This window comes from Paenarthrobacter sp. RAF54_2, assembly GCF_052113945.1.
Lineage (GTDB): Bacteria > Actinomycetota > Actinomycetes > Actinomycetales > Micrococcaceae > Arthrobacter.
Genome location: NZ_JBFRDV010000002.1, coordinates 56559 through 112433, shown reverse-complemented (window position 1 = coordinate 112433; position 55875 = coordinate 56559). Strand labels below are relative to the sequence as shown.

Annotated in this window: 55 protein-coding genes, 4 tRNA genes, 1 pseudogene and 1 riboswitch (2 of these 61 running past the window's edge); of the genes and pseudogenes, 27 read left to right on the top strand and 33 right to left on the bottom strand. The window is 61.6% G+C overall.

Going from position 1 to position 55875, the window contains the following annotated elements:
* Positions 1-1359 carry the 5' portion of an MFS transporter gene (locus AB4Y87_RS01965; protein WP_442002812.1) on the bottom strand. 9 nt of this gene lie to the left of the window's left edge, so only the first 1359 of its 1368 coding nucleotides appear in the window; the start codon lies at positions 1357-1359; its stop codon lies beyond the left edge, outside the window.
* Positions 1360-1569: 210 nt separating this feature from the next.
* On the opposite strand from AB4Y87_RS01965, the gene AB4Y87_RS01960 reads away from it, so the two are divergent.
* Positions 1570-2313 carry a FadR/GntR family transcriptional regulator gene (locus AB4Y87_RS01960; RefSeq protein WP_442002811.1) on the top strand — a complete coding sequence of 248 codons (744 nt, stop codon included), beginning with the start codon at positions 1570-1572 and terminating at the stop codon, positions 2311-2313.
* Positions 2314-2429: 116 nt separating this feature from the next.
* Here the strand turns inward: AB4Y87_RS01960 and AB4Y87_RS01955 are convergent.
* The 4 genes from AB4Y87_RS01955 to AB4Y87_RS01940 all read right to left on the bottom strand — a co-directional run bounded on the left by AB4Y87_RS01955 (position 2430) and on the right by AB4Y87_RS01940 (position 5622).
* Positions 2430-2500, bottom strand: a tRNA-Cys gene (locus AB4Y87_RS01955).
* A 104-nt stretch (positions 2501-2604) separates the two neighbouring features.
* Positions 2605-3078: a hypothetical protein gene (locus AB4Y87_RS01950; RefSeq protein WP_442002810.1), complete on the bottom strand. Its 474-nt coding sequence runs from the start codon at positions 3076-3078 to the stop codon at positions 2605-2607.
* A gap of 68 nt (positions 3079-3146) precedes the next feature.
* Positions 3147-4106, bottom strand: coding sequence for a formimidoylglutamase (gene hutG / locus AB4Y87_RS01945; RefSeq protein WP_442002809.1), 960 nt, complete (start codon positions 4104-4106; stop codon positions 3147-3149).
* Positions 4107-4179: 73 nt separating this feature from the next.
* Complete coding sequence (locus AB4Y87_RS01940) at positions 4180-5622, bottom strand: NCS2 family permease (protein ID WP_442002808.1); 1443 nt, start codon at positions 5620-5622, stop codon at positions 4180-4182.
* A gap of 113 nt (positions 5623-5735) precedes the next feature.
* Between AB4Y87_RS01940 and AB4Y87_RS01935 the strand changes: the two genes are divergently transcribed.
* On the top strand, positions 5736-6359 hold the full coding sequence (locus tag AB4Y87_RS01935; protein WP_442002807.1) for a copper resistance CopC family protein: 624 nt from the start codon (positions 5736-5738) through the stop codon (positions 6357-6359).
* Between the two features lie 174 nt (positions 6360-6533).
* Positions 6534-6702, top strand: a riboswitch (cyclic di-AMP (ydaO/yuaA leader).
* A 3-nt stretch (positions 6703-6705) separates the two neighbouring features.
* The gene (locus tag AB4Y87_RS01930; protein ID WP_442002806.1) at positions 6706-7476 is read left to right on the top strand and encodes an NlpC/P60 family protein; all 771 of its coding nucleotides are present in this window, start codon (positions 6706-6708) and stop codon (positions 7474-7476) included.
* An 87-nt stretch (positions 7477-7563) separates the two neighbouring features.
* On the opposite strand, the gene AB4Y87_RS01925 is transcribed toward AB4Y87_RS01930, so the two are convergent.
* The gene (locus tag AB4Y87_RS01925; RefSeq protein WP_442002805.1) at positions 7564-8256 is read right to left on the bottom strand and encodes an FAD-binding protein; all 693 of its coding nucleotides are present in this window, start codon (positions 8254-8256) and stop codon (positions 7564-7566) included.
* A gap of 429 nt (positions 8257-8685) precedes the next feature.
* Between AB4Y87_RS01925 and AB4Y87_RS01920 the strand changes: the two genes are divergently transcribed.
* Positions 8686-9723, top strand: coding sequence for a universal stress protein (locus AB4Y87_RS01920; protein ID WP_442002804.1), 1038 nt, complete (start codon positions 8686-8688; stop codon positions 9721-9723).
* Between the two features lie 20 nt (positions 9724-9743).
* The gene (locus AB4Y87_RS01915) at positions 9744-12515 is read left to right on the top strand and encodes a PEP/pyruvate-binding domain-containing protein (RefSeq protein ID WP_442002803.1); all 2772 of its coding nucleotides are present in this window, start codon (positions 9744-9746) and stop codon (positions 12513-12515) included.
* On the opposite strand, the gene AB4Y87_RS01910 is transcribed toward AB4Y87_RS01915, so the two are convergent.
* Positions 12512-13432: a cation diffusion facilitator family transporter gene (locus tag AB4Y87_RS01910; protein ID WP_442002802.1), complete on the bottom strand. Its 921-nt coding sequence runs from the start codon at positions 13430-13432 to the stop codon at positions 12512-12514. The genes AB4Y87_RS01915 and AB4Y87_RS01910 overlap by 4 nt on opposite strands.
* 10 nt (positions 13433-13442) lie before the next feature.
* Positions 13443-13895 carry a metallopeptidase family protein gene (locus tag AB4Y87_RS01905; protein ID WP_442002801.1) on the bottom strand — a complete coding sequence of 151 codons (453 nt, stop codon included), beginning with the start codon at positions 13893-13895 and terminating at the stop codon, positions 13443-13445.
* Between the two features lie 91 nt (positions 13896-13986).
* Between AB4Y87_RS01905 and AB4Y87_RS01900 the strand changes: the two genes are divergently transcribed.
* The gene (locus AB4Y87_RS01900; protein ID WP_442002800.1) at positions 13987-14910 is read left to right on the top strand and encodes a carbohydrate kinase family protein; all 924 of its coding nucleotides are present in this window, start codon (positions 13987-13989) and stop codon (positions 14908-14910) included.
* Between the two features lies 1 nt (position 14911).
* Here the strand turns inward: AB4Y87_RS01900 and AB4Y87_RS01895 are convergent, their stop codons facing one another.
* Positions 14912-15910 carry a DMT family transporter gene (locus tag AB4Y87_RS01895; RefSeq protein WP_442002799.1) on the bottom strand — a complete coding sequence of 333 codons (999 nt, stop codon included), beginning with the start codon at positions 15908-15910 and terminating at the stop codon, positions 14912-14914.
* Positions 15911-16173: 263 nt separating this feature from the next.
* On the opposite strand from AB4Y87_RS01895, the gene AB4Y87_RS01890 reads away from it, so the two are divergent.
* The 3 genes from AB4Y87_RS01890 (at position 16174) to AB4Y87_RS01880 (ending at position 16529) form a co-directional block, all read left to right on the top strand.
* Positions 16174-16246 (top strand) — tRNA-Glu (locus AB4Y87_RS01890).
* A gap of 85 nt (positions 16247-16331) precedes the next feature.
* A tRNA-Asp gene (locus AB4Y87_RS01885) sits at positions 16332-16405 on the top strand.
* A gap of 48 nt (positions 16406-16453) precedes the next feature.
* Positions 16454-16529, top strand: a tRNA-Phe gene (locus AB4Y87_RS01880).
* A 120-nt stretch (positions 16530-16649) separates the two neighbouring features.
* On the opposite strand, the gene AB4Y87_RS01875 is transcribed toward AB4Y87_RS01880, so the two are convergent.
* Genes AB4Y87_RS01875 through AB4Y87_RS01865 form a run of 3 tightly spaced genes read right to left on the bottom strand, consistent with a single transcriptional unit; the run spans position 16650 to position 19914 of the window.
* On the bottom strand, positions 16650-18017 hold the full coding sequence (locus AB4Y87_RS01875; RefSeq protein ID WP_442002798.1) for an ABC transporter substrate-binding protein: 1368 nt from the start codon (positions 18015-18017) through the stop codon (positions 16650-16652).
* A 56-nt stretch (positions 18018-18073) separates the two neighbouring features.
* Positions 18074-18955 (bottom strand): carbohydrate ABC transporter permease, encoded by an 882-nt coding sequence (locus AB4Y87_RS01870; RefSeq protein WP_442002797.1) that lies wholly within the window; start codon positions 18953-18955, stop codon positions 18074-18076.
* Positions 18952-19914: a carbohydrate ABC transporter permease gene (locus AB4Y87_RS01865; RefSeq protein WP_442002796.1), complete on the bottom strand. Its 963-nt coding sequence runs from the start codon at positions 19912-19914 to the stop codon at positions 18952-18954. Before AB4Y87_RS01865 ends, AB4Y87_RS01870 begins: the two co-directional genes overlap by 4 nt.
* A gap of 403 nt (positions 19915-20317) precedes the next feature.
* Here AB4Y87_RS01865 and AB4Y87_RS01860 point away from each other — a divergent pair, with 403 nt between their 5' ends.
* Positions 20318-21091, top strand: coding sequence for an MgtC/SapB family protein (locus AB4Y87_RS01860; RefSeq protein ID WP_442002795.1), 774 nt, complete (start codon positions 20318-20320; stop codon positions 21089-21091).
* Positions 21092-21100: 9 nt separating this feature from the next.
* Positions 21101-21928 carry a glycerophosphodiester phosphodiesterase gene (locus tag AB4Y87_RS01855; protein WP_442002794.1) on the top strand — a complete coding sequence of 276 codons (828 nt, stop codon included), beginning with the start codon at positions 21101-21103 and terminating at the stop codon, positions 21926-21928.
* A 55-nt stretch (positions 21929-21983) separates the two neighbouring features.
* Here the strand turns inward: AB4Y87_RS01855 and AB4Y87_RS01850 are convergent, their stop codons facing one another.
* Positions 21984-22895: a hypothetical protein gene (locus AB4Y87_RS01850; protein WP_442002971.1), complete on the bottom strand. Its 912-nt coding sequence runs from the start codon at positions 22893-22895 to the stop codon at positions 21984-21986.
* Positions 22896-22923: 28 nt separating this feature from the next.
* Positions 22924-23373: a DUF6318 family protein gene (locus AB4Y87_RS01845; protein WP_442002793.1), complete on the bottom strand. Its 450-nt coding sequence runs from the start codon at positions 23371-23373 to the stop codon at positions 22924-22926.
* A 405-nt stretch (positions 23374-23778) separates the two neighbouring features.
* Here AB4Y87_RS01845 and AB4Y87_RS01840 point away from each other — a divergent pair, with 405 nt between their 5' ends.
* The 8 genes from AB4Y87_RS01840 to AB4Y87_RS01805 all read left to right on the top strand — a co-directional run bounded on the left by AB4Y87_RS01840 (position 23779) and on the right by AB4Y87_RS01805 (position 28100).
* On the top strand, positions 23779-24345 hold the full coding sequence (locus AB4Y87_RS01840; RefSeq protein WP_442002792.1) for a hypothetical protein: 567 nt from the start codon (positions 23779-23781) through the stop codon (positions 24343-24345).
* A gap of 90 nt (positions 24346-24435) precedes the next feature.
* Positions 24436-24873, top strand: coding sequence for an Asp23/Gls24 family envelope stress response protein (locus AB4Y87_RS01835; protein WP_442002791.1), 438 nt, complete (start codon positions 24436-24438; stop codon positions 24871-24873).
* A complete protein-coding gene (locus AB4Y87_RS01830) occupies positions 24870-25061 on the top strand; it encodes a hypothetical protein (protein ID WP_216922303.1) in 192 nt (63 codons plus the stop codon). Before AB4Y87_RS01835 ends, AB4Y87_RS01830 begins: the two co-directional genes overlap by 4 nt.
* On the top strand, positions 25058-25438 hold the full coding sequence (locus AB4Y87_RS01825) for a hypothetical protein (protein WP_442002790.1): 381 nt from the start codon (positions 25058-25060) through the stop codon (positions 25436-25438). The genes AB4Y87_RS01830 and AB4Y87_RS01825 overlap by 4 nt, the downstream gene beginning before the upstream one ends.
* Positions 25435-26079 (top strand): DUF6286 domain-containing protein, encoded by a 645-nt coding sequence (locus AB4Y87_RS01820; protein WP_442002789.1) that lies wholly within the window; start codon positions 25435-25437, stop codon positions 26077-26079. The genes AB4Y87_RS01825 and AB4Y87_RS01820 overlap by 4 nt, the downstream gene beginning before the upstream one ends.
* The gene (locus AB4Y87_RS01815; protein WP_442002788.1) at positions 26076-26687 is read left to right on the top strand and encodes a hypothetical protein; all 612 of its coding nucleotides are present in this window, start codon (positions 26076-26078) and stop codon (positions 26685-26687) included. Before AB4Y87_RS01820 ends, AB4Y87_RS01815 begins: the two co-directional genes overlap by 4 nt.
* Positions 26688-26861: 174 nt before the next feature.
* Entirely contained in the window at positions 26862-27197 is a 336-nt protein-coding gene (locus AB4Y87_RS01810) for a hypothetical protein (protein WP_442002787.1), read from the top strand.
* A 249-nt stretch (positions 27198-27446) separates the two neighbouring features.
* Positions 27447-28100 (top strand): DNA alkylation repair protein, encoded by a 654-nt coding sequence (locus AB4Y87_RS01805; protein WP_442002970.1) that lies wholly within the window; start codon positions 27447-27449, stop codon positions 28098-28100.
* Here the strand turns inward: AB4Y87_RS01805 and AB4Y87_RS01800 are convergent.
* Positions 28097-28501 (bottom strand): helix-turn-helix domain-containing protein, encoded by a 405-nt coding sequence (locus AB4Y87_RS01800; protein WP_442002786.1) that lies wholly within the window; start codon positions 28499-28501, stop codon positions 28097-28099. The two genes, AB4Y87_RS01805 and AB4Y87_RS01800, sit on opposite strands and share 4 nt — an antisense overlap.
* A gap of 275 nt (positions 28502-28776) precedes the next feature.
* On the opposite strand from AB4Y87_RS01800, the gene AB4Y87_RS01795 reads away from it, so the two are divergent.
* The 4 genes from AB4Y87_RS01795 (at position 28777) to AB4Y87_RS01780 (ending at position 33319) form a co-directional block, all read left to right on the top strand.
* Entirely contained in the window at positions 28777-30117 is a 1341-nt protein-coding gene (locus AB4Y87_RS01795) for an ABC transporter substrate-binding protein (protein WP_442002785.1), read from the top strand.
* Between the two features lie 96 nt (positions 30118-30213).
* A complete protein-coding gene (locus AB4Y87_RS01790; RefSeq protein WP_442002784.1) occupies positions 30214-31179 on the top strand; it encodes a carbohydrate ABC transporter permease in 966 nt (321 codons plus the stop codon).
* Positions 31176-32141, top strand: a complete 966-nt coding sequence (locus AB4Y87_RS01785; RefSeq protein WP_442002783.1) for a carbohydrate ABC transporter permease — start codon at positions 31176-31178, stop codon at positions 32139-32141. Before AB4Y87_RS01790 ends, AB4Y87_RS01785 begins: the two co-directional genes overlap by 4 nt.
* Before the next feature lie 125 nt (positions 32142-32266).
* Entirely contained in the window at positions 32267-33319 is a 1053-nt protein-coding gene (locus AB4Y87_RS01780; protein ID WP_442002782.1) for a LacI family DNA-binding transcriptional regulator, read from the top strand.
* 7 nt (positions 33320-33326) lie between these two features.
* On the opposite strand, the gene AB4Y87_RS01775 is transcribed toward AB4Y87_RS01780, so the two are convergent.
* The 5 genes and pseudogenes from AB4Y87_RS01775 to AB4Y87_RS01755 form a co-directional block, all read right to left on the bottom strand.
* On the bottom strand, positions 33327-34250 hold the full coding sequence (locus tag AB4Y87_RS01775) for a hypothetical protein (RefSeq protein ID WP_442002781.1): 924 nt from the start codon (positions 34248-34250) through the stop codon (positions 33327-33329).
* Between the two features lie 33 nt (positions 34251-34283).
* Positions 34284-35090 (bottom strand): exodeoxyribonuclease III, encoded by an 807-nt coding sequence (locus AB4Y87_RS01770; RefSeq protein ID WP_442002780.1) that lies wholly within the window; start codon positions 35088-35090, stop codon positions 34284-34286.
* Positions 35091-35175: 85 nt separating this feature from the next.
* Positions 35176-35742 (bottom strand): HdeD family acid-resistance protein, encoded by a 567-nt coding sequence (locus tag AB4Y87_RS01765; protein WP_442002779.1) that lies wholly within the window; start codon positions 35740-35742, stop codon positions 35176-35178.
* A 104-nt stretch (positions 35743-35846) separates the two neighbouring features.
* Entirely contained in the window at positions 35847-36473 is a 627-nt protein-coding gene (locus AB4Y87_RS01760) for a response regulator (RefSeq protein WP_442002778.1), read from the bottom strand.
* Positions 36470-37765, bottom strand: a pseudogene (locus AB4Y87_RS01755) (sensor histidine kinase). Before AB4Y87_RS01755 ends, AB4Y87_RS01760 begins: the two are co-directional and overlap by 4 nt.
* Positions 37766-37967: 202 nt before the next feature.
* Between AB4Y87_RS01755 and AB4Y87_RS01750 the strand changes: the two are divergent.
* Positions 37968-38546 carry a GlcG/HbpS family heme-binding protein gene (locus AB4Y87_RS01750; RefSeq protein ID WP_442002777.1) on the top strand — a complete coding sequence of 193 codons (579 nt, stop codon included), beginning with the start codon at positions 37968-37970 and terminating at the stop codon, positions 38544-38546.
* Between the two features lie 66 nt (positions 38547-38612).
* Here the strand turns inward: AB4Y87_RS01750 and AB4Y87_RS01745 are convergent, their stop codons facing one another.
* From AB4Y87_RS01745 to AB4Y87_RS01735, 3 genes are read right to left on the bottom strand one after another with little or no spacing between them, the layout of a single operon-like run.
* A complete protein-coding gene (locus tag AB4Y87_RS01745; protein ID WP_442002776.1) occupies positions 38613-39827 on the bottom strand; it encodes an acetyl-CoA acetyltransferase in 1215 nt (404 codons plus the stop codon).
* The gene (locus tag AB4Y87_RS01740) at positions 39824-40519 is read right to left on the bottom strand and encodes a CoA transferase subunit B (protein ID WP_442002775.1); all 696 of its coding nucleotides are present in this window, start codon (positions 40517-40519) and stop codon (positions 39824-39826) included. Before AB4Y87_RS01740 ends, AB4Y87_RS01745 begins: the two co-directional genes overlap by 4 nt.
* 39 nt (positions 40520-40558) lie before the next feature.
* Positions 40559-41275 carry a CoA transferase subunit A gene (locus tag AB4Y87_RS01735; protein ID WP_442002774.1) on the bottom strand — a complete coding sequence of 239 codons (717 nt, stop codon included), beginning with the start codon at positions 41273-41275 and terminating at the stop codon, positions 40559-40561.
* Between the two features lie 205 nt (positions 41276-41480).
* Between AB4Y87_RS01735 and AB4Y87_RS01730 the strand changes: the two genes are divergently transcribed.
* Positions 41481-42239 carry an IclR family transcriptional regulator gene (locus tag AB4Y87_RS01730; RefSeq protein ID WP_442002969.1) on the top strand — a complete coding sequence of 253 codons (759 nt, stop codon included), beginning with the start codon at positions 41481-41483 and terminating at the stop codon, positions 42237-42239.
* Between the two features lie 57 nt (positions 42240-42296).
* On the opposite strand, the gene AB4Y87_RS01725 is transcribed toward AB4Y87_RS01730, so the two are convergent.
* The gene (locus AB4Y87_RS01725; RefSeq protein ID WP_442002773.1) at positions 42297-42878 is read right to left on the bottom strand and encodes a GNAT family N-acetyltransferase; all 582 of its coding nucleotides are present in this window, start codon (positions 42876-42878) and stop codon (positions 42297-42299) included.
* A gap of 191 nt (positions 42879-43069) precedes the next feature.
* On the opposite strand from AB4Y87_RS01725, the gene AB4Y87_RS01720 reads away from it, so the two are divergent.
* Positions 43070-43444, top strand: a complete 375-nt coding sequence (locus AB4Y87_RS01720) for a VOC family protein (protein WP_442002772.1) — start codon at positions 43070-43072, stop codon at positions 43442-43444.
* An 86-nt stretch (positions 43445-43530) separates the two neighbouring features.
* Here the strand turns inward: AB4Y87_RS01720 and AB4Y87_RS01715 are convergent, their stop codons facing one another.
* Complete coding sequence (locus AB4Y87_RS01715) at positions 43531-45231, bottom strand: cytochrome c biogenesis protein DipZ (RefSeq protein WP_442002771.1); 1701 nt, start codon at positions 45229-45231, stop codon at positions 43531-43533.
* A gap of 245 nt (positions 45232-45476) precedes the next feature.
* Between AB4Y87_RS01715 and AB4Y87_RS01710 the strand changes: the two genes are divergently transcribed.
* The gene (locus AB4Y87_RS01710) at positions 45477-46154 is read left to right on the top strand and encodes a fasciclin domain-containing protein (RefSeq protein WP_442002770.1); all 678 of its coding nucleotides are present in this window, start codon (positions 45477-45479) and stop codon (positions 46152-46154) included.
* 72 nt (positions 46155-46226) lie between these two features.
* On the opposite strand, the gene AB4Y87_RS01705 is transcribed toward AB4Y87_RS01710, so the two are convergent.
* The 8 genes from AB4Y87_RS01705 to AB4Y87_RS01670 all read right to left on the bottom strand — a co-directional run.
* Entirely contained in the window at positions 46227-46412 is a 186-nt protein-coding gene (locus AB4Y87_RS01705) for a hypothetical protein (RefSeq protein WP_442002769.1), read from the bottom strand.
* An 11-nt stretch (positions 46413-46423) separates the two neighbouring features.
* Positions 46424-48445: a BCCT family transporter gene (locus tag AB4Y87_RS01700; RefSeq protein ID WP_442002768.1), complete on the bottom strand. Its 2022-nt coding sequence runs from the start codon at positions 48443-48445 to the stop codon at positions 46424-46426.
* Between the two features lie 480 nt (positions 48446-48925).
* Positions 48926-49732 carry an IclR family transcriptional regulator gene (locus tag AB4Y87_RS01695; protein WP_442002767.1) on the bottom strand — a complete coding sequence of 269 codons (807 nt, stop codon included), beginning with the start codon at positions 49730-49732 and terminating at the stop codon, positions 48926-48928.
* Between the two features lie 128 nt (positions 49733-49860).
* Positions 49861-50742, bottom strand: coding sequence for a formate dehydrogenase accessory sulfurtransferase FdhD (gene fdhD / locus AB4Y87_RS01690; protein WP_442002766.1), 882 nt, complete (start codon positions 50740-50742; stop codon positions 49861-49863).
* Complete coding sequence (locus AB4Y87_RS01685; protein ID WP_442002765.1) at positions 50730-52076, bottom strand: molybdopterin molybdotransferase MoeA; 1347 nt, start codon at positions 52074-52076, stop codon at positions 50730-50732. The genes fdhD and AB4Y87_RS01685 overlap by 13 nt, the downstream gene beginning before the upstream one ends.
* A 29-nt stretch (positions 52077-52105) precedes the next feature.
* Positions 52106-53323, bottom strand: a complete 1218-nt coding sequence (gene fdhA / locus AB4Y87_RS01680) for a formaldehyde dehydrogenase, glutathione-independent (RefSeq protein ID WP_431117782.1) — start codon at positions 53321-53323, stop codon at positions 52106-52108.
* Positions 53324-53486: 163 nt separating this feature from the next.
* Positions 53487-53909: a GlcG/HbpS family heme-binding protein gene (locus tag AB4Y87_RS01675; RefSeq protein ID WP_442002764.1), complete on the bottom strand. Its 423-nt coding sequence runs from the start codon at positions 53907-53909 to the stop codon at positions 53487-53489.
* Positions 53910-54060: 151 nt separating this feature from the next.
* On the bottom strand, positions 54061-55875 hold the 3' portion of the coding sequence (locus tag AB4Y87_RS01670; RefSeq protein ID WP_442002763.1) for an FdhF/YdeP family oxidoreductase. Its footprint extends 504 nt past the window's final position; only the last 1815 of its 2319 coding nucleotides appear in the window; its start codon lies off the right edge, out of view; its stop codon occupies positions 54061-54063.

Sequence of the window (55875 nt, the reverse complement as noted above, 5' to 3'; positions counted from 1 at the left end):
GGCGTGGTGTCCGGCGCCTTGGGGATCCAGGGCCTCGGCGGGGATGCCTTCAGAGGCCTTACGCTGCCGGCTGAGGGTGACCATGAGAATCGAGGAGAGCAACATGAAGCCGCCGACGACGAACATGGGAACCGTGTAGCCCCCTGTCAGGTCCTTGAGCCAGCCCGTGATGTAGCCGGCGCTGAAGCCTGCCAGGTTGCCCACGGTGTTGATGAGTGCGATGCCCGCTGCAGCTGCTGCACCGGTGAGGAACTGTGTTGGCACGGTCCAGAAGTTGGGCAGCGCTGCAAAGATCGACATGGCGGTGATCGTGATGACGGCGATGGTTGCAGCCGGGGACCCAGCGAACAGTGCCAGCGGGATGCTGACGCCGCCAATGAGGGCAGGGAGTGCGATGTGCCAGGTCCGCACGCCGCGCTTGGTGGCGTCCTTGGACCAGAAGTACAGCGCGAAAGCAGCCGGCAGGTAGGGGATGGCCGTGATCAGGCCCTTTTGGAAGACATCGAACTTGGTGCCGTAGAGGCCTTCGAAGCCGGCGATAATGGTCGGCAGGAAGAAGCCCAGGGCGTAGAGGCCGTAGATGAAACCGAAGTAGATCAGGGAAAGCATCCAGACCCGACCGTTGCCGAACACGGTGCGGACGCTCACGTGCTTGTTGCTGGCCGTGGTTTCCTTCTTTTCCTTTTCAAGGGCGCCGGTCAGCCAGGTCTTTTCCTCGGACGTCAGCCACTTGGCCTTGGCCGGGGAGTCTGCCAGGTAGAACCAGGCGATGATGCCGATGAGGATCGCGGGGATGGCGACGCCGAAGAACATAAAGCGCCAGCCCTCAAGGCCGAAGAACACGCCGTGCTGCTGGATCAAGGCGCCTGCAAGCGGCGCGCCGATCACAGTGGTGAGGGGCTGGGCCAAGTAGAAGAGGGCAAGGATCTTGCTGCGGTGCTTCGAGGGAACCCAGAGGCTCAGGAAGAGGATGGCGCCCGGGAAGAATCCGGCTTCTGCCACGCCCAGGATGAAGCGCAGGATATAAAGCTGGTCCACGTTTCCTACCCAGGTGAAGAGGAGGGAAACGATGCCCCAGCTGACCATGATGCGGGCAAGCCAGCGGCGGGCGCCGAACTTGTGAAGGGCCAGGTTACTGGGGACTTCAAGAAGGATGTAACCGATAAAGAAGACGCCGGAGGCGAAGCCGAATTGGGCCGCTGAGAGAGCCAGATCGTTGTTCATGCCGTTGGGGCCGGCGAACGAGATGGCCGTGCGGTCCAGGTAGTTGATGAAGAACATCAGGGCGACGAACGGCACCAGCCGGATAGCCACCTTCTTGATTGCGGATTTTTCGACCACCGATTGTGTGGTGTCCACATTGACTCCTAGATGTTGGTATCCCTGCGGATCCTGCTTTGGATGCGCCGGGCTGACTCGTGTCCTTGCCGGGTATGGACCGGCGATGGCGAAGCTTGTGATTTAAACCATAAGAGCCAATTCCAAATTGGTCAACCGGTTGACGAGTTAAACTTTTTGAAGCCATTTCACTCCGGGATCAATTGGTCATCCGGTTGCTACGCTGTGAAGGTGTCAGCGAACTCCGCCGCAGCAGCGGCCCATATGACGGCAGCCCTTGCCCCCATGGAGCAAGGCTCCGTTGTCTCCGAAGTAGCTGAGCGGCTGCTCGCCTACTTCACCAGCGGCGACATCGCGCCCGGTACGCGACTACCCGCCGAGCGCCAACTAGCTGCCTCCCTCGGTGTCGGTCGTTCAGCTGTTCGCGAGGCACTGGCCGCGCTGGAGATCCTAGGGATCGTGATCGTCCGTCCGGGGTCGGGAACGTACCTGCGCGACGGCGTCTCCGAACTCTTGCCTCGTACGCTCAGCTGGGGGCTCATGCTTGGCGAGCCAAGGACCCGCGAGCTGGTCGAATTGCGCAGCGGGCTGGAGGTTCAGGCTGTGGAACTAGCGGCCCTCCGAGTCACGGATGAGGCCTTGGGCCGTATGCGCGCCAACCTCGACGCCATGGAAAAGAACCTGGACAACCTCGCAGCTTTCGTTGAGGCCGACGCCTTGTTCCACCGCGAGATCGCCCAGGCCTCCGGGAACACGGTCCTCGAAGAGCTCCTGCAGAGCATCCGCTCGCTACTGCGGATCTGGGTCGACCGGGCGCTGACCGATGAAGGCCATGCTGAAGCAGCGCTGCGTGAGCACACCGCAATTTACGAAGCCCTCGTGGCCAGGGACGCTTCAGCGGTTTCCCTGTCCATGCGCTCGCACATGACGACGGCATCGCGTCGGCTTCTGGACGGGTTCGACGCAGCCCAGTAAGCTCTTTCGACCCCGCGAGATGGCACTTAAGCCCAATGTTTGGGCCAAACATTGTGCTTAAGTGCCATCTCGGCGGAGGGGTACCGGTGCTGGTGCGGCAGACCTGACCCCATCAGACGTGGTGGCGGGATTCGAACCCGCGTGCGCTGCTTTGCAGGCAGCTCCCTGGCCTCTCGGGTACACCACGTGCAAACGACACTAGGCGCCCGAACCCGAGCCGATCAAAGTTCATTGCCCCGGCTTTCGCAGGGCTACGTTGGCTTTCGGGGGACTACGTTGCTTTTCCCAGGATTACCGAAAAGCTACGGAACGTTGCCCTTGGTGACGTCCCCGCCGGGCCAGCCTGGAAACTCCCGCGGCCACCAGCAGAGTGAGAATGGCGGCAGCTGCGTGGGTGTAAAGCATCAGGTCGGCAGCATGCACTTCGCCTGAACCCGGCTGACTGTCCGCAGGAACGGCCACAGGCTGCTGGGGCTGCCCGTGCAGATGGTCAAGGAATCCGACGCCGGAAAATGAGCCCCCTAAAGCTTCGAAGCCGAAGAACAGCAGTTGCTGGGCCACGCCGGAGAGCAGCAACAACAGGATGGGCCCATGGATCCAGCGGGAAATCAGTTGTGCGGCCAAGGCAGAGAGGGCAACGAACGCCAGCAGGACGGGCATCGCAGGGGCACCGCCACCGGAAATGACGTGTGCGGCAAGACCGAGCGCGACAGCAACCGGCCCGGCCACCCAAGCCCACTTGTCCTGCAGAGGAGTTGCGCGCATCGCTGTCCTTCCCTTCCCCACAGGTTAAACCCAACAGGTTAAAGCAGGACAGGGACTGGGAACAGGCCCTACGCCAACAGCGTGTTTACAAGCCGTGCTGCCACTTTCGCGGTTCGTCCATCGATATCGAACTCCGGGTTCAATTCGGCAACGTCCAAGTGCAACAGGGTGCCGCTTGCGGCTACTTGGCGGCATATAGCACTAATCACGGGCAGCGGCACCCCGTACGCGGCAGGGGCACTGACTCCCGGCGCCACCGAAGCGGGCAGTACGTCCAGGTCGATCGTCAGGTACAGCACATCGATTCCAGCCACGAAGTCGGCTACGAACGTCTCGACACGCTCTACGGAACAGTCCTCGTCCAGCAAGTACTTCACGCCCAGGCGGTCAGCGGTGTCAAAGAGCGTACGGGTATTGTTGGGCTCCGAAATTCCGACGACGGCGTACCGCAATTCGCGTCCGGCGGCGGTTTCTTCCTGGGCCATCTGGAGGAATGGTGTGCCGGAGCTCGGGGTGGGCTCATCACGCAGGTCAAAGTGGGCATCCAGGTTCAAGACACCCAAGCGCTTTCCGCTTTGCACCGCGTTGGATCCGGCCACGCCCAGGTAGCTGGCAAACGCCGTCTCGTGGCCGCCGCCCAGCACCACGGTGAGGTTTCCGGCGTCGAGCAGTTCCGAGATGGCGCGTCCGGCGCGCTGTTGTCCTTCTTCCAGTGAGTCGCCCTCCACAACCACGTCGCCGGCGTCGAACACGTCACGGTCCAGGTGGAACGCCAGCGGGGCCAGTGCCGAACGAATGGCAGCCGGAGCCGCTGCGGAACCGGTGCGGCCCTTGTTGCGCCGCACCCCGGCGTCGCTGCAGAAACCCAGCACGACGGCGGGACGAGAGGCACCAGGAGTGGCAGGGGAAGTAAGGGGTGCTACGGCCTGCCACCAGCGGCGATGTTCGTCGCCGTCGCCGTCAAAGCGGCCGGTCCATGGCGTGGGAAGGACGTCTACGGAGGGGTTGGTGCTGGTGTTTGGGGCCATGCCTTAAGCACACCCCACCTGCGTGCCAAAAAACAGCTTTAGCGTGCCCCAGTGTCTGAAATGCCGGACAACGCTACTTGACGCCCAACAACTCCTCCACAGTTCCGATGCCGAAGAACAGCAGGAAGGCGGCTGCCACTGCCCACATCAAGGGGTGGACTTCACGTGCACGGCCCTGGAAAGCGCGGATCAGGACGTACGAGATGAAGCCCGCGCCGAGGCCGTTGGCAATGGAGTACGTGAAGGGCATGAGGGCGATGGTCAGGAACGCGGGAATACCAACGCCCCAGTCCTGCCAGTCGATCTTGCCAACCTGGGACACCATCATGAAGCCCACAACCACCAGCGCAGGTGCAACGGCTTCGAACGGGACCAGGTTGATGAGCGGCGTGAAGAACATGGCCACCAGGAAGAGCAGGCCCGTGACAATGGAGGCGAGACCGGTGCGGGCACCTTCGCCAATGCCCGCGCCCGACTCAACGAAGATCTGGTTGGACGACACGGACGCGCCGCCACCAACGATTGCGCCCAGGGCATCAACCTGCAGGACGCGGTCCACGTTGGGAATGTTGCCGTGCTCGTCCACGGTTCCGGCCTCGTTGGCCAGGCCCACCATGGTGCCCATGGCGTCGAAGAAGATGCTGAGGAGGATCACGAACGCCAGCAGCGCAGCAGCCACGAATCCGAGGTGTTCAAAGGCCCCAAAGGGGTTGGCTTTGCCGATCAGGGAGAGGTCCGGAGCGCCCCATTCGGAAAGTGTGGGGGCCACCAGGGACCAGCCGCGCGGGTTGACGTTTTTCCCGTCGAAGCTGGGACCAATGTGGAGCGTGAATTCCAGGATGGCGGCCAGGGCGGTGGACACTACGATGCCGATCAGGATTGCGCCGCGGATCTTGCGCACTACCAACGCGATGGTCAGGATCAGGCCGACGGCGAACACCAACGTCGGCCAACCCATCAACTTGCCCTCCACACCCAGGCCGAGCGGGACAGTAGTGCCTGCGGCATCCGGAATTCGCCGGACAAAGCCGGCGTTCACAAGGCCGATCAAGGCGATGAAGAGGCCAATGCCCACTACGATTGCCGTCTTAAGGGCTTCCGGGACGGCCCTGAAAACGGCCGTGCGGAATCCGGTGAGTACCAGGATGAGCATGGTGACACCCGAAAGCACCACAAGCCCCATCATGTCCGGCCACGTCAGGCCCGGGTGGGAGGCAACGGTCACGGCCACGAACGCGTTCACTCCCAGCCCGGTTGCCACCGCGAAGGGGTGCTTGGCCCAGGCGCCCATGAGGATGGTCAGGATGCCCGCCACGAATGCAGTGGTTGCCGCTACGGCCGTGAAGCCAAGAGATGCTCCGCTCGAGTCTGCCCCGGAGAGGATCAGCGGATTCAGCACCACGATGTAGCTCATGGCGAAGAAGGTCGCGAAGCCGCCACGTATTTCCCGCGAGTATGTGGACTGGCGCTCGGAGATCTTGAAGTAACGGTCGATTGCAGAACCTTGTTTCAGCATGAAGGTCTCCGGGGATCGGGGGAGTTTGCTCTCAAATCCTATGCCCGCCGATGCGGGGTGTCGGGACGATTCGCCTAGTCTGTAAGGAAGCCAACACTAGGAGAAACCGCCCCATGCGTACCATCCGCCCGCTTCTGGCCGCCGTCGTAGCCGCTCTCGCTTTCGCTTCCGCGTTGCTGCTGGGCGCCGCTCCGGCCTCCGCACACGACGTCGCCGAATCAACAACTCCGGCCAACGGTGCGCGGGTAGCTGAAGTGCCGGCGTCGGTGTCGATCACGTTTAACAACCGGCCACTGGCCATCGGTTCGGGCGTAACTGTCACCGCTGGGGGCGAAAACTGGGCAGATGGCGCAGTGGAGATCATCGACAACATGGCTGTCCAGAAGCTGCGTCCGGGCGCTCCGGCTGGCGAATACACGGTGGTGTGGCGCGTGGTCAGTTCAGACTCCCACCCGATTGAGGGAACTTTCAAGTTCACTGTTTCCGGAACCAGCACGACGACGGCGAGCGGCTCAGCAGGCGCCTCCCCATCGGCTTCGGCAGCCGTTCCGACGGCGGGGACGGCAGCGCCCGGTACCGAAAATAGTGAGCCTGCTCCGGCAGCTTCCCAACCCTTCCCCTGGAGCATTGTTGGCCTCGCCGTCGTGGCAATCGGTCTCGTGATCTTCCTCGCTGTTACAGCCCGGAAGAAGCTGGCGGCTCCGAACGAGCCGGATGACGAAAATTCCGCGGAATAACGGGGTTTTCTACATACTAGCGAAGATCTCGAAACGGTCACTGCGACACGCCAAAAACGAACTGCTCGTTACGTAAATGTGACTTTGAAGTGATCTTCCCGTACGGTTGTACTTGTGCCTGTTCCACGTAACGGGCATTTCCGGGCTGATTGCCTAGCTCTGCCGCAGTCCGGAATCCGTTCGCAGACAAACCTACGGCAGAGACGGGGAACCCATTTTGGCCCGCTTTCAGAGCGCGCCTTGGGGTGAAGTCACGAAGCTTCCGCTGCACAGCGGGGGATAGTGGCCGGGTGACTCCCATCCGAATCCGACAGCTAACCTCGCAGGCATCGGGAGAGGCTCTTTCATGTCTTCACGCATTCTTCGCGGCCGTCGTAAGGCGGACAGCGTACGTCCTAATCCGTTCATCTCCATCTCCAAGGCTGTTGCCAGCAACGCATCTGGCGCGGGTCGCCAAGCCGCTGTTATTGCAGCAGCTTCGGGCCTCGTCCTGACAGGCTCCATTGCTGCCCACGCAGCAGAGACCCCTGTTCAGCGCGATTCCAGCCCTGCTACGGTCGCCGAGACCGTCAATGAGGGTCCCACCAAGGTTGTTACGGCCGCCTCCACGGCCACGATCAACTTCGAGCGCCCTGCGGTTGCTTCCGTTGCGGCTCCCGTTATTGAAAAGCCGGCACCCGTTGCTCCGGCTCCGGTGGCCAAGCAGGCCCCAGCAGCGGCCACTGTGAAGGCCGCCGCAACTACTACGGCTACCGCTCCGGTGGCAGCCGCGCCTGCTGCTGCAGCTCCGGCTGTTGGTGGCGTCAACGCTGCAATGGTCGCCTCGGCTTACGCCCAGATCGGCATCATGCAGGATTGCACCGCCATGGTGGAACGGGCCCTCGGCTCCGCAGGCATCCCGGTTGGCGACCTCGCACCCATGCAGTTCCTGAACTACGGCAAGGTTGTCAGCGACCCCCAGCCCGGTGACATGATCGTCCAGTCCGGCCACGTAGCCATCTACATCGGCAACGGCCAGGCCATCAGCGGTGGCATCAACGGCAACCAGACGGGCATCCACCCGATCAGCTGGCTCACCGCAACCGGCCCCATCACGTACGTACGCGCTGGCGCCTAAGCTTCACGCTCCAACTCAAAAGGCCGGTGCCTTCGAGGACTAACGTCTTCGGAGGCACCGGCCTTCTGAGTTAACTTTTGTTCGTTTCTAAGCCAGGGCGATGCCCGGCGAAGCTGGTAGGGCCACCTTGGATGAGATTGCTTGCCCTACTGCCTTGGCTTGCCGGAGTACTTCCTTGGGCGTGGGTGTAATGAGTTCCCCCACGCCTACCAAGTGCATTCCCACGGCACGCATGGCTGCCACGAGGTTCTGGCCTATGGCGATTCCCAAGTCCGTAAGCATTCGGCGCAGTTGGCTCTGGGCGCAGCGCGTCACCACGATGTGGTCGGCCAGAAGAACTCCAGTGGCTGTATGCACGGCCCATTGCCGTGGGGTGGATTCAAGCGGGCCGTAAACGCTCAGCCCAGCCCTCTGGCTGGCCGTGTTCAGGCTTGCTGCGAGTCCGTATCCAAGCTGCTGGGACGAGTCGCCGCCCAGGAAGTCCAGACGAACAGCGCGTGTGGTGGTGCGGACATCCAGGTGATGGCTTGCGGCGTAGTTGCGCAAGTGGCGCAGGATCTCGTTGCGTTCCTGCATTGCCGCGGGGTCCGCTGCGTCGCAGCGCTGGAGCATTCCCGTATGGACCGATGGTCCGGTGGTGGACAAAGTACCAAAGCCATCCAGCACGATGGAACCTACGCCATAGCGGCTGAGCTCGCTGGCAACAGCCAAGCCGGACAGGCCGGTGCCGATCACCACGGTGGTAGTCCGTTCCGTGACGGAATCAGGAGTGAGTGACACTGCTTGGGTTCCTCCTTGACGTGTGTGCCTTTCGGCAGCGCGTGGGATCGCGTCCGTGTTCCCCAAGCGGCCGCAAATAAATGGCCGGGTTGTGTCCTGGGACACTTTTGCCGGCCATTCGGTGACTCGAACACTACCGAACTTTTTCTGCCATGGATAGCCTCGGCGGCAGCGTGTTTTGGATGTTCATCCGCAGCGCAACCTGGAGGGCGGTGAGCGTGCCGAAAACCGAGCCCGGACCGTTATCCACATAGCCCATAGTCGCCTTGATTCGGCATTGCCAACCGAGAATAGTGGGCATTGGAAGGAGAACCCCGCGGGTTTCTTCGGCCTCGGCTATTGGTTGCACGCCAGCAAGGGGACACCGGTACGGAGAACCTCTGGCAGAATGGCCGGAACATCAAGCAGTAGGTGGAGAGGCGGGCCCCAATGGACCAGCACGGCAGACACGTTGAAGAACCACGGGACGACGAGGAGCAGGCAGTGGCGCCTGGTGGAATCGTCGTCGGAGTGGACGGATCCGAGCATGGTCAATGCGCCCTTGTGTGGGCCGCGCGTGAGGCGGAACGGCGCCAACTTCCCCTGCATATAGTCACGGCTTATTCGGTGCCCATCTTCGCGGCATCCGGCCTCGACGGCGGGTACGCCACTGTGGACGATTCCGTGATCCGCGAGGGCGCGGAAGCAATCGTCAAGCAGGCCATGGATAAGGTCTCGAAGTACAACCTCGACGTCGATGCTTCGGTGGAGAATGGCGATGCCGCAGGGGTCCTCCTGGACTTGTCCGCAAACGCCGCGCTCCTGGTGTTCGGCAGCCGTGGCCGTGGCGGCTTCGTTGGGCGTCTCCTGGGCTCGGTCAGCAGCGCCTTGCCGGCTCACGCAAAATGCCCCACCGTAACGGTCCCGCTCTACTGTGCGGACCGTTTGGGCGAGAACACCGAGGACAAGCACATTAAGGCTGAGCACGCCAAGGCCGGGCCGCGCACGGTGGAAAACGTCGTCGCCGTTGGTGTGGACGGTTCAGAGCAGGCGCGCGTCGCTGTCCTTGAGGCAGCCGAACAAGCCCAGCGGATGGGCGCCAAGCTCCGCGTCATTTGTGCGGTGCCGCAATACAGCGGCTCCTTGGCCTGGGTGCCCGCACCTTTGGACCGCGATGCCCTGTTCGCGGACATCAAAGTCCAGCTGGATGCAGGCGTGGCTTGGCTCCGCAGCCATTTCCCGCAGTTGACTGTGGAAACCGACCTGAGGGACGGCTCACCCGTTGACGTCCTGGTTGAGGCCAGCCGGGGCGTGGAGCTGGTTGTCCTGGGTACACGGGGCCGTGGTGGTTTCGCAGGCATGCTCCTTGGTTCCACTTCCGACGGCGTCCTGCATCACGCCAAGGGACCGGTCCTCGTGGTTCCGGACCGGGAGGACCCGCGGCTGGCAAACCGGCCCAAATTCGGACCCATGCTCGGTGCGGCTTAGGCCGCTGGCGCGCACCGTCCATGGATAACCGGGAGCCTGGGAAGCATCGGCAGAAAAACAATGCGGGCGCGGATGTAAGTGGCCCGGTCTTCATTCGGGATATTGCGGACATCCGGGCGGACATGCTCCCCGAGGTAGGTGGCAAGGCCGCCAACCTCGGCGAGTTGAGTGCCGCCCGCCTGCCGGTGCCGCCAGGCTTTTGCCTGACAACGTCCGCCTACCGGTACGCCCTTTCAGCGATTGGCATGGAGGACATCTTTGCGCTTCTGCAGGACGCCGAAGCGTCTGACCTTGACGAGCTGAACAGGCTGGCCGCCCGGGCCAGGTCCTTGGTGCTCGACGCCGGAGTTCCCACCGACGTCGCTGAGGCAGTGCGGGCGGCGTATCGGAAGTTGGGAGACGCTACACCCGTGGCAGTGAGGTCCTCAGCCACGGCCGAGGACCTGCCCTTCGCCAGTTTTGCCGGACAGCAGGACACTTTCCTGAACGTCGTGGGAGCAGACGCAGTCCTGGATGCCGTAAGCCGCTGTTGGGCATCGCTCTGGACGGACCGGGCCGTGAGCTATCGGACAATCAATGGGATAGATCATTCCACAGTGACGCTGGCGGTCGTTGTCCAGGAAATGGTGGATTCCGCGACGGCCGGGGTGATGTTCACGGCCAACCCTGTCACGGGGCGGCGCCGTGAAGCTGTGATCGATGCCAGCCCCGGTCTGGGCGAAGCCGTGGTGTCAGGCGCCGTTAATCCCGATCAGTACGTAGTTGATATGCAGAGCAACTCCATCCTGAAACGGACCCTCGGCGACAGACAGGTAGAGATCCGATCGCTGGCTGGCGGTGGCACTGAACGAATTGAGCGAGCGGGTGGTGCTGAAGCACTCGAAAACCACTCCGTGCAGCCGTGCCTCAGCGATGACCAGATCCGGGCGCTGGCCGATTTGGGCAGGCGCGTCGAGGCCCACTATGGAGCCCCGCAGGATACAGAATGGGCGATCGATTCGTCCGGAAAACTGTGGCTCACACAGGCAAGACCCATTACTACCCTCTATCCGTTGACCTCGCGAGTGCTGGCGACTCCCGGTGAGCACGCATTCCTGAACTTCAGCCTCGCCCAAGGCCTCACCAGGCCTCTGACGCCCATGGGTCTGGCGGGTATCCGCCTGATAGCCTCCAGCGTTGCCCGCAGGGCTGCCTTCGATGTCCCAGATCCACGCTCAGGACCATCGCCTTACTATGAGGCCGGGCAGAGGATCTTCTTCGACTTCACATCCGTGCTTCGCAGCAGGGTGGGCCGGGTCATTGTGCCGCGCATCTTTGACATCATGGAGGCCCGTTCTGCGGCGGTGATTCGTGGCCTTTTCGATGACCCTCGGTTCTCCGTCACCATTAAAACTCCTATAAGACTCATCAGGCACGTTGCGCCCGTTGCGGCTAAATACCGTGTTCCAGAGTCGGCCATCCGGGCTCTTTTCCGTCCCGATGCCGCAATGAAGCGCCAAGAGCAGCTGGAGGCAGAACTCCATCAGGCCCTTCAAGTGCCGGAGGGCATCACCGCCCATCAGCGAATCGCCCACGTACAGAGAATCCTGGGGGAGGAAGTATTCGCAACGGTTCCCCAAGTCCTGCCCCTTCCCGTTCTGGGCTTTGCGATGCTGGGACTCGTCCGGAAAATGCTGGGCGAGCAAGCGCCCTTGGACCAGCTGCAAGCAGTGATTCGTGGGCTGCCCAACAATGTCACTACGGAGATGGACCTTGCACTGTGGCAGCTTGCAAAGGAAATCAGGGATGACCCGGAGGCCCTGGCCTTCCTGAGTTATCCCACACTTGAGGAACTCGTTCGGCAGTTCAAGGACAAGAAACTTCCAGCAGTTGCCCAAGCCGGGCTTGAAGCTTTCCTGCGCACCTATGGGCATAGAGCAGTGGCAGAGATCGACCTCGGCATGCCCCGATGGTCGGACGACCCCACCCACATACTCGGCGTCGTGGTCAACTATCTGCGGCTCGAGCACACTGCGGACGCACCCGACCAGCAGTTTAGAAAAGCTGTTCGGGAGGCAGATGAACAGGTTGCCAGGTTGGTTGCGCGGGCCAGGGCCAAGAGTCCGCTCCACGCCAAGCTGGTGCGAACAGCCTTGGACCGCACACGCCGGTTTGCCGGCATGAGGGAACTCCCCAAATACAACCTCGTCCTCGGCTTGGCTTCGGCACGGGAACAGCTGTTCCTGGTCGGAGCAGAACTGGCAGAGGCAGGGCGGATTGAACGCGCCGAGGATATTTTCTTCCTGGACCTCAACGAAGTAGAGACTGCCCTGGCAGGCAACAAGCTCCACCAACTCGTGGAAGATCGCCGCGCGGACTATGCGCAGGAACTGCGGCGTCGGCACATTCCGCGGGTATTGCTCTCAGACGGAACAGAACCCGAAGCCACCGCTACGGCTGGCGGAACCGCAGGTGCCCCGGGCACTCTTTCCGGCAGTCCGGCGTCGGCAGGCCTCATCACAGCCCCGGCGCGGGTCATCCTGGACCCCGTTGGCGCCCATCTGGAACCAGGGGAGATCCTCGTAGCGCCCTCCACCGACCCCGGCTGGACGCCCCTGTTCCTCACCGCCGGCGGGTTGGTCATGGAAATGGGCGGTCCCAACTCCCATGGCGCCGTGGTGGCCCGCGAATACGGCATACCGGCTGTGGTGGGCGTGCCCGACGCAACTCTGCGGATCAGCTCAGGCCAGATCATCACCGTGGATGGAGCGGCAGGAACGGTTACTACGACCCCAGGTGACGCGCCAAGCTAGGCGTGCTGGTGTGACTCGTGCTCGGAGTGGCTCACGGGCTCCAGCTGGAAGGTGCAGTGCTCGGTGTCGAAATGGCGCCCCAGGCAGGATCCAAGCTGGTCCAGGATGCTGTCTGCCCCGCTGGCGTTAAGGACCTCGTCTTCCACCACAACGTGGGCGGAGAACACGGGCACCCCGGAAGTGATGGTCCAGATGTGGATGTCGTGGGCCTCCACGACGCCGTCCACGGCAAGGATGTGCTCGCGGATCATGTTCACGTCCACACCCTTGGGAGTGGCTTCCAGAAGCACGTCCACAACATCGCGGAGCAGGTGCCATGCGCGGGGGATGATCATGAGGGCGATCAGCACGGAGGCAATGGGGTCAGCGGCAGTGAAGCCCGTCGTCATGATGACGATGGCCGCCACAATAACGGCGATCGAGCCGAGAAGATCGCCAAGGACCTCAAGATAGGCCCCGCGGACGTTGAGGCTCTCCTTTTGGGCCCCCTGAAGGATCATCAGGGAAATGAGGTTGGCTACGGCGCCCAGGATTGCCGCCCACAGCATGACGTCCGTATGGATTTCCGGCGACTCCCCAAAGCGGCGGATGGCCTCGATCATGATCACCACGGCGATGACGATCAGTACGAGGGCGTTGGCCAAGGCCGCCAGGACTTCGGCCCGTTGATATCCGTAGGTCCGTTGATCGCTCGCCGGACGGGTAGCGATCCAGGCCGCCATCAAAGCGATGAATACGCCTGCCGCGTCGGAGAGCATGTGGCCTGCATCGGCCAGCAGCGCCAGCGATCCGGAGACGAGGGCGCCAACGACTTGGATGCCCACCACACCTAAGGTGATGGCCAGGACTGCAATAAGCCGATTGCGATGCTTGCCGGTTGCCGTCACTCCGTGGGAGTGGTTGTGATCATGCCCCATGCTTACAAGGCTAGCCCCACCCGAGCTCATGCAGGCGGTCGTCGTCAATTCCGAAGTGGTGGGCGATCTCGTGAATCACCGTGATGGCCACTTCATCGATGACTTCCTCGCGGGTGGCGCAGATGTCCAGGATGGGTTGGCGGAAAATTGTGATCCGATCCGGCAATGAGCCCGCTTCCCACCACGAGTCACGTTCGGTCAATGGCACGCCCTCGTACAAACCAAGTAATACGGTGTCCGGTTCTTCATCTGGGCGCGGGGTGTAGTCGTCCTCAATGAAGATTGCCACGTTGTCCATGGCACTGGCAGCTTTGGGTGGGATCAGCTGTAAAGCGTCGCTCACAGCTTCTTCGAATTCCTCCGGCGACATTTCGAAGGGGGCGCCCGGCGGAAAACGCAGCGGCGAGGACGGGAGATCGCCGTCGGGAACTATGGGCAGGCCGGGAGGGAGATTCGCGGGCATGATTCGACTTTAGTCCGCCCAGACATCATTGGCGCCGTGCGTGATGGGAGATACTGAAACTCAATCCTCCTTCGACAGACACAGGAACCGCATGACCGGCACCGCTTCCCTCGCCACTGAGCCCCTCGACGTCGTCGTTGTGGGTGAGGCATTGATCGACATCGTCCAGTCGTCGGACGGACAGAAGGAGTATCCGGGCGGATCGCCGGCCAACGTCGCTTACGGCTTGGGCCTGTTGGACGTGAAAACGGGCCTACTGACTGCCATTGGCAGGGACGAGCGGGGCGATGCCATCGCCGCGCATCTGCAGCGCGCAGGTGTGGTCCTGCTGCCCGGATCCATGTCAGCAGGCAAGACCGCGACGGCGACCGCTCGGATAACTGCCGACGGTTCGGCCGATTACACCTTTGACATTGACTGGGCGCTGGCTCCCCTTGCCCTGCCCTATGCGCCGAGGATCCTGCACACCGGCTCCATCGCGACCTTCCTGGAGCCCGGCGCAAGCGTTGTCAGGAGCTTACTGGAGCAGGCGCAGGGCGGATGCATGGTTACCTACGACCCCAATATCCGCCCCGACCTCCTCGGAAGTCACAGTGAGGCAGTCTCATTGTTCGAAGAGATAGTGCCGCTGACCGACGTCGTGAAAATGAGCGGCTCCGACGCCCGCTGGCTGTACCCCGATAAGTCGTTGGAGGAAACTGCGAATCACCTCCTGGCTATGGGCACAGGCCTTGCTGTGGTGACTCAAGGGGTCAAGGGGGCGCTCATGGCAACCCGGGACATTCACATCAATGTCCCGGCCGTCCCCGCTAGCGTGGCAGACACCATCGGCGCCGGTGATTCCTTTACCGCAGCACTCATTATGGGGCTGCTGTTGCGGGGCAGCGATGGCTTGGCGCCCACAGTGCTGGAACGGATCGGAACCATCGCCTCCATGGCGGCTTCCATCGCTGTTGGCCGCCCCGGCGCCAACCCTCCCACGCACCGTGAACTTCTGGTGGGTATGGCCCGCTAGCTCACTTTGCTGTACGCCGGGCAACCCTTGACGCCCGCACGGTCCTTGTCGCCCCAACAGCCCTAGGCATACGTCTGGTCAGGGCCACGCCGATCAAGCACACCACGCCGCCGATCAGTCCCCAGATGGTTGGGACTTCCTGAAGTACTGCCCAGGAGATGAGGATGGTGGTGCCGGGGACCAAGTACGTGGTAGCGGCCAGTTTCCCGGCCGAGATCAAGGACAGTGCGTACGCCCACGTTGTGAAGGCGATGGCTGTGGGGAAGATGCCCAGATAGACCAAGCCGAGTGTGGCCGGCAGCGGCGCTGACTGGACTTCAGCAATCAATTGTCCTGTCCATGGGAGGCAGCAGACAGCGCCCACCATGATGCCGAACCACGTGGCTTGCCCTGCCGTAAACTTCCGCAGGACCGGCTTCTGGAGGATCGCGCTGACAGAGGCGAGCACGGCGGCAAGCAAGCACAACAACACCCCGGCGACATCCGCCGTCGAACGCTGTCCGGAACCCAAGGCGATCATCGCGACGCCACCGAACGCAACGGCACTGCCAATCAGAAGCCACCGCGGGAAGCCTTCCTTGAGGACCACTCCGGCGAGAACTGCGATGAGGATCGGCGAGACGTTGATCAGCATGGCGCTGGTACCGGCGTCGAGCATGTGCTCCGCAGCGTTCAACGCCACGTTGTAACCGCCGAACCACATCACCCCGTACGCCACAATGGGCAACCATTCCTTGCCACGCGGCCAGACTTTCAGCGTAGGCAGAACAACGATTCCAAGAACGACGGCGGCAACCGCCAACCGTCCGAGCGTCAAGGAACCCGGGGAGAAGCTCGGGCCCACAGCGCGGATGCCGACGAATGCTGAAGCCCATAGGACTACGGTGACGACAACGGCGGCGATGCCAAGTTTGCTGATGGGAGCTGCGGGCGCGGGGGTGTTGCGCGGCTGCATGCCCGGGGACGGCTGGCCGGGTTCGGCCGGGGTGGTGGTTGTCATAGAGCCAATCTAGCGCCGGGGAGGCCAGCCGGGCTGGCGGTTTTCGGACGCGTCACGGCAAGAAACTGCCAATGTTTGCTCGATTGCCAGGTCGGCGACCTCCTTGAGCATGTCCCGTAGTCGCCATTGGAGAGTCGCGCAGACCTCGATTTGGGAATATCGCCATCTATGCTCTAAAGTTTTAGAGTCCAGTTCGGACGGGTGAGAACCGAAAAGAACGCATAAAGTGTTGTTTTTCCTCGCATAATCCGAATTGAGTTCAGGCCCCCATCGTCTAGCGGCCTAGGACACCGCCCTTTCACGGCGGCGGCACGGGTTCGAATCCCGTTGGGGGTACGCAAGGCAAGTGGTAAATCGGATGAAAAATGTCTGGTAAGCTAGAAGCCTTGAAAAAAACGCGGTAGAGATACTGCAAACGCAAGGCCCTGTAGCGCAGTTGGTTAGCGCGCCGCCCTGTCACGGCGGAGGTCGCGGGTTCAAGTCCCGTCAGGGTCGCTCTGAGCACCGGAAGTAATTTCGGTTCTCAAGGTGACTTGTCACCTAGGCTCTGTAGCTCAGTTGGTAGAGCGTTCGACTGAAAATCGAAAGGTCACCGGATCGACGCCGGTCGGAGCCACCACTGGGAAGCATCAGTTCTTCGGAACTGGTGCTTTTCTTCTTTAACGCATCGCCAGGTGGCCCGGGTGGGGTTAGGGTGCGAAGCGTAGGCCCCCATGTGCGCCTACGCTTCGCCCCATGGCTAGGCTTTCAGCTTCGGCTTCACATCCTTGTTGTAAATGCCTTCCAGTGTTCCCTTCAACTCGGTCAGCGTTGCCTGGACATCGGCCTTTTCATTCATGATCCTGGTGGCTGCCTTGGCCAGCTCCTGGTCGCCGCCGGGGAGGAAGGTTCGGGCAAAGTCCTGCGTGCGTGTCACTTTGAGCTGGTCTACGACAGTTTGGAATTCCGGTGTCTGGGCAACAATCGCCGAAATATCTGCCGCCTCGGCGACGGGTAGGTACCCGGTTGCAGCAGACAAAGTAGACGTGCTCTGCGCATTCGTCATGAACGTGATGAACTTGGCCGCTGCAAGCTGCCGTTCCGGCGACGTTTTGCTGGCGATCACCAGGCCGGAACCGCCCGTGGGACAAACCTGTGAGGCCGCGGCAGACCCACCCGGCAAGAACCCGACGCCGATCCTCATGTTGGCTTCCTTCGCCGCCTTAAGGGTGGCGGCGAGGTCGGCCGACGAGCTTATCGTGGCGCTGATGGCACCGGCTTGAAGGTCGGTAATGGCATTCTTGGAGGAGACTCCGGCCCAGCCATTCTTCACAATCGAGTCCTGCACCCACTGCATCGCGGCCACAGATTCGGTTGAATTTGCCGTAATCTCCCACTCCTTGGACCAGGCGCCGCCTTGGCCCCAGAGAACGTTTTGAAGGGTCCAGCCGGCGTAACCTGCAATCGCCGGGTACTGGTAGGCGTTCTGATATCCGGCAGCAGAAGCATTTGCCGACTTAATCCTGGGTGCCCACTCGGCAAACTCTTCCCAGGTTTTTGGTGCCTGCTCGGGAACTCCGGCCGCCTTGAAGTGGTCCTTATTGAAATAGAACAGCGGGGTTGAGCGGGCGTAAGGGACCGCCCACAGCTGATCAGAATGTTTGTAGTCGGCGATCAAACCGGACTTGTAGTCGGAGGAGCTCGCCTTGACTGCTTTGAGGAGGTCATCGATGGGGAGGATGGCACCCGAGACTGCATATCGGAACCACCACACGTCTGATGCGACAACCACGTCCGGCACTTCGCTCCCGGCCTGGGAAGTCTGGAACTTTTGCGCAACTTCCTCATAGTTTGAGCCTCCGGTGATGAGGTTGACTTTGATATCCGGATTGGCGGCTTGGAAGGCCTCAATCAGCTTCTGTTCCGTTTCCCGGGACTTACCGGGATGGCTGGACATGAAACTGATGCTTGGAGCAGGTTTGATCTTGGACCAATCCTCCGGGGAGAGCGTCTTTGCTGCTGTGCCCCCGGTATCGGTAGAGGGACCGCCGCAGGCTGCAATCGCGACGGCGGTGATTGAGGCTCCAGCCAAGCCGAGGAAATGCTTCCTGGAAAGTGATTTTGACATAGGGGAAGTGCCTTTCTAGTGATCGAGGTGCTTGAGCATCCTCGAAAGGTGGAGTTTTAGCCGGTAACCGAGCCCTGAGTGAGCCCGGAGACGATGTACCGCTGCAGAGCGGCAAAGATGAGCAAGATCGGTAGAAGGACGATCACCGCGCCGGCCATGAGCATGCCCCAGTTCTGGGTACTGCCATCGCTGTTGACCAGCTGCGTCAGGCCCACAGGAAGGGTCATCATGTCTGGATGGTCCGTGACGATCAGCGGCCAGATGTACTCGTTCCATTCAGAAACGATGGTCACCAAGGCCACGGTCGCGATGCTGGGCACGGACACCGGGACAACGATCTTCCAGAGCTTGCGCCAGTGGCCCGCACCGTCGATTTCCGCGGATTCCAGGATTGCCGGCGGCAGTGTGAGGAAATGCTGCCTTAGCAGGAAGGTGCCAAACGCCGTTCCCAAGCCTGGAAGGATAATTCCCCAATACGTGTTGAGCCCTCCCATGCCTGCGATCAAAACGTAATTGGGAAGCACGGAAACCTGTGGCGGAACCATCAGCGCAACCAGAATCAGCAGGAAGATGACCCTTTTAAAGGGAAAACGGACAAACACGAGAGCGTAGGCCGTAAAGACGGCAAGTACGCACTTGATGGTGGATCCGATGACTGTGACGATCACGCTGTTGAGGAAGAATCGCGCGAACGGAACAGTAGATGCTGCGTCAGCGTAGTTCTGAAGGTTTGGCGTCTTCGGCAGCAGAGTCAGGTTTGTGGTCACGATTTCGCCAGGCGCTTTGAGGGAAGACAACATCATCCATAGGAGCGGCACGAAGACCACCAGAGTTGCCAGCAGGAGGGGGACGTAGCCCCCGGCAATCGTCTTGCCAAGGTTTTGCCAGGAGAACGGACGGTCACGGTGTGGTGTGGCTTCAGGGGAGTTGGTGCTCATGAGTAGTGAACCTTTCGCTCCACGAAGCGCAACTGCACAGCTGTCATGACGAGCAATCCCGCGAACAGCACAACGGAGATGGCCGCGGAGTAGCCGGCCCGGTTGTAGGAGCCGAATGCCTGAAGGTAGGAGTCAAAGATCAGGGTGCTGGTTCCGTTGCCGGATGGAGTCATGATGCGGATGATGTCGAACGCCTGCAGGGAGCTCAGCAGTGAAGTGATCAGGAGGAAGAAGGTGGTGGGGGAAAGAAGGGGAAGCACCACCGACGTGAAGCGCCGCAGGCTACTGGCGCCATCCAACGCGGCAGCCTCCAAGAGCTGAGTCGGAATGGACTGCAGACCTGCCAGATACACCACGGCGCAATAGCCGAGGTTCTTCCACACGTACACGATGATGACCATGAGGAGCGCGAGCTTCGGATCGTTGACCCACTGGGGACTCGCCTGGCCAACTGTGCGGAGAATCCATGAAAGGACGCCATACGTCGGATCGAAAATAAACAACCACACCAAGCCGACCCCCACGCCGGAAAGGACGTAGGGCGCGAAAACCACGGCACGGGCAAACGTTGTGCCCTTCAGTCTCTGGTTAAGAGCCAACGCCACCAGCAGGCCCAGGATCATCGCACCGCCAACGGTGGTGATCGTAAATATGGCTGTTACGCCCAGCACGCTTGAAGCGTCAGGGGAGGTAAAGAATTCCACATAGTTACCCAGCCCCACTGACGTTGCGGTGGCTGCCCCGAGCGTCCAGTCCAGGGTGGAATAGTAGAAGTTAGTGACGAGCGGACGGTAGGTAAAGAGGACGATGAGCAGGACATTGGGTGCCGCGAAAGCGGCAAAAACCCATGCGTCCCTGCGTGTTCTCCGATTCCACCGTCGGTTCTTCGGGGTGCTTATTGGCGGTCTGTGGACCGGTGCCCTGCTGGTTTGCGCATCACTTGTGTCTAATCTGCCCATGGAAAACCCTCACGTTGACCCCCTCGTCATCGCTGTCCGGGCGACTTAGCACTTGCAAAAAAGCATTTGTTTCACGTTTGACCTGACAACCTAACTTCAGGTCATGGTCAACCTACACATAAAGATGGCCGATCACAAGAGCCCATTCGCGGCGGCGGAAAATGGGATCTTTTTGCCCGTGTGATCTGGTCTTACAGGCTTCAACGGCGCATTCAAATACCATGCTAGTACGTCCTAACAAAGTTGGATGTGAGGTTTGCACGAATGTGCAAGAGCGTTGACTGGAACGTTCTGGGACCTGAAGAATTAGCAGAGGACCGGCTCGCGTCGTTTCTACCTTGAGCTGCCTTTGCATGGAACATCCGTATCGGACTGGACCTTCCATGTGGGACAGAAAAAGGGGGTGATAACCGAATCGGAGCACTACGTGATCTTCAGCGCGGATACGCAATGGTGGCAGATGTGTCTGGCCTTGGCCGCAGCACTTGTCCTGTCCACAGCCATAGGGTTTGAACGCCAGAGCAAGAACAAGTCTGCGGGCATGAGAACACATGCCATGGTTGGGTTGGGCGCCGCGCTGTTTATGGTCGTGAGCAAATACGGCTTCAGCGACGTATTGATGGTGGACCTGGTTCGACTGGATCCCTCCAGGCTGGCGGCTCAAGTGGTCTCCGGCATTGGCTTCATAGGGGCGGGGCTCGTGTTCGTGCGGCGTAATCAAGTCCGCGGATTGACTACGGCAGCCTCCATCTGGGTTACAGCTGCCGTTGGGACGTCCGCCGGGGCCGGCCTCTTGCTGCCCGCGGTATTCGTCACCGCAGCCCACTTCGTCATCGTCTACGTCTATCCCGTGGTGACTGCGAAGCTCCGCTTTGGATTGCCGAGCCAGTGGTTGTTGAAAGTTACGTACATGGATGGTGTGGGAGCGCTGAGGGATGTGCTCCGAACATGCACTGAGCAAGGATTCCGTGTTCAGGGCTTCGCAACGACGCGGGGTTCGGCCGAGCCCAAGGGCGTGATGGATCGGTTGATGACAGCCACAGAAACGGCTGCCACCGCTGACCTCATTGAGATAGAGCTGGAAATCGAAGGCACCATGGCGGCATCCGACATCGTGGCCCAACTGTCTCAACTCACCACCGTTACTGAAGTCTCCCTCGTGGACGAATCGGAATAGGAAGAACGAATGATCGAGATTCAGGGCCACCGAGGCGTTCTGGCCACACGGCATGGGAATACATTGGCGAGCTTCGTCGAGGCACTTAGCCTGGGCGTGGGTGCCATAGAAGTCGATGTTTGGCTCACGTCCGACATGCAACTGGTATTGAGACATGATGCTGTCATCGGAACCGCCGACATCAGGTTGGAGACCATGCTTCAGGCCGTGGTTGAGAAGCACCCAGCTACTACCACCGACGTCGATCCTGAAACACGTGCGCCGTCGCTGTCGGAGGCCCTTGCCCTGTTGCGCTTCGCCAATGCCACCGATGTTGTTCTGGACATTGAGGTCAAAACTGACGGCGGGGCCTGGGACTGGTACGGCCACGCAATAGTGACTGAATTGTCCAAAGTGCTGAAGGCCCATCAGGACGAACAGGCCGTGCGCGTCCGCAGCTTTGATCCCCAAATTATCCGGGCAATGTCCGGAATGTTGCCGGGAGTTCCGTTGGTGGCTCTGAGCAGGGAGAGCCCCCTCCGGTCGGTAGGCCTCTATCCTTCCGACCCTGAAGAACTTGTCATCACTGCCTTGGCAACCGGGGCTTCCGCCGTTGCGCCCGCCTCTGGAATTCTCGACGCCGGATTGGTTGCCGAAGCTCATGGCGCCGGACTTAAGGTGTTCCCTTGGACCCTGGTGACAAGTGACGAAATCAGCGCGGCCATCGAACTCGAAGTCGATGGGATCTGCGTCAACGATGTGGCTCTGGCCCGGCAAGTCCTGGGCGGACTGGGTGAGCCTCTTGCCGCACCGCGCCCAATGACGTTGCCATTGCTGCATGCAGGTTCCCCGGCCTAGGCAGAGGAACCTGCCCTGCTTGTGCCTGCGACGGTTTGTGCCTGCCCCCACTCGGCTATCTTTTAGCGCCGGGGCAGCCCCAGGATTTGGGGTTTTCCTGGCAGGTGTCGGCGACGAGTGCTTTTTCTGTTTTCCAGACTTGGATGGTTTTGGGTGGTGTGGTGAGGTCCAGGGTTCCGTTGATGGGCAGTGGGGGTCCGTTGTTGACGGAGTAGGTTCCGGTGAAGCTGGTGGTGATGGTGGCGGGGTAGTTCCCTGTTGCCGTGTAGATGTGGCTGGTGCGGGTGTCGTTGAGGAGCCAGTCGGCTTCGGGGATCGAGTAGCCGGCGGCCGGTGTCGGGCCGAGGGTGGTGGCGTCGCCGAAGTTGTAGGTGAAGCTGGCCGGGGTTGCCGTCAGGTGGACTGCTTGGCCGAGGATGGTGACGTCGAAGGCTTGTTCGGCGGCGGTGGTGTAGAAGTTCGTTGGCCCGCCCTTGAGGGTGTGGGGGAAGGGCTGGGCTTCGAGGGTGCCTGGGTTGACGGGGAGTTGGCGGAAGTCGTTCAGGATCTGGGCTGCGATGTTGGCAAGGACGTTCTCGGGTTGGGCGGCGTACAGGCACGTGGGTCCGCTGACCGGGATCCAGTTGGTCCAGCCCGGGTTGGTGATGGACTTGGGTGCTTGTTTCCAGATCACCGGTGTTCCTTCATCGCCGCCCGGTGTTGTGGCAGGGCAGCTTAGGGCCAGACAGCCGGGATCGACAGTGTCGGGACCGTCCGCCCGGCAGTGGGTGTCGGCCATGTACTGGTTGGGGTCGTCTGGTGATGTTTTGCCCTCCAAGTTCGGAACCATGTCGCCGGTGCCTGGATCGTTGCTATACCTCGCGCCTATCTCGATTCCCTCGTCGCCAGCGTTGTTCGCGGCCCAAACATCTTCGGCTGCGGCCGGCGAGGCGAAGACAAATAGTCCCAAGACAAGAGTTGCTAACACTGCCAAGAATGAGCTTCTATGCAAAACCTCACGCAATAACGCCAAGGTCCACCACAGTCCACGTGCCCTCGGCGAATGAAGCGAAAAGCGCGAAAGCATCGTTAGAAGCCTCCGACCGTGTCCGTCCGACTGACCCATCCGAGTTGTAGTAGTCGATTTGGTCTTGAATCACCTGTACCTTGGCCGCTTTTACGCTGTCTGCACCCCACTGCACTTCGACTACTGGCAAGGAAATCTTGCCGCCGACCAACCAGCGCCCCTTCGTATATCCGTCCTCTCCCGATTCCTGAAGTCGAACGCAAAGCCGGCAGTCGCGGGAGATCAATGGAAGCCACGAGGACATATCGCCTGTTTCATCCACGTAAGAGAGTTGCGCGTACCAATACCGGACAAACGCCTCCAGCCCCTCCTTCGTGTTCTCCTTCGCCAACTCGGGCATGACGGGCCACGGGAACGTTCTGCGCTTTGCCCTTCGCATCTGCGGGCTTATACACACCCGATGGAGCGGTGCTCGGAGAAGGACTTGAAGCAGCGCCTGAGCTGCTGGCACCCAAGGTGGGGGACGCCGTCGTCGAGCCTGTTTCTGAAGGTGATTTGCCGGGGGAACTGCCGCCCTGGCAACCGCTGAGAAGCAGCGAAATCCCGAACGCGACAGATGCAACGCGGACGGTGAGAACAGTAAAAGAGGCGGACGAAAGGCGTGGCATGACAGGCTCCCCAGCGGCTGTTTGGTGATGTGTCGGCCAGTCTAGGTGGGGTGGGCTCCAGAGACCCTCTCGAAGAGAACTGCCTGTGGATAACTCAACCTCTGTTCACTGCGGCAAGCCGGGCGTAGTCTTGCCCTCGCCGGTTCGTCATCGCAGGCAATCCAACGGGGGACACCATGATCGAAAGCACACGCTTCAGCACGTCCAGGCTTCTTGGCAGAAATCACAGGAAAGGTGCCGGCCGGCGAATTACGATCCCGCTGCTGCTCGGTTGTCTTCTCAGCGCAACATCGGCGCTCAGTGCCTGCTCCTTCCCGCTACCGGTTGCGCAGCCCACGCCCATAGCCTCGTCGAACGCCCCAAGCGCCAGCAACGCCCCAACATCCAGCACTGAGCCGACCGCGGAGATCAGTGCAAGCCCCGACGCGACTACAGGCACGGGCGGCTTCTACGGCGAATTCACGTCCTTGTCTGAAGCATGCGTCTCCGTGAGCGCCGCGATGTTGAGCGTGACCATCCTGCCGTTTGCGGCCGTGGTGGGCGGCGACCCGGAAGATATCAAGAAGGCCAAGGAGGAACTGTCCCGGATGCAGGACAAGGTGCCCGAGGAACTGAAGCCGAGCTTTGAAAAGCTGAGGGCCTATACGGAGTCGGCCGGCACGGATTTCCGCAAGTACGGGGAGCCCGAGTTCGAGCAACTTATGAAGCCGATCCAGGACTGGATGGATAAGAACTGCAAGTAGTCGCCGCGCGCGTTCCCTTCACTCCGGGCACCTCTCACAAAGCGTCGGAGCTAGACGCTAGGGTGGTACTCAAGAGAAGGGGAGTGCCCGATGTCAGACCAGAACTTGCAGATCGACCCTGTGCCTGAGGGCGAGGTCCTCGGTACCGGACGCACCATCATCTCCGAGGCGGCAGTAGCAAAAGTAGCCGGCATCGCTGCACGCGCGGTTCCAGGCGTCTACTCCCTGGGCTCAGGTCCATCCCGCGCACTTGGCGCTATCCGTGACGCTGTGGGCAGTTCGGACCATGCCGCGGGTGTCCGCGCCGAAGTGGGCGAAACCCAGGTAGCCGTGGACATCAACCTGGTGGCTGTCTACGGGCACCCCTTGCACGGCGTCGCCAACCAGGTCCGCGCTGCTGTTTACAGGGCTGTTGAGGAACTCGTCGGGCTCCAGGTCATCGAGGTCAACATCGAGATCAACGATGTCTACGTGGCACCGCCCCCCAAGCCCAAAACCGTCGTGGTCGAAAGGGAGGCACTGCAATGAGCATGACCGTCGTGGGAATCGCGATTGGCGCCTTCGTGGCGTTCATGTCCTTCCAGTTCGGGCTGTGGGGCTTCCTTATCTCGCTGCTCTTTATGGGCATTGGCGCCCTTCTGGGCCGTGCAGCTGAAGGCAAGCTCGATCTCCGCAGCGTCCTGGACGCCATTACGGGCCGGCGCTCTTCGTCATGAGCGTGGCTGAGGCTGTGGAAACTACCACCAGCCTGGCCGGCCATAACCGGATCAGTACCCAGGCTTTGACATCGCTGGCACAGGCAGCGGCCGCCGAGGCTCTCGGCGTGGAACCCGGTGACATCCGCGCCGATTGGTCGGACGACGACGGCCTGCTGGCTTTGTCCATCGTGGCACCTATCAGCATCCCCGCTTTAAGTGAGGTGCTGCGTAATCCGCAGCGCGTCCAGGGCTTCGGCGGCTCCATCTGGGACCGTGCCGTGGCGGCAAAGGCAACAGTGTTGGAGCGTGTCACTCGGCTCAGCGGTTTTCGCATAAGCCGGGTGGACATCAGGATCAGTGGAGCCCACGTTTCAGAGGGAGGCCGTGTCCGTTGACGCAGGACCAGGAAACAGCCTTTGAACCTTCTGGCACCGACTCCGGAGCCAGCCCCATCGCCGGCGAGGACCCGGCCATGAGCCGTATCCTGCGCAGGGAAACACACTCGTCCCGGGCAGGAGCAGCCACCATCGGTGCAGTGCTCGTGATAATTCTCTGTGTTCTCGCACTTCTGGAATCTGCCCTCCGGGCCATCGGGCAGCCGCCGTGGCTTGTTGACCCAAGTACAGCAGCGGAGCGTATCATCGCCCTTCCGGCGGGCATCCAACCCCTTCTGCTTGGCGCAAGCGGTGCTGTCATTGCCATGGTGGGGCTGTTTTTCCTCCTTCAAGCCGTATTACCCGGCAGGCGAGCCCGGCATTTGCTGCGGGACCCACGGACCGCCGTCGTGGTTGATGACGAAGTGCTGGCCTCGGCACTTGCGCGTCGCGCGCGGACTGCCGCCAACGTGACACCGGAACAGGTCATGGTGATTGTGTCCAGGCAAGCGGTGGTGGTCAACGTCCGACCCACCTCAGGAAGCAGGGTCAGTGAAGAAGCCGTCCTTAAAGCAGTGCAGGCCGAGCTCGATGAAATGTCGCCCGTTCCCATGCCCACTGTTCGGGTGAACCTCTCTACCTCGGGGGTGGTGGGCGCGTGAACGGGACACCGCGTGCCCTTAACCGGGTCCTTCTCTTCATCATTGGCGTAAAACTCCTGGCCGTGGGTCTACTGCTTCTGCTACTGGCCACCGTTCCTGCTGTGGCAACGTGGTGGCATGGCTGGTCCGCGGACATGTGGGCTCGTGCGGAGGACGCTTTCCGGCAAACCCGGTTCCCCGGCCGTGAAGAAAGCTGGCTGTGGATCGTGGCCGGGGTGGTTTTGGTGGCCATTATTATTGCGATGGTCGCGTGGCTGGCGCAACAGGGTAAAGGCAGGGCCAACCTTCTGGTGGCCAGCGACGACGAGAGCCATGTGGAGGGTGAGGTCCAGATCGGTGGCGGAGTCGCAGAACAAGCGCTTCGGGCAGCCCTGGCAGATCGGCCGGACCTCGCGGGAGCGTCTGTGGCATCGTATGAGGTCAAAGGCCAGCCCGGATTGAGGCTGCGCATCCAGCCCCGGCAGGGAGTCGCACCGCACCTCCTGGCTGCCGAAATCTCGCGCCTGGTCGAAGCCTTGGACCTCGTGATTGGCAAGAAGACCCCCGTATTGGTCCATATGGCTTCCGGGGCCCGGGCAAAGCTTACAAAAGCTGAACGGGTTCGGTGACCGTCCCCGCTAATTTTGCCGAATATTTCGCTGAGGGTGTTTTGCGTTGCTTAACCGCTGCGTATGCCCATAGTTTGAAAGCAGAGGGGGAAAAACTCCCTGATGCGATTGATTGCTTTACGGGACAAAGCCCCAAAAACAATCGGCGTTCAAACCGTCACGAAGGAGAGCACCATGAGTGAAGAAACTACGGGATCAGAAGCAGCAGCGGGCGCCGCGGGCAACGCCAAGGATGTAGCTGGCGAGGCGCTTGAAAATGCGAAGGAATTTGCTGGCGAGGCCACGGAAAATGTCAAGGAGTTCGCGGGCGCGGCAGCAGAAAACGTCAAGGAATTCGCCGGAGATGCAGCAGAAAACGTCAAGGAATTCTTCTCCGGTGACGTCGGGGAAAACGCCAAGGAACTTGCTGGTGACGTTGCGGAGAAGTCCAAGGAATTCGCCGGAGATGTTACCGAAAACGTGAAGGGTCTCGGCTCCAAGATCGCAGGCCTGTTCAAGGGCGGGAAGTAGACTTTACGCCACATGGCGCGAGGATGGCAGATCAAGGAACGTGCGGACTGCACTCCATGAGCTGCCATCCCGCTGTGGTTAAGCGGCTGATCGAAGGCGCCCGGGACCAGCACGCCCACGCCTAGTAGGCTGAGCTTTACACGCGATGGACGGGAGGCTCCAGTGGCCGCGATAACTGCGACAGGTACAACTGCGACAGGTACAACTGCGACTGGTAGTGCCGCGACTGGGACGACGCTGGCTGACGTGATGGCCGAGTTGGCCGCGCTGGAAGACCCGAGATGGCGCGACGTGAACGAGAAGCACGGTGACGATCACGGTGTGAACCTCAGTAAGTTGCGCGCCATCGCGAAGCGGTTGAAGACACAGCAAGAGTTTTCACGCGAGCTCTGGGCTACGGACGACACCGCGGCCAAGCTGCTGGCGCTGCTGATCTGCCGGCCCAAGTCGTTCCGATCCGACGAGCTGGACACCATGCTGCGTGGTGCCCGCACACCCAAAGTCCACGACTGGCTGGTGAACTACGTGGTCAAGAAGAGTCCGCATGCCGAAGAGCTGCGGGTCGCCTGGTTTGCGGACAAGGATCCTGTGGTGGCGAGTGCAGGTTGGGCGCTGACGTCGGAGCGCGTCGTGAAGGATTCGGCAGGCCTTGACCTCGTCGGGCTGCTGGACGCAATTGAGGCCGGGATGAAGGAAGCTCCTGACCGCCTGCAATGGGCGATGAACACGTGTCTTGCCCAGATCGGCATCGAACACCCGGAGCATCGCGCCCGCGCTTTGAGTATTGGAGAGCGACTGGAGGTGCTGAAGGATTACCCAACTCCGCCCAACTGCACCTCTCCGTTCGCGCCTGTTTGGATAAGCGAGATGGTTCGCCGGCAGCAACTGCCAGCAACCAGCTAGCCCCTGTTGCGGTGCATCATCCGGTAAGTCAGTTCGGCGAGCAGTTCCTCGTCTGAAAGATGCGAAGCACGGGCTATAGGGGCTGCCGGAACCATGACGCGGGGCCCGGAAGACTGCCGTGGCTCGTCGCTGCTGCGCATATCGTCCGGAGTGATTTGGTCCGGAGCGAAGCTGGATTTTCCCTTGAGGACTTCAGACATTGATCCGGCGCGCCATCCCAAGGCGTGCTCAAGCTTGCGCTGATTGATTTCCTGGGTGCGCCGCGTACCGGATTCCAGCGTCCGGACAGTCTTGATGGCGGTTCCAGCCTGCTTGGCCAACTGCACCTGGCTCAGCCCTTGGGCCAGCCGTTCTTCTTTGATCAGGCGGCCAATGGTCTGGAGTGCTTCAAGTTCATCCACACTTCTCACTGTTGCATAGGCAACAGTGGGCAAACAAATCTGATGACGTACCTGCTCGGCCAATGTCTCCCTCGCGGCGCGGCAGGGGCTTCCTTTCGACGGCGAGTGATTCGGGCCGCAGCCTGGTCGCTCCGTTACGATGCAAAGGTTACTTTGTATCGTTGTGGTTACGTTAGGTGTAAGCGCTTGCATTCCCACCTTGATCATGACTAGTGTGAGGCCCACCACATCAAATCGCGCCACGATTTTCTTGTACTCAGCGAGGAGTCTTCAGCATGAAAAAATCCAAGTACCTGCTCCCGGTCGCAGCGGCCGGCGTTCTGGCACTTACAATGTCCGCATGTAGCGGAAACAGCGGCGGCGGCGGAAGCACGGCGTCGAATGACTGTTCCGCCTACGACACCTACGGCAAGCATGACGGCAAGACCGTCTCCGTGTACGCCAGCATTGTCGACACCGAAGCGACAAACCTGGAGGAATCCTGGGCACAGTTCGAAAAGTGCACCGGCATTACCGTCAAGTATGAGGGCAGCAAGGAGTTCGAGACTCAGATCGGCGTCCGGGCCCAGTCCGGTACGGCCCCTGACGTCGCGATCTTCCCACAGCCCGGTCTTCTGGCCACCCAGGCCCGCGCTGGCTACCTGAAGGCCGCCCCGAAGACTGTGTCCGATCTTGTGGATAAGAACTGGTCCGCGGACTGGAAGAAGTACGGCACGGTGGATGGCAAGTTCTACGCCGCCCCGATGCTCGCGAACGTCAAGGGCTACGTCTGGTACTCGCCCAAGACCTTCAAGGACAAGGGTTGGACAGTCCCCAAGACGTGGGATGAAATGATGGACCTGACCAAGAAGATCGCAGACGACAAGACCATGAAGCCATGGTGTGCCGGATTTGAATCGGGCGAAGCCACGGGTTGGCCAGGCACCGACTGGATCGAGGACGTTGTCCTGCGTGCCGAGGGCCCGGAAGTCTATGACAAGTGGATCACGCACCAGATTCCGTTCAATGACCCCAAGATTGTCAACTCCTTCAACAAGGTTGGCGACATCCTGCTCAACCCGAATTACGTCAATGGTGGCTTCGGTGACCCGCGTTCGATCTTGAGCACCGCGTTTGCCCAGGCTGGCCAGCCGGTTCTGGATGGACAGTGCGCTATGCACCACCAGGCATCGTTCCAGGCAGCCAACTGGCCTGCCGGTACCAACGTGGCCGAGGACGGCGACGTCTGGGCATTCATGACGCCTCCGGTGGATGAATCCAAGGGCACAGCCATCACCGGCGGTGGCGAGGTGGTTGGTGCTTACAAGGACACCCCCGAGGTCCAGGCATATCTGGCATTCATGGCAAGCGCGGACTTCGCGAACAACCGCGTGAAGCTGGGCGGCGCCATCAGTGCAAACAAGGGCCTTGACGCGAACAACGCACAGTCCGCCTTGGATAAGCAGTCCATCAAGCTCCTTCAGGACCCCAAGACGGTCTTCCGTTTTGACGGCTCGGACCTCATGCCGAGCGCCGTGGGTTCCAACTCGTTCTGGAAGGGCATTGTGGCGTGGATCAACGGCAGCTCTGCCCAGCAGGTGGCTGACAGCATCGAGTCCAGCTGGCCCAAGGGCTAACTCCGAAGGCACTGCCTCCCTTGGCTGGTTTGCCCAGCCGGGGAGGCAGTGTGTTTCCCGGAACTTAGTGATTCACTCACGCCCCGGAGGTTGGGTATGGAATTTATCGGAGGAAAACTCCTTCAAGTAGTGATCGCCCTGGCGATCTTTGCCGCTATTATCGGCATCCTCATGCTCGTGGTGGATAGGGCACCAAAGTCAGTCAAGGACAAAGTTACGGTGGCAGGATTCCTGGCTCCGGCTGGAATCCTGATGCTGGTGGGCCTTGTGTATCCCGCGGTTCGGACGTCAATGCTGGCCTTCACGGATGCCAGTGGCCAAGGCAACGGGTTAGATAACTTTGTTTGGATGTTCACGCAGCCTGAGGCTTTGACCACGCTGCGGAACACCATCATCTGGACCATCCTGGTTCCCCTGTTGTCGACCAGCTTTGGGCTGGCCTACGCCGTCTTCATCGATAAGGCCCGTGGAGAGCGGGTTCTGAAGTCCTTGGTCTTCATGCCGATGGCCATCTCCTTTGTAGGAGCCGGCATCATCTGGAAGCTCGTTTATGACTACCGCGGCCCCGGTATTGAACAGACGGGTGTCATCAACTTCATCCGTGACGCCATGGGAATGAACCCCAAGCAGTTCCTCCTGGACGCCCCGGAAAACACCATCTTCCTGATCATCGTGATGGTCTGGATCCAAACAGGCTTTGCCATGGTGATTCTTTCCGCGGCCATCAAGGGTGTCCCGGTGGAACTCATCGAGGCAGCCCGTTTGGATGGGGCCAACGCCTGGCAGCAGTTCCGCAACGTTACGGTCCCGGGCATCCGTGGGGCGTTGGTGGTGGTCTTGACTACTATCACGATCGCCACGCTGAAGGTATTCGACATTGTCCGAACCATGACAGCCGGAAACTACGACACCTCGGTTGTGGCCAACGAAATGTACACGCAAGCCTTCCGCGCCGGTGAGCCAGGACGAGGTGCCGCTTTGGCCTTGATCCTGTTCCTCATGGTGCTGCCCATCGTCGTGTACAACGCTCGAGTCCTTCGCAAGCAAAGGGAGATCCATTGACAGCCACGCCAGCCCCGAAAGAGGCGTCCAAGGCCGCCACCCGGCAGCGTCCTGGATCGGACCCCACCGAGGACGCCCAGCCGATGATGCGCAGGGTCAAGACCAAGCTCACTTCCAAGTGGGCAACAGCGGCAGCGATCATCATCGCCGTCGTGTGGTCTGTCCCGACGTTTGGACTCTTTGTTACCTCGTTCCGTCCTGCCCCGAAGCAGGTGGGCCCCCGCTCAAACGGTTGGTGGAATGCCTTCCTGGACTGGGACTTCACTGTCAAGAACTATACGGACGTCCTTACCCCGGCGGGCTCGCAATCTGCCAACCTGTCCCAGTACTTCGCCAACTCGGTAGCGATCGTCATCCCGGTCACCATCTTTGTCCTGGTGTTGGCATCCATGGCCGCCTACGTGTTCGCGTGGGGCAAGTTCAAGGGGCGCGACGCACTCTTCATTTTCGTGTTCGCCCTGCAGATCATTCCGCTCCAGATGGCACTGATTCCGCTCCTGCAACTCTTTACGCAAACCCTGCATTTGCCGGCGGGTTCGTACGCGCAGCTGTGGATCGCGCACACGATGTTCGGGCTTCCCCTGGGTATTTTCCTCCTCCACAACTTCATCTCCGAGATCCCTGGTGAAGTTATCGAGGCGGCAAGGGTGGACGGTGCGGGACACAGCACTATTTTCTGGCGCATCATCCTGCCGCTTTCCGTTCCGGCGCTGGCTTCGCTGGCGATCTTCCAGTTCCTGTGGGTCTGGAACGACCTCCTGGTTGCACTGGTGTTCTCCGGTGGAACGGCCGACGTAGCACCTATCACCCAGCGTCTGGCCGAGATTTCCGGTACGCGCGGTGCCAGGGACTACTTGAACCCGGCTGCGGCCTTCGTGTCGATCATCATTCCGCTCCTGGTGTTCTTCGGCCTGCAGCGGTACTTCGTTCGAGGCCTGCTGTCCGGCGGTCTCAAGGGCTAGACAATTGCAGCGTTGGTTACGCAGCGGATGACTCCGCTGCGTAACCAAGCCCTGCACAAAATAGACTGATTCTTCGCCGAAAGATAAGAAAACGGCGAAGTAAAGGCAGCCGGAGAGGGGGGCCTGTGACACGAACAACGGGTAGGTCCCAGCGCGGTGGTCATACAGGCGTCAGCATCGAGGACGTCGCAGCAGCAGCGGGAGTGTCTACGGCCACCGTGTCCAGGGCTGTCAGGGGGCTGCCCCGGGTTTCGCCTGCGACGCGTGAAAAGATCCTGGAAGTCGCGGCGTCGCTGGGCTATGTGGCGTCGTCGTCGGCGTCGGGACTGGCCACTGGGCGCACGCGCACTATCGGAGTCCTGGCGCCCTTCGTCAGCCGTTGGTTCTTCTCCAAAGCAATAGAAGGCGCGGACAGGGAACTGCACTCGCGCAAGTACAACCTCTCCCTGTTCAACCTCGGCGGCCATGGCAGCAATCGCGAGCGGCTCTTCAGCTCCACCATGGTCTACAAACAGATCGACGCGCTGCTGGTGCTGTGTATGGCGCTCAGCGAGGACGAACTGGAACACCTCCACAAGATCGACATCCCGCTGGTAGTGGTTGGCGGGCACGTTGAGGATTGCGCCTACATCGGTATTAACGATTACGACGCCGCGTCCACAGCCGTGCGGCATCTGCTGGACTTGGGACACAAGGACATCGCGCTGCTCCACGGCGACGACGAGACAGACCTGAACTTCGACGTTCCCCGTGTCCGGATCCGCGCCTTCCAGGAAGTCATGTCCGACGCCGGCTTGGAAGTCCGTCCTGAATGGGACGAATGGGGTGACTTCACAGTTGCCAGCGGGCAGCAGGCATTCCTTCGGCTCTGGAATCAACCCGGACGCAAGCCAACAGCTATTTTCTGTTCCTCTGATGAGATGGCCATGGGAGTCATCTTCGAAGCCACGCGTCACGGCGTTCGCGTGCCGGAGGACCTCTCAGTCATCGGCATCGACGATCACGACTTTTCCGAAGCATTGGGCCTCACAACCGTGGGTCAACGGCCGGACGACCAAGCCGAACTGGGAACCAAGATGCTATTGGATGAACTCGATGGCATTGCAGGTGCAGTGCATTCAGAGGTAGCGCCGCACCAATTGATTGTCCGGGAGACAACAGCACCGCCGTGCCGGTGATGAAAGCTTACGAGGCCCGCGCCAACTGACGGATGGGGATCCAGCGCGAGGCCAGCCGGCGATAAGCTGCAGCCGCGCCCGTCATATCTCCCTCAGCCAGGCATTCGATCCCGAGGCGTACATCCATGGGCGATTCGTCCGGGTACACCTTGTCCGCCACAGCCCCGTAGTCCAACTCCACCATGGACTGGACGTGGAACAACTCCAGCCATTCGGTGAGCTGCGTGAGATCGTCCAGCATGTCCAGGTCCGGAGCTGCCAAGGCCAGGTGGGCTACAGCAAAGCGTGCCCGGTCCAGGGCCTCCGTCAACGGCGTCCACACCCTGACGGTGAGGATGTGGCCATCCGACTCCACCACATCCTTGCGGTCAGACTCAGCGAAAAGCGAGAACCAACTGAAAGGGATACCCCAGGTGGAGGCCCGAGTATGGACACGCTTGGCTTCTTCCCCGGCGTTGATGCGATCAATCCTGGCTTGATGCTTGTCCCGCTGCGAAACCGGAATCAGCAGATCAGCCAGCGGGCTGTGCACACCATCCATGAGGGCATTCGCTGCCAAGCCGGCCCGAATCACCAGTTGGCTGGGGCAGTAAAGCAGCCGTCCGGCGTCGTGGGCGTCCTTATCCTGCGGTGACGCGCCAGCGGTCGCGTCTGTGGCATTGTCCACCGCAGTGTGCCGCCCGCCGGGAACCCGCGTCATGCGCACCAAATCAGTCCGCCCCGTGGGGAAAGGGTCCCCGCCGGTCCGCGTGATGCGGCCCAGCGAGGCTTGGAGCTCCTCATTTTCGACGGCGGCGCGGGAACGTATCTTGCTGCTGTCCGCCACGAGTTGGCGCTGCTGCTCGGGAGGAAAAGCCTCAAGGGGCTCGTAAATGCGCAGGGACGAAGAGAACGGCAGTCCTGCCTGGCCCCTGTACAGGTTTCCAGTCATCTCCAGCCGGCCCCTTTCTTCCATCAGCGGTGATTAGTCTGCAAGCTCCACGATCACGGGAGCGTGGTCCGAGGCGCCCTTGCCCTTGCGTTCCTCGCGGTCAATGGAAGCGCCGGTAACCCGCGCCGCCAAGGCCGGGGAAGCCAGGCAGAAGTCGATGCGCATGCCTTCCTTCTTGGGGAAGCGCAGCTGCGTGTAGTCCCAGTAGGTGTAGACGCCGGGGCCGGGTGTGTACGGACGGACGACGTCGGTGTAGCCGGCGGTTTCGAAGGCATGGAAAGCGGCGCGCTCCGGCTCGCTGACGTGCGTGTAGTTGTTGTTGCGGAACAGTTCGATGTCCCACACGTCGTCATCGAACGGTGCAATGTTCCAGTCGCCCATGAGTGCGACCTGTGCTGCAGGATCGGACTTCAGCCACTCCGCGGCGTTGCCCTGAAGGACGTCAAGCCACTTGAGCTTGTACGGCATGTGTTCGTCGTCCAGCGAGCGGCCATTCGGAACATACAGGCTCCAGATGCGGATGCCGCCGCAGGTTGCGGCGATTGCCCGGGCTTCCTGCGCGGGATCCTTGCCGGCCTTGCCGAACATCGGCTGATCCAGGAAGGTGCGCTCTACATCCTCCAGTCCAACACGCGAGGCGATGGCGACGCCGTTCCACTGGTTCACGCCGAAGTGCGCAACCTCGTAGCCCATGCGCTCAAAGAGCTCCCACGGGAAGTTATCGTCCTTGCACTTGGTCTCCTGGATGGCCAGGACATCACAGTCACTGCGCTCAAGCCACGCTTCGACACGGTCGGCACGGGCACGGAGGGAGTTCACATTCCAGGTAGCTATCTTCACAGCCACTAACTTACCGAACTTGGCGCCAAGCGCATCCCCTCATGAAGGATTGCTGGCCGTGACGCCCTTGTTGCGTCAAGGAACATCAGTGGGCGTACATGAAGGAAGACGATGCGCCCCGGCGCATCTTGACGCCGCAAACGATCAACAACAGCCCCGCAACTACGGAGAAGGCTGCCAGCAAACCCACCACGCCCAGGAACCCGAAGCCGGGGTTGATCAGGACAAACAGTCCAAAAAGCGCCGTCACAAGACCTGTCAGCAGCCAGACTCTCCAACCATTGACGGAGCTCCTTGATGCAAACGCGAAGATGATCTCGGAAAGCCCCAGGACCAAGGCCCAGAGTCCAATCAGGATGCCAAGGGCTGCAGCTGTGATTCCCGGCCACGCAACCGCCACTAAGCCGGCGGCGATGGAGATGAAGCCGCCCACCATCGTCCAGCCGGAATGGCGTGAAGGGTCGTAAAAGTAGTGGGCCACGTTGGTGAGGCCGTCCACGATTGCGAAGACACCGAAAACGAAAACCAGTCCGAAGACCGTGGCTACTGGCAAAGATGCAACCAAGAGTCCAAAGAGCACGGCCAGGATTCCGCGGAACAGCAGGGCAGTTCCGGAATGTTTGAACATCTTGCGTTCCGAAGCGTCGGACATAGTGCCAGCTTAACGGAATGCGGGCCGTGGATATATAGGAACGAGCCCTGAATCGCGGCGCGGTCTGCCTACCGGATGCGGCCGGCCTACCGCACGCGGCCGGCCTACCTCATGCCTTCGCGGCGGATGGCGGTTGCGATGGCAGCCGCCCGCGTCTCCACGCCGAGCTTGGCATAGATGTGGGCCAGATGGGTTTTGACGGTTGCTTCGGAAATGAAGAGGCGTTTGCCTAGGTCGCGGTTGCTGAGGCCCTCTGTCAGGAGGCTCAGGAGCTCTGCCTCCCGAGGTGTAAGGATCTCGTCCGGGTTCCGCAGCTGTTGTAAGAGCCGGGACGCAACCGGCGCGCTCATCACGCTTTTGCCCTGCACAGCGCCTCTTACGGCTGCAAAGATCTCTTCCGGTGCGGCGTCCTTGAGCAGGTAACCCATGGCGCCGGCATCGACGGCACGGACGATGTCGGCGTCGGAATCGTAGGTGGTGAACACGATCACCGCCTGCCGGGGATTTCGCTGCCGCAACTGCTTGATGGTCTCGATCCCATCGATTCCCACACCCATGGCCAGGTCCATGAGAATCACTGCCGGTGAATGCTGCTGTGCCGCTTCCAGCGCTTCCTCACCTGATGATGCTTCACCGACGACGACGATACCGGCCTGGGTGCCCAATAGCGCCTTCAGCCCGCTCCGGACTACCGTGTGGTCGTCCACAAGCAGCACGGAAATGGTGGTCACAAGGACTCCTTCGATATGTCTGCGGGCGACGTAGCTTCAGGCGACCTATCTTCAGGCGTACCTTCAGGTAGAGCCGGCAGCGGGATCTGGGCTGCGATGATGGTGCCCTCGCCCGGAGTGCTCTCCACGGACAATTCTCCGCCCAGCTGCTCAATGCGTTGCCGCATGGCGCGTAGACCGTATCCTCCCGCTTCCGACGGCGGAGGTACCGCTCCGGGATCAAAGCCGCGGCCGTCGTCGAACACGTCAAGGGTGATCGCGTCCGGAAGGTACCCAAGAGTCACGCTGGCGTTGTCCGCATGGGCATGAAGTTTGATGTTGGCCGCGGCGCTCTGGGTGACGCGGAGCAGGGCATGCCGAACCTCGGGCGGGATGGGACGGGTCTCGCCGGTGACCTGCACAAGGACGTGGTCCAGGTACTGCTGGGCCGCCCGCTCCAAGGCTTCGAGAAGGGGCGCAGTTTCGAGGCCAGGCACCGAGAGCTCGTGCACGAGGCTCCGGGTGTCGGCAAGGTTCCCGCGGAGGAGGCTGGTTGCTCTGTTGACTTCGTGGTGCGCCGCGGGATCAGGCCAGGAACGTTGGGCTGCCTCGAGGAGGAGCAAGCTGCTCGCGAGGCCCTGGGTGACGGTGTCGTGGATTTCACGGGAAACACGCTCGCGTTCCGCCGCGATTCCCGCTTCCCGTTCACTCGCGGCCAGCTGTTCCTGCGCTTGGCTTACATCTTCGAAGAGCTTTCGCTAGAGGGCGCCGTCGCGCTCAATCTTGTCGTAAATCAACGTGAGCAGGGCCCCCGCAGCGAGCGGTCCGAGCAGCATGGCGACGTCCGTCCAGCCACTCATGCGGAAAAGCCCGACGGCGGTGGCCGCTGCCGTCGCGCCGCCCGCCAGATACGCGGCCCACCCACGGAACGCGGTGCGGCTGAGGAAGAAAATGGCGAAGGAGCACCATGCGAAGCTTGGCGCCGCGATGACCAGAGCAGCCCATGAGGCTACCAAGGCAAACATCCACAGCTTGCCGTTTTGGGTTTGTTGGCTCTGCATGGGTTTGCCGTTTTGGGTGGGCTGTCGGTGTTGGGCCAGCAACGCTGTCAGGACGTACAGGGCACACACGCTGACAGCCAAGGCCACAGTCCAGAGGTTGTCCGCGGGGGAATGGCGCATGACGTACCGGACAGCAGAGGCGACCATCAGCACGGCGAAACCCAAGTGCACCACGGCGTCGATGCGGGTATCGATCCGGCTGCCTGGACCGGGGCGGCTGCTTGGATCCTGCCGTTGAGGGGCTGCTGGCATGGGGTGGTTCCCGTTTCCGTATCGGTCGGTGGTAGGCGCTCTTTCCATGCTAGATCGCGCGTGGTTGCTGGTCTCTCCACCTTTTGGCTGATGCGGCTGGCGGAAAGGCTGAGCTTGGAACCGCCGCACGGCCGATGTGCCCGGGAGTTGCTCCCGGAAGCATGGAGATGTACCCGAAATTGCTTGCCACGAGGAGAACTCCGTGAAGAAGTCCAACAAGATGATTGCCGCCGCTGCTGCCGGAGCACTGTTGCTCACTGGTGCGGTTACCGCCGTAGCCAATGCCGTAGCCCCCGGCGCCGCGCCTGTTAACGTACCCGCTGCGCCAGTCACTGCCGAGGTCCAGCCGGCACCTGAGAATGTGGTTTCCCAGAATCGAATCACAGTGGGTGCTTCCAGCAAGGCCGTGAATGCCGCCCTTGCCAAGTGCCAGGCCGACAAGCTTCCGTTCGTGACCGTGGCCCTGGTGGATCGCTTTGGCACTGTCCAGGCACTTCTTCGCGGTGACAACGCCGCCGAGCACACCATCGAGGCCGCCAAGCAGAAGGCATACACCGCGGCTGCCTTCGGTGCCCCCACCAGCGAACTGACCAAGCGCATCAACGGCGCCGGCCCGTCCATCGCGGACCTTCCCGGCACGCTCTTTCTGCCAGGCGGTGTCCCGCTGAAGGTCAACGGCGTATCCGTAGCTGGCATCGGCGTCGGCGGTGCTCCCGACGGCGCCTTGGACGAGGCGTGCGCGACTGCTGGTGCCGAAGCCCTGGCCGCGGCTGCAAAGTAACCCAAGTAAGTCGCAGCTGAGCGCGTTTTCAGCCCTCAAAACGCGCAGTGCTGCGACTTACTTGGGTTAGATCGCCTCCAGTACGCTGACGTAATTCGCGATGCCCACGCCGCCCATGTTCTGGACGGCGCCTCGCCCGGCATTGGGAAGCTGCATGTCGCCGGCGGTCCCCGTGAGCTGCATCGCCGCAATGACATGCTGCGACACTCCGGTGGCGCCCACGGGATGACCCTTGGCCTTAAGACCGCCGGACACGTTGACGGGAAGTTTGCCGTCCTTATACACCCAGCCTTCTTGGACAGCGCGCGAACCCTCGCCGCGGGGAGTCAGGCCCATGGCCTCGTACATGACGAGCTCGGCGATGGTGAAGCAGTCGTGGACTTCGGCGAAGTCCAGTCCGTCGATGCCCACGCCTGCCATAGTTAGCGCGCGCTCCCAAGAGACACGGGTAGCTGCGAATTCGGTGGGATCGCGCTTCTCCGCGGGGAAGAAATCGTTCGCGTGACCGAAGCCGGCCAAGCGCACGGGTGCGGTAGCGCCGCCGGCACCCGACGTTGAAATCACGACGGCGGCCGCACCGTCCGAGACCGGCGAACAGTCCGTGCGGCGCAAGGGGTCGGCGACCATGGGGTTCTTCTCCGAGATGGTCCGGCAGAATTCCTCGCCAAAGTCCCGGTGCATCTGGGCATAGGGATTGTCCATGCCGTTGTGGTGGTTCTTGGCTGCAATGGAACCGAGGACGTCGCCCAGGCCTCCGGGATAGGTGGCTGCGTCTATCCCTGTGCCGTAGCGCTTCCCGTATTGCTTCGCCACCTCCGCGAACAACCCCGTGAACCCTGTGGTGGACGCCTTGCCCGCCATTTCGTATGACGCACCAAGCAAGGCTGCCCCCACCACGTCTGCTCCGGCGTCGGTCATCTTTTCCGCGCCGATCACCAAAACATTGCGGGCAGTTCCGGCGAGCACAGCCTTCACGCCTTGCTGGAACGCTGCGGAACCGGAGGCGCAAGCGTTCTCCGTGCGCGTTGCGGGGACATTGGCCAGGTCTGCAGAGAGCTGCAGGGCCAGCGACGACGTGAATCCCAGCGGCTGCATGCCTGAGTTGAACTGCCCGAGATAGACCTCGTCGATGTCCTTGGGCTCAAGGCCGGAATTGCGGATCGCTTCACCGGCTACCTGGACAATCAATGATTCGAGGGTGTGGTCTGTGAGCTTGCCGAACTTGCTGTGTCCCCATCCTGTGAGCAGGATGTCCTTGCCGAACTGGTCTTTCAAGCTCATGCGCTTGCTCCTTCAAATGTGTGTTCTTCAGACGTGAGCGCCACCGTGAACTCCGCCTCGGTCTTGGTGCGGATCTCTTCCACCGTGACTCCCGGGGCGAGGCGCGTGAGCAGGAGGCTCGTGCCGCCGTCGTTGTTTTCAGCGTCCGCCTCGATGTCGAAGACCGCGAGGTCTGTGATGATCCGGTCAACGCACTTCAGCCCGGTCAGCGGCAGCGTGCATTCCGTGACGATTTTGGCCGAACCGTCCTTGGCGTTGTGCTCGGTGAGGACCACCACCCGCGGTGTCCCGGCCACCAAATCCATGGCGCCGCCCATGCCCTTGACCATCTTTCCCGGGATGGTCCAATTGGCGAGGTCACCGCGACCCGAGACCTGCATGGCCCCTAGAATCGCCACCTTCACATGGCCGCCGCGGATCATGCCGAAGGACGTGGCGGAATCGAAAATGCTTCCACCCGCTGTGATGGTGACGGTCTGCTTACCCGCATTGATCAGGTCCGCGTCCTCCTCGCCCTCATAAGGGAACGGGCCCATGCCGAGCAGGCCATTCTCGCTTTGGAGAACCACCCGCACGCCGTCGGGCAGGTTGTTGGCCACCAAGGTGGGGATGCCGATGCCGAGGTTGACGTAGTCGCCGTCGTTCAATTCTTCAGCCGCAATGGCGGCCATCTGGTCCCGTGTCCAGGCCATGATGTGTGCTCCTTATTCTCTTAGACCGTTAGCGCTTCTCTAGACCGTGAGCGCTTCGCGCCGCGGGCGGACTGTGCGCTGTTCGATGTCCTTAACCCGCGTGCTGGCCTGCACCAGCCTCTGGACGAAGACGCCGGGCGTGACAATGTGATTGGGGTCGAGCTCGCCCGGTTGCACAATGACCTCCGCCTCAGCGATGGTGACGGCGCTGGCTGTTGCAACCACAGGGTTGAAGTTCCTCGCCGTGTAGCGGTAGATCAGGTTTCCATCCGTGTCAGCAGTGTGGGCGTGGACCAGCGCGACGTCGGCGGTGATGGCGCGCTCGCGGACGTACGTCACGCCGTCGAACTCTTCCAGCGGCTTGCCTTCGGCAACCAGGGTGCCCACGCCTGTCCGTGTATAGAAGGCGGGGATGCCGGCACCGCCAGCGCGGAGGCGCTCGGCGAGGGTGCCTTGCGGGGTGAATTCGACGTCGAGCTTGCCGGCGAGATACTGCTCGGCAAACAGCTTGTTCTCGCCGACGTACGAGGCGATGACTTTCCTGACCTGGCCCGACTCGATCAGCACGCCGAGCCCCTTGCCATCCACACCCATGTTGTTGGAGACGATGGTGAGATCCTTGGCGCCCGACTCCCGGACGGCATCGATCAGGTCGGCGGGGATGCCACTGAGGCCGAAACCCCCGACGGCGATGGTCAGGCCGTCTGCCATCAGGTCATGGAGCGCTTCGGTTGCGCTGGCGTGCATCTTCGACATTGGAACTCCTCTTTGAGTCTTTGTTGTGGAAGTATCCACGTTGTGGACTGGTTATCTGTAAAGGAGCCTAGGAGTGATCCCTGCTGTGGTCAACGGCTTCAGTGCTTGGCTACTCACGCTGTGGACTGTAGACTCAATCGCGTCCATATTGTGGACGAAATCTTCAGGAGGCTTTGTGGCCGAACAGAAATCCACCCAAAACCCGATGCAGGGTGCCCAGGTTGTGGGCCGTGTTGCCCTGCTGCTGAGGCTGGTGGGACGCAAACCCGAGGGGACGTCGTTGGCCGGATTGGTTCGTGAGTCAGGGCTGACACGGCCAACCGTGCACCGGCTGCTGACGTCGCTGGCTGCGGAGGGATTGCTGGAACACGATTCAGCCGCGGGGAAGTGGGTTCTTGGTCCGGAAATCTTCCTCCTGGGATCGGTAGCGGCGGCACGCTTCCCCATGGAGGACATTGCCCGGCCCAGCCTGCGCCGCCTCGCCGCCGAAACTGGCGAGAGCGCGTTCTTCTCCATCCGACGCGGCAACGAAACCGTCTGCGTGTTGCGCGAGGAAGGCTCGTTCCCGGTGAGGTCCTTCGTGCTGCATGAAGGCGTACGTTTTCCTTTGGGAGTTGCCTCGGCAGGAACGGCCATCATGGCCTTCCTGCCCACCGACGAGCAGGAAACCCTGCTTGAGAACTGGCCTGCGCACGCTGGCGACTTTGCCATGGGCCATTCCGTTGACGTGGTGCGGAACAACCTTGAGCGCACGCGGCTGGCGGGCTACTCCGTGAACCCGGGGCTGATCCTTGAAGGAAGCTGGGGGATGGGCGCGGCCGTCTTTGACCAACAGGGGCGGCCGGCATGGGCCCTTTCTTTGACGGGGATCGAACCACGGTTCCGTCCTGATCGACAGGAATTCCTCGGCAAATTGCTGCTCGAGGAAGCTCACCGAATGACCGCGAGACTGCAGGGATCCTGACCCAAATAGGGGACAGCACATGCTGCAATGAGAGCCCAGTGGACCGTTTGCTGTCCCCTAGTTGGGTTGGCGCAGGTCCAGACGCATCAGCACCCTCGGGAATCCGTTGAGGACGGACGTCGTTTCGGCGACCTTGGTGAAGCCGGCGTGCTCGAACAGCCTGCGGGTCCCCACGTACGCCATGGTCAGATCCACCTTGTTGCCCTTGTTGTCCACGGGGTAGCCCTCAACGGCTGGCGCGCCATGGCTCTCTGCGAAGTCAATTGCACCCTGCAGCAACTTGTGCGAAATGCCCTTGCCGCGATGCCCGGGTCGCACCCTGATGCACCAGACGGACCACACATCGGCGTTGTCCACGTGGGGGATCTTTCGGTTCGTCGCAAAACTGGTGTCGGCCCGGGGGTGGACGGCAGCCCAACCCACTACTTCGCCGCCGTCGTACGCAAGAACGCCTGGCGGCGGATCCTCCGCAACCAGCTTTTCGACGAACTTTCCCCGCTCCTCCCGCTGGAGCTCGAGGTTCTGCTTCGACGGAATCCGGTAACTCAGGCACCAGCACACATTGGCGTCCGGACGTTTGGGGCCGACGATGGTTTTCACGTCCTCGAACACCGTTGCCGGGCGAACCTCGATTCCCATGCCGCCCATCCTGTCACCGCCGCCCAACTCTTCGCTAGACTGGCGGACGTGATGACCGGATCGGGCACCTGCCCTGCACGGATTGGCTACCCGGCCGAACTCTGACATGTGCCAGCGCTGCGCGCGCTCCTCCCCGTGGATTGATGACCCTGAAACCCATCGAACGAAATCCACACAACAAGGAGTCATGCATGCCCGCCCTTTTTAACCACACCATCATCGCGTCCACCGATCGCGTCGCTTCCGCCGAGTTCTACCGGTCCATCCTCGAAGCGGACGAAGCACCCAGCTGGGGGCCCTTCACCAACCTGACTTTAGCTGGCGGCGTAATGCTCCAGTTCGCCGAGCCCCCGGTTGAGATCCAGATGCAGCACTACGCCTTCCTGGTTGACGATCAGCATTTTGACCGGGCCTATCAGCGGCTGGTGAGTGCCGGCGTCGAGCATTGGGCGGATCCGCAGATGACCCGTCCAGGCGAGACCAACACCGAGCACGGTGGCCGAGGCGTCTACTTCAAGGACCCCTCGGGCCACGCGCTGGAGCTGATCACGAAGCCGTATTTCTAAGGATGAAGCGGAAGCTGGATAGGGGGCCGCGGCGTGGAGGGCATCGCGAAGCGGGCACGGCCCCCTATCCAGCTTCCAGCGGAGCACTATCCGAATGTGAAGGAGTACGCCTGGATGCCCTGTGGGATCTTGACTTCCAGCTTGCCCTCGTGGATCCCGGAGTCGTCCACGATCTGATAGAGCGTCGGCGTCCCTGAGACCGCTACGGACGTGGTCTTCCCATCCCGGACAACGTCGATCATGCCTTCACCACTGACCACGATGTACACCTGCTTGGCGTGGTAATTCAGGGCAATGGAAGAACCGGCGCTGGCAGGGGTGATGGATTGCGTTCCGAGATCCCACGAACCCTTCAAGGAAAAGCTGTCACCGGGCTGGTCGGCCGGCGTTGAATACAGTCCCACCCCGGCTTTATAGGGTTCCGTGCCCGCATAGTTGACCTTCTTGGTGGTGCCCAAGTACGTCTCCGGAGTGGTGGCACCTGCTACCGGGCCGTCGTCGGACGCTTCAATGGCCGCAGGGAGCGCCGCTGAAGGGTTCGCCTCTTGCAGGAGTTCGCGGATCAGCTTCTCGGTGGTCTGGTAGCCGCCCTCGCCGAACTTGATGTGACGGACTGTTCCCTCGGAATCGATCAGATAGTGGGCTGGCCAGTAGCGGTTGCGGTAGTTGGTCCACGTGGAGAGGGTGTTGTCGATGGCCACCGGGTAGGTGATGCCGAGGTCCTGCGCGCCGGACATGACATTGCGGGTCTCTTTCTCGAACGCGTACTCGGGGGAGTGGACACCGATGATTTCCAGGCCGGAGTCCTTGTACTTGCTGTACCAATCGGTGAGATGCGGAACGGAGCGCTGGCAGTTGATGCAGGAATAGGCCCAGAAATCCACCAGGACCACCTTGCCTTTGAGGTCCTTCAAGTTCACGGCCTGACCGCCGGGGGTGTTGAACCACTCCTGGATGCCCTTGATATCCGGCGCCGTCCCGCACGATTCCAGATCGATGGAGCCGTTGCTGCACTTGTCCAGCTCGCGGTTTTGGTCATTTACCAGGCCACCAAGATCCAGGGCCTTCTTCACGGCCTCGTTGTCCTGGACCTGCTCCTGGAGTGTGGAGGTGTAGTCGGGCACGAGTTTCTGCAGCAGCTGCGGGAGGTTCAACACCAGGCCGATTGCGAGGGCGATCATCATGACGCCACCGGCGATGCGGATCTTGCGCTGGTTCTTCCGGAAGGCCTTGACGCGCTCTGCGACGCGGCGGCCAGCCAGCGCGAACACCAGCAGCGGAACGGCTGCGCCGAGGGCAAACGTCAACGTGAGGACTATGGTTTCGGGGCCCACCTGGCCGGTGGCGCCGGCCACGGCAATGGCGGCAAGCACTGGTCCTGCACAGGGGACATAGACGACGCCGAGCGCCAGTCCCAGCACCAGGCCGCCGTTTTCGGTGCCTACTTTGCGCTGCGGGATCCAGGAGAACGGCTTCTCCAGGATGTGCTGGAAGCGGTCGAAAATGAGGCCGCAACCAATGAGCACCAGCACCACCAGCCCGATCCATCGAAGCAGGTCCTGCGGCAGGTTCACCAAGGTCAGCAGGAACGAGCCCACCAGCGTGAAGGTGCTGAAGCTGATCACCAGGCCCAGGATCACTAAGTACGGACGCCAGCTAGTTACAGTGCCTTTGCGCGCCGCCTGCACACCTCCGGAAAGAAAGATGACCGGCAGGACGGGCAGGATGCAGGGCGAAATACCTGTAATCAGCCCACCCAGCAGGCCGATAAGTGCTAATTGCAGCATTGCGTCTCCCAACGTCGCCGGACCGGCCGTGAAGGGTGCCGGCTCCGGAATATCTGTAGGCAGTTCGTAGCTGATGCCGCGATGGCTTGGTTTGGAAACTTTTTCAATCCGCACCCATCCACACCGGTGCGACCTCCGAATAGCTGGTGAGGCACAAGCTGCCGGCGACGCGGAAGCAGCGCCGGGCAGCCAGTGCCCACACCCAATGGACCCAATGCCCTGGTTCCACGAACAAGGAGAATGACATGTTGTCCACAAAGCGCCCCGCCCTCGCCTTCGTTGGCCTCACTGCAGCCGCCCTTCTCGGACTCACGGCTTGTGGTGGTTCAAGCAGCTCCAGCACGCCTTCGTCGTCATCCCCTGCGCCGGAGATGACGTCCTCGGCACCGGCGCCGTCGGCTTCTGCCATGAGCAACGCCGCCATGGATCCCGCCCGTGATCTTGTTGGCCCCGGCTGTGCCGGTTACGCCGCCCAGGTTCCGGATGGTGCCGGTTCGGTAGTGGGAATGGCCCAGGACCCCGTTGCCGTAGCCGCTTCGAACAACCCGCTCCTGAAGACTTTGACTGCCGCTGTTTCAGGCAAGCTCAACCCGAAGGTGGATCTGGTCTCCACTCTCAACGGCAGCGAATTCACCGTCTTTGCACCTGTTGACGATGCGTTCGCCAAGATTGACCCCGCCACCATTGAGACTCTCAAGACGGACGATGCCCTGCTGAGCAAGATCCTCACTTACCACGTAGTCCCTGGCCAGCTGAGCCCGGAACAGATCGTCGGTACGCACAAGACAGTCCAGGGCGGCGAAGTGACCGTTGGCGGCAGCAAAGGTGCCCTCACAGTTGACGGCGCCAACGTGATTTGTGGTGGCGTCCACACGGCCAACGCAACGGTTTACCTGATCGACTCCGTGCTGATGCCCAAGTAACCTGCCAGTCCGCAAACAACAAAGCAGGCGCCGGGATCCCGGCGCCTGCTTTGTTGTGTTGGAAATTAGTAGTCAGCGCTTGCCTAAGTCGCTATTTACGTAGGAGCCCTGGACGGTGGCGGTGCTTCCACAAGTGCAACCACCGTCAACCTGGAGCTTGACCGTTACGGGTTTCGTTGCATCCAGGGTGAAGCTCACGGTGTCTCCGGAATCAGTGGAGACACGGAGAGTGCTTTCTTGTTCATGGGTTTGAGTCATGGCGGGATACCTTACTTGTCGGTTGGGTCGGTCCGGGGAGACTGAACCCTGGGGATGCTTCCGGTCGGAGTTCCGCCGGGACAGTCGGAGTCAGGGCAGTCCTCCGCACACTCGTGCCTGGTCACCAGGTCAAATTGAACGCCCCGATGTTGTTCCACGCCCGTACGAATCGCGCGTTCAACAACGGATGTCGCCAAGCGCTTATGCAGTGACAGCGGATCACGGCGCAGGTCCTTCGTGAGGGCGAAACAGAGCAGCAGCATGACGATGACGAACGGTAGCGCGGCAACAATCGTGACTCTTTGAAGTCCGGCCAAAGCCTCGGATGGTTCGTCGCCGCCAGCCAGGAGCATGACCGCTGCTACTGCGCCGGTAAGGCTTCCCCAGAAGATCACTACTCCACGCCGGGGGTGTTCTGCTCCGTTGGAGCTGAGCGATCCCATGACGATGGACGCCGCGTCGGCACCAGTGATGAAGAAGATTGCCACCAGCACCATGGCCAGCACGATGACTGCGGCCGTGGCCCAGCCGGGCATGCCAAGGTTCTTGACGAGATCGAAGAGTGCGCCGTCGAAATTGACGGAGGGCACACCGTTGGCCATGGTCACCAAACCGGGTGTGCCGGCCTTGTCAGCTTCCTGCTGGACGTGGAAGGCAGCCCCACCGAAGATACCGAACCAGATAACGCTGACGATGCTTGGCACCAGCAGAACGCCGGTGACGAACTGGCGGATGGTTCGGCCGCGGCTGATGCGTGCAATGAACATGCCGACGAAGGGCGTCCAGGAGATCCACCAGGCCCAGTAGAAAATGGTCCAACTGGTCATCCAGCTACGCAGTGCTTCGTCGCCGACCGCCTCTGTCCTGGAGGACATCTCTGCCAGGTCCCGGGCGTAGTCGCCGATGGCTGAAGGGATCAGGTTGAGGATGAACAAGGTGGGGCCTGCAACAAACACTATGAGTGCCAGGACGACTGCCAGCACCATGTTGATGTTGGACAGCCACTGGATGCCGCGGCTGATGCCGGAGACTGCGGATGCGACGAAGCAGAAGGTGAGGATGGCGACGATCACCACGAGTACCGGGGTGCCGATCTCGCCTACCCAACCGTTGGAGGTCATGCCGCTGCCGATCTGAAGGGCACCGAGGCCCAGGGAGGCGGCGGTGCCGAACAGGGTGGCAAAGATGGCCAGGATGTTGATGAATTTCCCGAGCGGGCCTTCCACCATCCTGATGCCGAAGAGCGACGTGAACGCTGCGGAGACCAGCTGCCTGCGACCCAAACGGTAGGTGCCGTAGGCCATGGCAATGCCCACTACTGCATACATGGCCCATGGGTGCAGGGTCCAGTGGAAGATCGAGGTGGCCATGGCCGTCTGGATGGCAGCAGGGGTGCGGCCGTCCACAGTGCCCGGTGGTGGCGAGATGTAGTGGTAGAGCGGCTCAGCCACGCCATAGAACATGAGCCCGATGCCCATGCCGGCGGCGAACATCATCGCTACCCAGGAGACGGTACGGAATTCCGGCTTCTCGCCGTCCTTGCCAAGCGGGATGTTGCCGAACTTGCCCAGGGCGAGCCAGAGGACGAAGACGACGAACAAGGAGGCAAGAACCATGAAGAGCCAGCCGGTGTATTCCATGACCCAGTTCAGGGCGCCTTTGGAAGTTTCGGAGAGGCTGTCCCGGCCGACGAAGCCCCAGACCACGAAGGCGACGGCGATGGCGCCCGTGATTCCGAAGGTGACTTTGTCGAGCGTAAGTTTCTGGTTCCGGCGGGCAGTAACTGCCTGCTCGGTCCTGGCATGGCGCAGTTCTTCAAGGATCTGTGCGTATTCCTCAGTATCCGGCAATGTTTCTGCGCCTCCGTCCTCATCGTCGAGGACTGCGGGGTTGGTTTCGTCCGGGGAGACGCTGATGACGTCCCCGGAGTTTTCCAGGCGGTTGGTTCTACGTGATGAAGGAGTGTCGGCCAGGTTATCCGTGGCGGGCACTTCCTCGGGAGTTAGAGGCTTTAGATCACTATTTATAGCCATGAGCGGGTCCTTTGCTCGGCGAGTCATGGGCTTGGGTTTATACATGGCCCTGGAGGGTGGGAGCGGGTAGAGGGTTGGGGGCTTCGTCCGACTCCATGACCATCATTTGTGGAGCAGTATCAAGTCGGAGCGCCTGCCCCGAATCGAGCTCACTGATGGGGCAGGCCTTGTGCATGGTGCACCTCTTTTGGTCGGCGAACGGGATTTGTGGTCGCTTAGGCTTAGTCGCCTTCTTGCGTCTCGCAAGGATCAACAGTTCTCGCGTTATGCAACAGAGTGCGCCCCGTCACAGGTCAATGTCAAGGTGTTTCTTTTCCACTTCAGGCATCTTGACACTCGCCCCGAGGCGCCTCAGGCAGTTGCGCATGGTGGTTACTGTTGCGTAACAAGCGACATTCAAGGCGAAAAATGGGCACGCTAGCGACGCCAGCCAGCTTTACTTGAAGGCGTGCATTACGCGGCGGGCTCGGCGGGTAGCGCCTAGCGGCGTCGGTAGCCCATCTTGGCGCTGATGGCCAGGCCAGCCTCGCGGAGGGCCTCTATGAGCCCTGGCTGCTCCTCAGGAGCAAAACGGAAGGCAGGGCCGGAGATACTCACTGCGGCGATGACACTGCCCATGTGGTTGAAGATAGGCACGGCCACGGCCGTCAGGCCGATTTCGAACTCTTCATGGACCACCGCGTAGCCGTTCCGCGCGACGTCGAGCAGTTGCTTCTCCAGCTCCCCACGGTTGGTGATGGTTCGGGGTGTGCGGGCTGGGAGTCCGACGGTCTTAAGAACTTGGTTCCGTTCGTCAGCTGTCAGCGCAGCCAGGAGCACTTTGCCGCTGGACGTGGCATGCAGTGGCGTCAGGCTGCCCACCCAGTCGTAGGTGGCAAGCGTTGAGGGGCCCATGGCTTGATCCACGTTGACGGCATAGTTGGATCGAAGCACAGCAAGGTTGACAGTTTCCTTGAACTCAGCCGCGAGCGCTTCCAGTACTTCCCTTGCCTCGCGCACCACGCTCAGCCTGCCGGGGATGGATGTTGCCAGCCGGAGGATTCCGAAACCCAGCTGGTACTTGCCCCTCTCATTGTTCTGCCGGACAAGGTCGCGGTTAACCAGCGAGCCCACAAGCCTGGACACCGTGGATTTGTGGACGCCCATCTCGTCAGCAATTTCACTGACACCGGCGTCGCCTTCGCGGGCGAGGATTTCCAGGATTTGGAGCGCGCGGTCCACCGACTGGACGCCTCCGCCCTGGGCGTCTGCGTCCTTCTCGATGTCCGGATTGTTAGCTGGGGCCATGATGCCTCGTGTCGTTGTCCCAAGCAGGTGGTCCGGGCCGTAAAGCCCTGCCCGGCCTGCTCCTCGTCTTTCCTCATCCTAGTCCGACACGGACACGGGCCCGGCACATAAACCCGCAGAAGGGGCGGTCAGATCCCGACCAAAGCCTCCTCCCTGGCCACCTTGCGGGGGCGGACCAGTCTGTCACGTCCGGCGTAGACGTTGAGGCTGTGTCCGCGGCTGAAGCCAACCAGTGTCACGCCGGTCTCAGTGGCGAGGTCCGCGGCAAGGCTGGAGGGCGCGCTCACGGCGGACAGGACGGGGATGCCGGCGAGGGCGGCCTTCTGGACAAGCTCGAACGATGCCCGTCCTGAAACCTGCAGGACCAATCCCGTCAGTGGCAGCAGATCCTGCCGCAATGCCCAGCCCACCACTTTGTCCACGGCGTTGTGGCGGCCCACGTCCTCCCGCAAACAGAGGAGTTCCGGCGTTGCGCCGTCCACCCTGAAGAGCCCGGCCGCGTGGACGCCACCGGTCCTGTCGAACACTGCCTGGGCTTCCCGGAGGCGTTCGGGCAGTTCGGCCAGGATGTCAACGGGAACCCGCAGCCCGTCCTGGGCGGGGTCGAAGTGGAGGGTCTTGCGGACGGCCTCGATGGAGTCCGTCCCACAGATGCCGCACGAGCTGGAGGTGTAGACGTGGCGCATGGTGTCCGGCATTTGTACGTCTGAGCGAAGCTGGGCCTCCACCACATTGAACGTCTGCGTCCCGTCCTTCTCGCCGGCGCAAAAACGCAGGGAGATCAGCTCGGACTGGCTGCGGATGATGCCTTCGGACACCAGGAACCCGGCCACCAGGTCAAAGTCGTCTCCCGGAGTCCTCATGGTCACGGCGAAGGAGCGGCCGCCGATCCTGATTTCCAGGGGCTCCTCGGCAGCCAGGACGTCTTCCTTGAACCGCACCGGATATTCGGTACCTGTCCCGTCGAGATGGAAGCGGTGGATCTTCCGGCGCTGTGTCATCCGTGCCATGGTGCGTACCTTCCTGGCTGGTTGGGGAAATCGATGGTTGCTTGCGCCTGCGACCAAGCGCTTGACCAGGCGCTTGTCCAGACACTTGACCAGGCGCTTGTCCAGGGCAGCGGCATGACCGGGACGGGTTCGCCTGCCTCCACTCCGTCAGGGGGAACGGCCATGAAGCCGTCGGCCCAAGCCAGCCCGCGCATCATGCCGGGGCCTGTATGTGAAGCAGGAAAGGCAAGGCCGTGGACAAAGGTGCACGGAATGAGTTGTGTCCGGCCTGGGCCCGGATCAATGTCCGCCCCGGACGTAAGGTGGCCGGCTATTTGGAAAGGACGGTTTTGGAGGGCAGCCAGCAGTGGCTCACCGATGGTCATGAGGGCCATCATGGCGGCCAGGGGGTTGCCTGGGAGGCCGATGATGAAGCGGCCGTCCGGAAGTTCAGCCAGTACCGCAGGATGCCCCGGGCGCATGGCGACGCCGTCGAGCAGTAAGCGCCCACCGAGCGCGGCCACTGCAGTGCGGAAGTGGTCGGTTCCGGATTTCCCAGTGCCGCCGGTGGTGATCGTGACATCGGGGCGTTCACCTCCGAGCGGCCCGTCAAGTGCGGACAGCCACTCTTCGTAGGAGTCGCCGATCCGTTGCTGGCTGCCTGGAATTCCGCCCAGCTGGGAAATCACTGCGCCGAGTTGTGGGCCGAAAGTGTCGCGCACCTGCCCCGCTGCCGGCACACCCGAGGTCACCACCTCGGAGCCGGTAAGTACGACGGCGACCCGCGGCTTGCGTTGTACCTGCAGTTCGTCGTGGCCTGCTACGGCAGCAAGGGCAATGTGGGCAGGATTAAGGAGTGCGCCGGCGGGTACGAGGACGTTACCGGCTCGGGCTTCTTCACCGGCTGGCCGTATGTGCCGGCCGGGGAGCGTCTCGCCGGGTTTCGCGTCTGGTCTCAGTGAGAGCTGCAGCCCGTATCCGGCGTCGAGGACCTCTCCGCTCTCTTTCCGAAGTATCGCCTCGGCGCCTTCCGGAACCAGGCCACCGGTGGCAATGACGCTGGCTTCTCCCGGTGATAGCGGCAGCCCCGCCGTCGTGATCTTCCACGGTCCTCTGCCGTGAATGGCCCAGCCATCCATGGCAGAGGACGCGTAGTGCGGAAGGTCCTGCTGCGCCGTCACGTCACTGGTGAGCACGTATCCGATCGCCTCCGCCAGTGGCACGGACGCCGACGCAAGCGGAACAGCGCAATCGAAGGCCAGCTGCCGTGCTTCAGACCACGTCGGGGCAGGCATCCGCTCGCACGGCACATGGGACGTTGGCGACGTGCCGCCGATGATTTCCTGTGCGAGCATGGATGCCCCCTTCCTGGTGTTTTTGCGTACTAAGCCTTTACGTAACCGTTCGGGTTCAGTACGAACTTTGTTGCCGCTCCGGCGTCGAATTCGGCGTAGCCGCGGGGAGCGTCCTCAAGCGGGATGGCTTGCGCATTGACTGCCTTGGCGATCTGGACCTTGTCGTGGAGGATGGCCATCATCAATTGGCGGTTGTACTTCATCACCGGGCACTGTCCCGTGGTGAAGGACAAGGACTTTGCCCAGCCGGTGCCTAGCGAGAGCGAGAGGGAGCCGTGCTTGGCTGCTTCATCGATTCCGCCCGGATCGCCCGTGACATAGAGGCCCGGGATGCCCAGGGAACCACCGGCTGCGGTGATATCCATGAGGGAGTTCAGCACGGTGGCCGGAGCCTCGTGCGAGGCGTCCCGTCCGTGGCCGCGGGCCTCGAAGCCAACGGCGTCCACGCCGCAATCCACTTCCGGCACCCCGAGGATCTGCAGGATCTGCTCCTTCGGGTCGCCGTTGGAAACGTTGACCGTTTCGCAGCCGAACGAGCGCGCCTGTGCAAGCCGGTCTTCGTTCATGTCGCCCACAATCACGACTGCGGCGCCAAGCAACTGGGCGCCGACGGCGGCAGCCAGACCCACAGGGCCGGCACCCGCGACGTACACCGTGGACCCTACGCCCACCCCGGCCGTAACGGCGCCGTGGAAGCCGGTGGGGAAGATGTCCGAGAGCATGGTCAGGTCCATGATCTTTTCCAGGGCCTGATCGCGGTCCGGGAAGCGCAGCAGGTTCCAGTCGGCGTAGGGAACCAGCACGTACTCGGCCTGTCCACCTACCCAGCCGCCCATGTCCACATAGCCGTAGGCGCTGCCGGGGCGGTCAGGGTTGACGTTGAGGCAGATACCGGTCTTTTGCTCTTTGCAGTTCCGGCAGCGGCCACAGGAAATGTTGAACGGCACCGAGACGATGTCGCCCACCTTGATGAACTCGACGTCGGGACCCACCTCCACGACTTCGCCGGTGATTTCGTGGCCGAGGACCAGATCCTGCGGGGCTGTGGTGCGGCCACGGACCATGTGCTGATCGGAACCGCAGATGTTGGTGGTTACAGTGCGGAGGATCGCGCCATGCGGTACCTTCCGGCCGACGTTGGCCGGGTTGACGCCCGGTCCGTCCTTGAGTTCGAACGTCGGGTAGTCAGTGTTGATGATTTCGACTACGCCGGGTTCCTTGTAGGCGACTGCTCGGTTTCCAGACATGGACACTCCTCCTGGGGCGGGTTGTGGTACGGAAATTGGATCTGCCCAATTGCCCGAGAGCGGTGCTTCGATGAGGAAATACCTCCCCAGGTTTCAGGCCACCGAAGCACCATTCACGGACAATTGGACAGTTTTGCCTAATATTTCTGGCTAATGTTCTTGGCTAAAGCCCAGCCGCGCCCTGGAGCTGGACTGCTGCTCCTGCGGATGCGACCGTGTGGTCGTTCTCCACGGTGCTGCCGCTGACGCCGATCGCACCGATCACAGTGCCGTCCTCCCCGCGCAGGGGGATGCCTCCCGGGAAGGTGATGAGTCCTCCGTTGGACACCTCGATGTTGTAGAGCGGTCCTCCAGGCTGCGAAAGCTCGCCGATTGCCCCCGTTGGCATGTCGAAGAAACGGGCGGTGCGTGCTTTCTTGATGGAAATGTCGATGCTGCCCAGCCACGCCCCGTCCATGCGGGTGAAGGCCTTGAGGTTGCCACCGGCATCCACCACGGCGATGTTCATGGCAGTCCCGGTTTCACGGGCGGCGTCGCGGGCTGCGACAAGTACGGCATCTGCTTGGACTTGGGTGATGTCAGACATTGTTTCTCCGTTGATTGATGTCTTCTTGACGAGATGGTCCTTGGCGGGTTTGGAACTCTGGTTGCGAACCGGCCATCTGATATCTCTGCGCAACTAGGAAAGATATATCAGTCACATACTATGGCACGCATCACACTGTGTCCAGAGCCTTTCAAGCCCGTTCGAGGCGGACTATGACGGACTTGGACGTCGGCGTCCCACTGGTATCGGCAACAGAGTCCAGCGGTACAAGGACGTTCGTTTCCGGGTAGTAGGCAGCGGCGCACCCCTTGGGAGTGGAGTACGCGACGATGCGGAAGTCTTCTGCCCGGCGCTCGGTTCCCTGGAATTCAGAAACCAGGTGGACCATGTCACCGTCGGCAAAGCCCAGCTCGGCGATGTCGGACGCGTTGATGAGGACTACCCGCCGGCCGCCGTGGATGCCGCGGTAGCGGTCGTCCTTGCCGTAGATGGTGGTGTTGTACTGGTCGTGTGAGCGCAGTGTTTGGAGCACCAGCCGGCCCGCCGGGACCTTGATGTATTCAAGCTCGTTGCCTGTGAAGTGCGCTTTGCCTGACGCGGTATCGAACTTCCTGGCATCGCGCGGTGGGTGCGGCAGCACGAAGCCGCCCGGGTGCTGGATCCGATCTTCGAAGTTCTCGAAGCCATCGAAGACGGCCTCGATGTGTTTGCGGATCAGTGAGTAGTCATCACGCATCGACAGCCACGCGGCCTTGGGGGTGTTGGGGAGGCGCACGGTGCCGTCGGTGAAGAGCCGGTGGGCAAGGTTGCAGACAATGGCTACTTCCGAGTGGAGGTGCTCGCTTGCGGGCTTGAGGCGCCCGCGGGATGCATGGACCGCGCTCATGGAGTCTTCCACCGTGACCCTCTGGTCACCGGTCCGCTGGGTGTCTTTCTCGGTGCGTCCGAGGGTTGGCAGAATCAACGCCCGACGACCCGTGGACAGGTGCGAGTGGTTCAGCTTGGTGGAGATCTGGACGCTCAATCCTGTGTTGGCCAGCGCTTGTTCCGTGACGTCCGAATCAGGGGCGGCGCGAACAAAGTTTCCTCCCATTCCCATGAAGAAGCGGACCTTTCCGTCCCGCATGGCACGGATGGCGGCAACAGTGTCATAGCCGTGCTCCCGTGGTGAGAGGAACGCGAACTCGTTGTCCAGACGGTCGTGGAATTTCTCCGGCATCTTCTCGAAGATGCCCATGGTGCGGTCGCCCTGGACGTTTGAGTGGCCGCGCACCGGGCAAACTCCTGCGCCGGGCTTGCCGATGTTCCCCTGAAGCAGCAGGACGTTAACGACGTCGCGGAGGGTGGGTACCGAATGTTTGTGCTGGGTCAGTCCCATGGCCCAGCACACGATGGTGGCGTTGGAGGCCAGGAGCCGTTCGCCGGTGGAGTGGATTTGCTCCAGGGTGAGGCCTGTTGCTTCCACGATGTCGTCCCACTGCACTTTTTCCAGGAAACGCAGGTATTCGTCGATGCCCACTGTGTGGTCCTCGATGAACCTGTGGTCCAGGACGGTTTCCAGGCCCGGGGTCTTGCGGCCCGCGGCTTCAGCCTCCACAAGGTACTTACCCAGGCCCTGGAAGAGGGCCTGATCGCCGCCGGCACGGATCTGCAGGAAGTCATCCGTCAGTTGGGTCCCTTGAATCATGCCTGCCACGTGCTGCGGGTTTTCAAAGTGCAGGAGTCCGGCTTCGGGCAGGGGATTGACGGACACGATGACCGCGCCGTTCTTCTTGGCCTTCTCCAGGGCGCTGAGCATGCGGGGGTGGTTGGTACCTGGATTCTGCCCAGCCACGAAGATCAGTGACGCCGTCTCCAGGTCGGTCAGGCTTACCGAGCCCTTGCCGATGCCGATGGTTTCCACCAGCGCGGAGCCCGAGGACTCGTGGCACATGTTGGAGCAGTCCGGAAGGTTGTTGGTGCCAAGGCCGCGCACCAGGAGCTGGTAAACGAAGGCGGCCTCGTT

Bases quoted from the DNA above. Each gene is read 5' to 3' on its own strand.
- fdhD (WP_442002766.1), bottom strand. From the start codon at position 50,742: ATGGCACGGATGACACAGCGCCGGAAGATCCACCGCTTCCATCTCGAC.
- AB4Y87_RS01730 (WP_442002969.1), top strand. From the start codon at position 41,481: ATGCAGGGTGCCCAGGTTGTGGGCCGTGTTGCCCTGCTGCTGAGGCTG.
- AB4Y87_RS01900 (WP_442002800.1), top strand. From the start codon at position 13,987: ATGACCGGCACCGCTTCCCTCGCCACTGAGCCCCTCGACGTCGTCGTT.
- hutG (WP_442002809.1), bottom strand. From the start codon at position 4,106: ATGGCCCCAAACACCAGCACCAACCCCTCCGTAGACGTCCTTCCCACG.
- AB4Y87_RS01715 (WP_442002771.1), bottom strand. From the start codon at position 45,231: ATGCTGCAATTAGCACTTATCGGCCTGCTGGGTGGGCTGATTACAGGT.
- AB4Y87_RS01870 (WP_442002797.1), bottom strand. From the start codon at position 18,955: ATGAGCACCAACTCCCCTGAAGCCACACCACACCGTGACCGTCCGTTC.
- AB4Y87_RS01845 (WP_442002793.1), bottom strand. From the start codon at position 23,373: ATGCGAAGGGCAAAGCGCAGAACGTTCCCGTGGCCCGTCATGCCCGAG.
- AB4Y87_RS01720 (WP_442002772.1), top strand. From the start codon at position 43,070: ATGCCCGCCCTTTTTAACCACACCATCATCGCGTCCACCGATCGCGTC.
- AB4Y87_RS01830 (WP_216922303.1), top strand. From the start codon at position 24,870: ATGAGCATGACCGTCGTGGGAATCGCGATTGGCGCCTTCGTGGCGTTC.
- AB4Y87_RS01875 (WP_442002798.1), bottom strand. From the start codon at position 18,017: ATGTCAAAATCACTTTCCAGGAAGCATTTCCTCGGCTTGGCTGGAGCC.
- AB4Y87_RS01865 (WP_442002796.1), bottom strand. From the start codon at position 19,914: ATGGGCAGATTAGACACAAGTGATGCGCAAACCAGCAGGGCACCGGTC.
- AB4Y87_RS01710 (WP_442002770.1), top strand. From the start codon at position 45,477: ATGTTGTCCACAAAGCGCCCCGCCCTCGCCTTCGTTGGCCTCACTGCA.
- AB4Y87_RS01705 (WP_442002769.1), bottom strand. From the start codon at position 46,412: ATGACTCAAACCCATGAACAAGAAAGCACTCTCCGTGTCTCCACTGAT.
- AB4Y87_RS01675 (WP_442002764.1), bottom strand. From the start codon at position 53,909: ATGTCTGACATCACCCAAGTCCAAGCAGATGCCGTACTTGTCGCAGCC.
- AB4Y87_RS01790 (WP_442002784.1), top strand. From the start codon at position 30,214: ATGGAATTTATCGGAGGAAAACTCCTTCAAGTAGTGATCGCCCTGGCG.
- AB4Y87_RS01810 (WP_442002787.1), top strand. From the start codon at position 26,862: ATGAGTGAAGAAACTACGGGATCAGAAGCAGCAGCGGGCGCCGCGGGC.
- AB4Y87_RS01700 (WP_442002768.1), bottom strand. From the start codon at position 48,445: ATGGCTATAAATAGTGATCTAAAGCCTCTAACTCCCGAGGAAGTGCCC.
- AB4Y87_RS01735 (WP_442002774.1), bottom strand. From the start codon at position 41,275: ATGTCGAAGATGCACGCCAGCGCAACCGAAGCGCTCCATGACCTGATG.
- AB4Y87_RS01950 (WP_442002810.1), bottom strand. From the start codon at position 3,078: ATGCGCGCAACTCCTCTGCAGGACAAGTGGGCTTGGGTGGCCGGGCCG.
- AB4Y87_RS01740 (WP_442002775.1), bottom strand. From the start codon at position 40,519: ATGGCCTGGACACGGGACCAGATGGCCGCCATTGCGGCTGAAGAATTG.
- AB4Y87_RS01695 (WP_442002767.1), bottom strand. From the start codon at position 49,732: ATGGCCCCAGCTAACAATCCGGACATCGAGAAGGACGCAGACGCCCAG.
- AB4Y87_RS01765 (WP_442002779.1), bottom strand. From the start codon at position 35,742: ATGTCCGACGCTTCGGAACGCAAGATGTTCAAACATTCCGGAACTGCC.
- AB4Y87_RS01895 (WP_442002799.1), bottom strand. From the start codon at position 15,910: ATGACAACCACCACCCCGGCCGAACCCGGCCAGCCGTCCCCGGGCATG.
- AB4Y87_RS01935 (WP_442002807.1), top strand. From the start codon at position 5,736: ATGCGTACCATCCGCCCGCTTCTGGCCGCCGTCGTAGCCGCTCTCGCT.
- AB4Y87_RS01835 (WP_442002791.1), top strand. From the start codon at position 24,436: ATGTCAGACCAGAACTTGCAGATCGACCCTGTGCCTGAGGGCGAGGTC.
- AB4Y87_RS01775 (WP_442002781.1), bottom strand. From the start codon at position 34,250: ATGACTGGAAACCTGTACAGGGGCCAGGCAGGACTGCCGTTCTCTTCG.
- AB4Y87_RS01825 (WP_442002790.1), top strand. From the start codon at position 25,058: ATGAGCGTGGCTGAGGCTGTGGAAACTACCACCAGCCTGGCCGGCCAT.
- AB4Y87_RS01725 (WP_442002773.1), bottom strand. From the start codon at position 42,878: ATGGGAATCGAGGTTCGCCCGGCAACGGTGTTCGAGGACGTGAAAACC.
- AB4Y87_RS01855 (WP_442002794.1), top strand. From the start codon at position 21,101: ATGATCGAGATTCAGGGCCACCGAGGCGTTCTGGCCACACGGCATGGG.
- AB4Y87_RS01685 (WP_442002765.1), bottom strand. From the start codon at position 52,076: ATGCTCGCACAGGAAATCATCGGCGGCACGTCGCCAACGTCCCATGTG.
- AB4Y87_RS01920 (WP_442002804.1), top strand. From the start codon at position 8,686: ATGGACCAGCACGGCAGACACGTTGAAGAACCACGGGACGACGAGGAG.
- AB4Y87_RS01905 (WP_442002801.1), bottom strand. From the start codon at position 13,895: ATGCCCGCGAATCTCCCTCCCGGCCTGCCCATAGTTCCCGACGGCGAT.
- fdhA (WP_431117782.1), bottom strand. From the start codon at position 53,323: ATGTCTGGAAACCGAGCAGTCGCCTACAAGGAACCCGGCGTAGTCGAA.
- AB4Y87_RS01915 (WP_442002803.1), top strand. From the start codon at position 9,744: ATGGATAACCGGGAGCCTGGGAAGCATCGGCAGAAAAACAATGCGGGC.
- AB4Y87_RS01940 (WP_442002808.1), bottom strand. From the start codon at position 5,622: ATGCTGAAACAAGGTTCTGCAATCGACCGTTACTTCAAGATCTCCGAG.
- AB4Y87_RS01840 (WP_442002792.1), top strand. From the start codon at position 23,779: ATGATCGAAAGCACACGCTTCAGCACGTCCAGGCTTCTTGGCAGAAAT.
- AB4Y87_RS01910 (WP_442002802.1), bottom strand. From the start codon at position 13,432: ATGGGGCATGATCACAACCACTCCCACGGAGTGACGGCAACCGGCAAG.
- AB4Y87_RS01805 (WP_442002970.1), top strand. From the start codon at position 27,447: ATGGCCGAGTTGGCCGCGCTGGAAGACCCGAGATGGCGCGACGTGAAC.
- AB4Y87_RS01930 (WP_442002806.1), top strand. From the start codon at position 6,706: ATGTCTTCACGCATTCTTCGCGGCCGTCGTAAGGCGGACAGCGTACGT.
- AB4Y87_RS01795 (WP_442002785.1), top strand. From the start codon at position 28,777: ATGAAAAAATCCAAGTACCTGCTCCCGGTCGCAGCGGCCGGCGTTCTG.
- AB4Y87_RS01745 (WP_442002776.1), bottom strand. From the start codon at position 39,827: ATGAGCTTGAAAGACCAGTTCGGCAAGGACATCCTGCTCACAGGATGG.